This is a genomic window from Gottfriedia sp. ABJ_BB2_2 (assembly GCF_055484705.1).
Genome location: NZ_JBVFKR010000004.1, coordinates 1 through 57671 on the forward strand (window position 1 = coordinate 1; position 57671 = coordinate 57671).

At 35.7% G+C, this 57671-nt stretch carries 48 protein-coding genes, 2 rRNA genes and 1 riboswitch (1 of these 51 running past the window's edge); of the genes, 45 read left to right on the forward strand and 5 right to left on the reverse strand.

Annotation, left to right across the window (positions count from 1 at the left end; genetic code table 11):
- From ACX6U0_RS10970 to purD, 15 genes are all read left to right on the forward strand, one after another.
- A 23S ribosomal RNA gene (locus ACX6U0_RS10970) occupies window positions 1-87 on the forward strand; the annotation flags it as partial.
- A gap of 52 nt (window positions 88-139) precedes the next feature.
- Window positions 140-255 (forward strand): 5S ribosomal RNA (gene rrf, locus ACX6U0_RS10975).
- 250 nt (window positions 256-505) lie between these two features.
- Window positions 506-1600 carry a PRK06851 family protein gene (locus tag ACX6U0_RS10980; protein WP_464959976.1) on the forward strand — a complete coding sequence of 365 codons (1095 nt, stop codon included), beginning with the start codon at window positions 506-508 and terminating at the stop codon, window positions 1598-1600.
- A 306-nt stretch (window positions 1601-1906) separates the two neighbouring features.
- Window positions 1907-2008: riboswitch (purine riboswitch) on the forward strand.
- Window positions 2009-2125: 117 nt separating this feature from the next.
- A complete protein-coding gene (gene purE / locus ACX6U0_RS10985) occupies window positions 2126-2611 on the forward strand; it encodes a 5-(carboxyamino)imidazole ribonucleotide mutase (RefSeq protein ID WP_464959977.1) in 486 nt (161 codons plus the stop codon).
- Window positions 2608-3756 carry a 5-(carboxyamino)imidazole ribonucleotide synthase gene (gene purK / locus ACX6U0_RS10990; RefSeq protein ID WP_464959978.1) on the forward strand — a complete coding sequence of 383 codons (1149 nt, stop codon included), beginning with the start codon at window positions 2608-2610 and terminating at the stop codon, window positions 3754-3756. Before purE ends, purK begins: the two co-directional genes overlap by 4 nt.
- Window positions 3753-5048 (forward strand): adenylosuccinate lyase, encoded by a 1296-nt coding sequence (purB, locus tag ACX6U0_RS10995; RefSeq protein ID WP_464959979.1) that lies wholly within the window; start codon window positions 3753-3755, stop codon window positions 5046-5048. Before purK ends, purB begins: the two co-directional genes overlap by 4 nt.
- A gap of 110 nt (window positions 5049-5158) precedes the next feature.
- On the forward strand, window positions 5159-5881 hold the full coding sequence (gene purC, locus ACX6U0_RS11000; protein WP_464959980.1) for a phosphoribosylaminoimidazolesuccinocarboxamide synthase: 723 nt from the start codon (window positions 5159-5161) through the stop codon (window positions 5879-5881).
- Window positions 5869-6123 (forward strand): phosphoribosylformylglycinamidine synthase subunit PurS, encoded by a 255-nt coding sequence (gene purS / locus ACX6U0_RS11005; RefSeq protein ID WP_088001776.1) that lies wholly within the window; start codon window positions 5869-5871, stop codon window positions 6121-6123. Before purC ends, purS begins: the two co-directional genes overlap by 13 nt.
- A complete protein-coding gene (purQ, locus tag ACX6U0_RS11010; RefSeq protein ID WP_088001778.1) occupies window positions 6120-6803 on the forward strand; it encodes a phosphoribosylformylglycinamidine synthase subunit PurQ in 684 nt (227 codons plus the stop codon). Before purS ends, purQ begins: the two co-directional genes overlap by 4 nt.
- Window positions 6787-9009 (forward strand): phosphoribosylformylglycinamidine synthase subunit PurL, encoded by a 2223-nt coding sequence (gene purL, locus ACX6U0_RS11015; RefSeq protein ID WP_464959981.1) that lies wholly within the window; start codon window positions 6787-6789, stop codon window positions 9007-9009. Before purQ ends, purL begins: the two co-directional genes overlap by 17 nt.
- On the forward strand, window positions 8994-10406 hold the full coding sequence (gene purF / locus ACX6U0_RS11020) for an amidophosphoribosyltransferase (RefSeq protein ID WP_464959982.1): 1413 nt from the start codon (window positions 8994-8996) through the stop codon (window positions 10404-10406). Before purL ends, purF begins: the two co-directional genes overlap by 16 nt.
- Window positions 10407-10496: 90 nt before the next feature.
- Entirely contained in the window at window positions 10497-11534 is a 1038-nt protein-coding gene (gene purM / locus ACX6U0_RS11025; RefSeq protein ID WP_464959983.1) for a phosphoribosylformylglycinamidine cyclo-ligase, read from the forward strand.
- On the forward strand, window positions 11534-12100 hold the full coding sequence (gene purN / locus ACX6U0_RS11030) for a phosphoribosylglycinamide formyltransferase (protein ID WP_464959984.1): 567 nt from the start codon (window positions 11534-11536) through the stop codon (window positions 12098-12100). Before purM ends, purN begins: the two co-directional genes overlap by 1 nt.
- A 50-nt stretch (window positions 12101-12150) precedes the next feature.
- Complete coding sequence (gene purH / locus ACX6U0_RS11035; RefSeq protein ID WP_464959985.1) at window positions 12151-13686, forward strand: bifunctional phosphoribosylaminoimidazolecarboxamide formyltransferase/IMP cyclohydrolase; 1536 nt, start codon at window positions 12151-12153, stop codon at window positions 13684-13686.
- Between the two features lie 19 nt (window positions 13687-13705).
- Entirely contained in the window at window positions 13706-14971 is a 1266-nt protein-coding gene (gene purD / locus ACX6U0_RS11040) for a phosphoribosylamine--glycine ligase (RefSeq protein WP_464959986.1), read from the forward strand.
- A gap of 113 nt (window positions 14972-15084) precedes the next feature.
- Here the strand turns inward: purD and ACX6U0_RS11045 are convergent, their stop codons facing one another.
- Window positions 15085-15342: a YgaP family membrane protein gene (locus tag ACX6U0_RS11045; protein WP_464959987.1), complete on the reverse strand. Its 258-nt coding sequence runs from the start codon at window positions 15340-15342 to the stop codon at window positions 15085-15087.
- A gap of 264 nt (window positions 15343-15606) precedes the next feature.
- Between ACX6U0_RS11045 and pcrB the strand changes: the two genes are divergently transcribed.
- From pcrB to gatB, 9 genes are all read left to right on the forward strand, one after another.
- Complete coding sequence (gene pcrB / locus ACX6U0_RS11050; protein ID WP_464959988.1) at window positions 15607-16305, forward strand: heptaprenylglyceryl phosphate synthase; 699 nt, start codon at window positions 15607-15609, stop codon at window positions 16303-16305.
- Entirely contained in the window at window positions 16306-18477 is a 2172-nt protein-coding gene (gene pcrA / locus ACX6U0_RS11055; protein ID WP_464959989.1) for a DNA helicase PcrA, read from the forward strand. It begins immediately after the preceding gene.
- A gap of 16 nt (window positions 18478-18493) precedes the next feature.
- The gene (gene ligA, locus ACX6U0_RS11060) at window positions 18494-20494 is read left to right on the forward strand and encodes an NAD-dependent DNA ligase LigA (protein ID WP_464959990.1); all 2001 of its coding nucleotides are present in this window, start codon (window positions 18494-18496) and stop codon (window positions 20492-20494) included.
- 85 nt (window positions 20495-20579) lie between these two features.
- On the forward strand, window positions 20580-21776 hold the full coding sequence (locus ACX6U0_RS11065; RefSeq protein ID WP_464959991.1) for a CamS family sex pheromone protein: 1197 nt from the start codon (window positions 20580-20582) through the stop codon (window positions 21774-21776).
- A 201-nt stretch (window positions 21777-21977) separates the two neighbouring features.
- The gene (gene pruA, locus ACX6U0_RS11070) at window positions 21978-23525 is read left to right on the forward strand and encodes an L-glutamate gamma-semialdehyde dehydrogenase (RefSeq protein ID WP_464959992.1); all 1548 of its coding nucleotides are present in this window, start codon (window positions 21978-21980) and stop codon (window positions 23523-23525) included.
- Between the two features lie 186 nt (window positions 23526-23711).
- A complete protein-coding gene (locus ACX6U0_RS11075; protein WP_464959993.1) occupies window positions 23712-24239 on the forward strand; it encodes a deoxycytidylate deaminase in 528 nt (175 codons plus the stop codon).
- Between the two features lie 171 nt (window positions 24240-24410).
- Entirely contained in the window at window positions 24411-24701 is a 291-nt protein-coding gene (gatC, locus tag ACX6U0_RS11080) for an Asp-tRNA(Asn)/Glu-tRNA(Gln) amidotransferase subunit GatC (protein ID WP_088001805.1), read from the forward strand.
- A gap of 14 nt (window positions 24702-24715) precedes the next feature.
- A complete protein-coding gene (gene gatA, locus ACX6U0_RS11085; protein ID WP_464959994.1) occupies window positions 24716-26170 on the forward strand; it encodes an Asp-tRNA(Asn)/Glu-tRNA(Gln) amidotransferase subunit GatA in 1455 nt (484 codons plus the stop codon).
- A 15-nt stretch (window positions 26171-26185) separates the two neighbouring features.
- Window positions 26186-27616 carry an Asp-tRNA(Asn)/Glu-tRNA(Gln) amidotransferase subunit GatB gene (gatB, locus tag ACX6U0_RS11090; RefSeq protein WP_464959995.1) on the forward strand — a complete coding sequence of 477 codons (1431 nt, stop codon included), beginning with the start codon at window positions 26186-26188 and terminating at the stop codon, window positions 27614-27616.
- 47 nt (window positions 27617-27663) lie between these two features.
- Here gatB and ACX6U0_RS11095 read toward each other — a convergent pair whose 3' ends face one another.
- Window positions 27664-28461, reverse strand: coding sequence for a formate/nitrite transporter family protein (locus tag ACX6U0_RS11095; protein WP_464959996.1), 798 nt, complete (start codon window positions 28459-28461; stop codon window positions 27664-27666).
- Between the two features lie 300 nt (window positions 28462-28761).
- On the opposite strand from ACX6U0_RS11095, the gene ACX6U0_RS11100 reads away from it, so the two are divergent.
- From ACX6U0_RS11100 to ACX6U0_RS11160, 13 genes are all read left to right on the forward strand, one after another.
- On the forward strand, window positions 28762-29646 hold the full coding sequence (locus ACX6U0_RS11100) for a diacylglycerol kinase (RefSeq protein WP_464959997.1): 885 nt from the start codon (window positions 28762-28764) through the stop codon (window positions 29644-29646).
- 287 nt (window positions 29647-29933) lie between these two features.
- Window positions 29934-31310, forward strand: coding sequence for a 23S rRNA (uracil(1939)-C(5))-methyltransferase RlmD (gene rlmD, locus ACX6U0_RS11105; protein WP_464959998.1), 1377 nt, complete (start codon window positions 29934-29936; stop codon window positions 31308-31310).
- A gap of 264 nt (window positions 31311-31574) precedes the next feature.
- The gene (locus ACX6U0_RS11110) at window positions 31575-32513 is read left to right on the forward strand and encodes an N-acetylglucosamine kinase (protein ID WP_464959999.1); all 939 of its coding nucleotides are present in this window, start codon (window positions 31575-31577) and stop codon (window positions 32511-32513) included.
- 19 nt (window positions 32514-32532) lie between these two features.
- Complete coding sequence (locus tag ACX6U0_RS11115; RefSeq protein ID WP_464960000.1) at window positions 32533-33660, forward strand: MupG family TIM beta-alpha barrel fold protein; 1128 nt, start codon at window positions 32533-32535, stop codon at window positions 33658-33660.
- A 24-nt stretch (window positions 33661-33684) separates the two neighbouring features.
- On the forward strand, window positions 33685-35052 hold the full coding sequence (locus tag ACX6U0_RS11120) for a sugar phosphate nucleotidyltransferase (RefSeq protein ID WP_464960001.1): 1368 nt from the start codon (window positions 33685-33687) through the stop codon (window positions 35050-35052).
- 53 nt (window positions 35053-35105) lie between these two features.
- Window positions 35106-35822, forward strand: coding sequence for an SIS domain-containing protein (locus ACX6U0_RS11125; RefSeq protein WP_464960002.1), 717 nt, complete (start codon window positions 35106-35108; stop codon window positions 35820-35822).
- A 420-nt stretch (window positions 35823-36242) separates the two neighbouring features.
- On the forward strand, window positions 36243-38183 hold the full coding sequence (locus ACX6U0_RS11130; protein WP_464960003.1) for a BglG family transcription antiterminator: 1941 nt from the start codon (window positions 36243-36245) through the stop codon (window positions 38181-38183).
- Between the two features lie 329 nt (window positions 38184-38512).
- Entirely contained in the window at window positions 38513-42625 is a 4113-nt protein-coding gene (locus tag ACX6U0_RS11135; protein WP_464960004.1) for an InlB B-repeat-containing protein, read from the forward strand.
- Between the two features lie 132 nt (window positions 42626-42757).
- The gene (celB, locus tag ACX6U0_RS11140) at window positions 42758-44104 is read left to right on the forward strand and encodes a PTS cellobiose transporter subunit IIC (protein WP_464960005.1); all 1347 of its coding nucleotides are present in this window, start codon (window positions 42758-42760) and stop codon (window positions 44102-44104) included.
- A gap of 74 nt (window positions 44105-44178) precedes the next feature.
- Window positions 44179-44700 carry an RDD family protein gene (locus ACX6U0_RS11145; protein ID WP_464960006.1) on the forward strand — a complete coding sequence of 174 codons (522 nt, stop codon included), beginning with the start codon at window positions 44179-44181 and terminating at the stop codon, window positions 44698-44700.
- Between the two features lie 28 nt (window positions 44701-44728).
- Window positions 44729-45037 carry a PTS sugar transporter subunit IIB gene (locus tag ACX6U0_RS11150; RefSeq protein WP_464960007.1) on the forward strand — a complete coding sequence of 103 codons (309 nt, stop codon included), beginning with the start codon at window positions 44729-44731 and terminating at the stop codon, window positions 45035-45037.
- A 135-nt stretch (window positions 45038-45172) separates the two neighbouring features.
- Entirely contained in the window at window positions 45173-45484 is a 312-nt protein-coding gene (locus tag ACX6U0_RS11155; protein WP_464960008.1) for a PTS lactose/cellobiose transporter subunit IIA, read from the forward strand.
- Window positions 45484-46803, forward strand: coding sequence for a 6-phospho-beta-glucosidase (locus ACX6U0_RS11160; protein WP_464960009.1), 1320 nt, complete (start codon window positions 45484-45486; stop codon window positions 46801-46803). Before ACX6U0_RS11155 ends, ACX6U0_RS11160 begins: the two co-directional genes overlap by 1 nt.
- A gap of 197 nt (window positions 46804-47000) precedes the next feature.
- On the opposite strand, the gene ACX6U0_RS11165 is transcribed toward ACX6U0_RS11160, so the two are convergent.
- The 3 genes from ACX6U0_RS11165 to ACX6U0_RS11175 are packed head-to-tail and all read right to left on the reverse strand — an operon-like array spanning window position 47001 to window position 49284.
- Entirely contained in the window at window positions 47001-48668 is a 1668-nt protein-coding gene (locus tag ACX6U0_RS11165; protein ID WP_464960010.1) for a b(o/a)3-type cytochrome-c oxidase subunit 1, read from the reverse strand.
- On the reverse strand, window positions 48661-49137 hold the full coding sequence (locus ACX6U0_RS11170) for a cytochrome c oxidase subunit II (protein ID WP_464960011.1): 477 nt from the start codon (window positions 49135-49137) through the stop codon (window positions 48661-48663). Before ACX6U0_RS11170 ends, ACX6U0_RS11165 begins: the two co-directional genes overlap by 8 nt.
- Before the next feature lie 18 nt (window positions 49138-49155).
- Complete coding sequence (locus tag ACX6U0_RS11175) at window positions 49156-49284, reverse strand: cytochrome C oxidase subunit II (RefSeq protein WP_464960012.1); 129 nt, start codon at window positions 49282-49284, stop codon at window positions 49156-49158.
- A gap of 418 nt (window positions 49285-49702) precedes the next feature.
- On the opposite strand from ACX6U0_RS11175, the gene ACX6U0_RS11180 reads away from it, so the two are divergent.
- From ACX6U0_RS11180 to ablB, 8 genes are all read left to right on the forward strand, one after another.
- Window positions 49703-50356: a response regulator transcription factor gene (locus ACX6U0_RS11180; RefSeq protein ID WP_464960013.1), complete on the forward strand. Its 654-nt coding sequence runs from the start codon at window positions 49703-49705 to the stop codon at window positions 50354-50356.
- Window position 50357: 1 nt separating this feature from the next.
- Window positions 50358-51461, forward strand: coding sequence for a PAS domain-containing sensor histidine kinase (locus ACX6U0_RS11185; RefSeq protein WP_464960272.1), 1104 nt, complete (start codon window positions 50358-50360; stop codon window positions 51459-51461).
- Between the two features lie 84 nt (window positions 51462-51545).
- Entirely contained in the window at window positions 51546-52838 is a 1293-nt protein-coding gene (locus ACX6U0_RS11190; protein WP_464960014.1) for a methyl-accepting chemotaxis protein, read from the forward strand.
- Window positions 52839-53424: 586 nt separating this feature from the next.
- Complete coding sequence (locus tag ACX6U0_RS11195; RefSeq protein ID WP_464960015.1) at window positions 53425-54753, forward strand: aspartate aminotransferase family protein; 1329 nt, start codon at window positions 53425-53427, stop codon at window positions 54751-54753.
- Between the two features lies 1 nt (window position 54754).
- Window positions 54755-55453, forward strand: a complete 699-nt coding sequence (locus ACX6U0_RS11200) for a CoA transferase subunit A (RefSeq protein WP_464960016.1) — start codon at window positions 54755-54757, stop codon at window positions 55451-55453.
- A complete protein-coding gene (locus tag ACX6U0_RS11205) occupies window positions 55438-56100 on the forward strand; it encodes a 3-oxoacid CoA-transferase subunit B (RefSeq protein WP_464960017.1) in 663 nt (220 codons plus the stop codon). Before ACX6U0_RS11200 ends, ACX6U0_RS11205 begins: the two co-directional genes overlap by 16 nt.
- Window positions 56101-56115: 15 nt before the next feature.
- A complete protein-coding gene (locus ACX6U0_RS11210) occupies window positions 56116-57426 on the forward strand; it encodes a peptidase (RefSeq protein WP_464960018.1) in 1311 nt (436 codons plus the stop codon).
- Window positions 57404-57671 carry the 5' portion of a putative beta-lysine N-acetyltransferase gene (ablB, locus tag ACX6U0_RS11215; RefSeq protein WP_464960019.1) on the forward strand. 596 nt of this gene lie beyond the right edge of the window, so the window shows 268 of its 864 coding nt (coding positions 1-268); its start codon is at window positions 57404-57406; its stop codon lies off the right edge, out of view. The genes ACX6U0_RS11210 and ablB overlap by 23 nt, the downstream gene beginning before the upstream one ends.

The window sequence follows — 57671 nt, forward strand, 5'->3', positions numbered from 1 at the left end:
TGAGAGATGATCAGGTTGATAGGTCAGAGGTGGAAGCGTGGTGACACGTGGAGCTGACTGATACTAATCGGTCGAGGACTTAACTAACAAGTTTGATAATGACATTATCTAGTTTTGAGGGTACAAACCCACAAATAAATCAGGTGATTAAGGCGAAGAGGTCACACCCGTTCCCATACCGAACACGGCAGTTAAGCTCTTCAGCGTCGATGGTAGTTGGGGGTTTCCCCCTGTGAGAGTAGAACGTCGCCTGGTAACTAAAACATCAGCTATTAAGCTGATGTTTTTTTGTGTTTCAGATCTTGTTTATTGGCGTGAGGTCAAGTGAAATTCAGAAGGCCTGGCACGAATGGTCAATGATATTGCATATCTCACTTAACATAATGAATACTTGAATGAAATAGAAAAAGTCTTATATTTTAAAGTAAAGAAGAAATAATATTAATACTGGGCAAACACCCTTCTAAAAGATTTTACATATGTTAGATTGAACGGAGGGGTATACATGAGAGGGAAAATTCGTAATTATTATGCAGGTGGCAACACGGCAAAAGGATTTTATAATCTCTATGACTCAGCTTTAGAGGATTTAGATAAGATATTTATTCTTAAAGGTGGTCCAGGAACTGGGAAATCAACATTAATGAAAACAATTGGTGAAAAGATTGTAAACAATGGAATAGATATTGAATATTTACATTGTTCTTCAGATACCAATTCTGTTGATGGCTTAATTATCCCAAAATTTCAAATTGGTATAGTAGATGGGACAGCACCACATGTAATTGAACCGAAAGCTCCTGGGGTTATTGAGGAATATGTGAATTTAGGTGTTGCTTGGGATTCTAAGAAACTATCTGTGCACAAGGAATCGATACTCTCACTAAATGATGAAATTTCAAAGAAGTTTCAAACTGCATATGACACATTTGCTGCTTCATTAAAGGCTCATGATGAAATTGAAGAAATTTATATTTCTAATATGGACTTTTTAGAGGCTAATAAACTGACTGATGAATTGATAGAGCTTTTTTATGGTACTGATAGCAATATTGAAAAAGACTCAAAAGTAAAACATAGATTTTTAGGCGCAGCAACTCCTAGTGGTGCAGTGGATTATATTCAAAATTTAACGGAAGACATCGAAAAACGATATTTTATTAAAGGTAGAGCTGGTTCTGGTAAGTCAACAATGTTAAAGAAAATAGCAGCCACAGGAAAAGATAGAGGTTTTGATGTAGAGATATATCATTGCGGCTTTGATCCAAACAGTCTTGACATGGTAATTATCCCAGAAAAAAGCATAGCAATTTTTGATAGTACTGCTCCACATGAATATTTTCCGGATCGAAAAAATGACGAAATAATTGATATGTATGAAAGATGTATTACACCAGGAACTGATGAGAAGTATGCACAAGAAATTGAAAGAACGACAAGGTCTTATAAAGATAAAATGAAAGAAGCGATATCTTACCTGGCAGAAGTAAAAGTTCTTCGGGATCAGTTAGAAGCGATTTATATTGAAGCCATGGACTTTTCTAAAGTTGATCAAATCCAAAGTGAAATACTAGAAGAAATTAAAAATATAATCGACTAAACAATAAAATAAAAAAGGCGTAGACCATATCGGTTACGCCTTTTATTGTGTTGATACTTTTCTGATTATAAGTTAATGTATAAGTAATTTTAAAGCAGTAAGATAATTTGTTTTCCGTTCAATCCTTATTTTAAATTCCATTACATTGAAATCTAAATATAGATTAATTAGATAAAAGAATGAGAAAACCAATCATATTCATGTGGAATCTAACATATAAATGCAGTAAAACACGAACATTAAAATATTTTTTAAATAAAACATTCATATTTATTGAAAAAAGTAATATTAATTGTTACTATAAGTATAGGAAGTTTAGCAAAACCTCATATAAAATTGGGAATATGGCCCAAAAGTTTCTACCTAGTAACCTTAAATTACTAGACTATGAGGGGAAGTTAATCACACGTGTACGTTTATTTGTATGCGCCTAGGTAGATTATCTTTCTCATCATAGAGATAATACTACTCTAGGCTTTTTTTGTGGAAAAAAATAACTGCGATAATTTACTTGGGGGAAAATGGATGAAACCGGTAGTTGGTATCATTATGGGAAGTACAAGTGATTGGGAAACAATGAAAAATGCATGTGATGTATTAGATGAACTAAGCGTTAGCTATGAAAAACGAGTGGTATCAGCTCATCGTACACCAGATTTAATGTTTGAATATGCAGAAACTGCAAGAGAAAGAGGAATACAAGTTATAATTGCTGGCGCAGGTGGTGCGGCTCATCTACCGGGGATGGTTGCTGCGAAAACAACTTTACCTGTAATAGGTGTACCTGTTCAATCTAAAGCTCTAAATGGCTTAGATTCACTATTATCAATTGTACAAATGCCAGGAGGAGTACCGGTAGCAACAGTAGCAATTGGTAAAGCAGGAGCTACAAACGCTGGGTTACTAGCAGCACAAATTATTAGTATTCATGATCAAGAAATTTTTCAAGCGTTAGAATTCCGTCGTGAAAACACACGAAAAGAAGTGACAGAAGGTAGTGTTTTACTATGAATAAAAAAGTAGTCTTGCCAGGTCAAACAATTGGTATAATCGGCGGTGGACAATTAGGGAGAATGATGGCGCTTTCTGCAAAAGAAATGGGATATAAAATTGCTGTTTTAGATCCTACGCCAAACTCACCATGTGGACAAATTGCCGATTTTGAAATAACTGCCGAATATTCTGACTTGAATGCAATTAGTCAGCTCGCAGAATTAAGTGATGTTATAACATATGAATTTGAAAATATAGATGTAAAAGCTTTGGAATATTTAGAAGGAAATTCATATTTACCACAGGGTAGTGAGTTATTGAAATTAACGAGAAATAGGTTAACAGAGAAGACTGCCATTCAAAATTTAGGCATCCAGGTTGCACCTTTTCGTTTAGTAGAGAATGAGGCTCAATTTTTTGAAGCCATTTCAATAATTGGTTTACCTGCAGTTTTGAAAACAACAACGGGTGGATATGACGGAAAAGGGCAAGTTGTCGTAAAATCAGATGCAGCTTTCGAGGAAGCATTAAGTTTAGTTGCTAAACAACAATGTATCCTTGAAGGGTGGGTACCTTTTGAAAAAGAATTGTCAATTATTGTCGCAAGAAATTTAAACGGGGATGTAAATACTTTCCCGATTGCAGAAAATGTTCATTTTAATCAAATACTTCATACATCATCAGTACCAGCAAACATAACAGAATCAGTAAAAAGAACTGTTGATCAATATGCAGAAAAAATTGCTAGTTCATTTCACTTAGTGGGTGTTTTGGCAATTGAACTATTTGTTACAAATGATGGGCAGGTTTTTGTAAATGAATTAGCTCCACGTCCACATAATTCAGGACATTATAGTATGAATGCCGGAGAGACTTCACAATTTAATCAACATGTTAGAGCAATATGTAATCTACCTTTAGGAAGCACTGAATTATTAAAACCAGTTGTGATGGTAAACATACTTGGTGAACATGTTGAAGAAGTACTAAAAGTTATGAAGCAAGATAGCTCATTAAAAGTACATCTTTACGGTAAAGAAGAAAGTAAAAAAGGTCGTAAAATGGGACATATTAATATAATGGCAGCAACAACTGAAGAAGCAATGAAAAAAGTAGAAGAGTTAGGGATCTGGAAAAGGAACCCAGTGGAGGTAAATGTATGATTGAACGTTATTCACGCCCAGAAATGGCAGCTATTTGGACAGAAGAAAACAAATTTAAAGCTTGGTTAGAAGTTGAAATCTTAGCTTGTGAAGCATGGGCTGAATTAGGTGATATTCCAAAAGAGGACGTAAAAGTATTACGTGAGAATGCTTCTTTTGATATCAATAGAATCTATGAGATTGAAAAAGAAACTCGTCATGATGTAGTAGCATTTACTCGTGCAGTATCAGAAACATTAGGTGATGAGCGTAAATGGGTACATTACGGTTTAACATCTACAGACGTAGTAGATACAGCACTTTCGTATTTGTTAAAACAAGCAAATGATATTTTATATAAAGACTTAGAGAATTTCATTGGAATTCTTGAAGAAAAAGCAAAAGAACATAAGTATACAGTAATGATGGGACGTACACATGGTGTCCATGCAGAACCTACTACATTTGGACTAAAGCTTGCTTTATGGACAGAAGAAATGAAACGTAACTTGGAACGCTTCAAGCATGCTACTGAAAGTGTAAGAGTAGGTAAGATTTCAGGAGCTGTAGGAACATATGCAAATATTCCTCCATTTGTTGAAGAATATGTATGTGAGAAATTAGGTATCCAAGCTGCACCGATTTCAACTCAAACATTACAACGTGATCGTCATGCTCACTATATGGCGACTTTATCATTAATCGCAACTTCAATTGAGAAGTTTGCAACTGAAGTACGTGGATTACAAAAAAGTGAAACACGCGAAGTGGAGGAATTCTTTGCAAAAGGCCAAAAAGGATCTTCTGCAATGCCTCATAAGCGTAACCCAATTGGTTCTGAAAATATGACAGGTTTAGCACGTGTTATTAGAGGACATATGGTTACAGCATATGAAAACGTGTCACTTTGGCATGAAAGAGATATTTCTCATTCATCAGCAGAAAGAATTATCTTACCAGATGCAACAATTCTTTTAAACTATATGTTAAACCGTTTTGGTAATATCGTGAAAAACTTAACTGTCTTCCCTGAAAACATGAAACGCAATATGGATAGAACGTATGGATTAATTTACTCACAACGTGTATTACTTGCTTTAATTGAAAAAGGAATGTCACGTGAAGAGGCTTATGATACAGTTCAACCAAAAGCAATGGAAGCATGGGAAACACAAGTACAATTTAAAGAATTAGTAGAAGCAGAAGAAAAAATTACTTCATTATTAACGAAAGAAGAAATTGATGATTGCTTCGACTATAGCTACCATTTAAGTCAAGTAGATACAATCTTTGAACGCTTAGGATTAAATTAAGAAACATTCGTTTGGCTAAGGTTGATTTATTCTCGACCTTAGCCAAACAAAATAAAAAATAGCTAACATTCAATTAAGTGTAGATATAAATTTATGGGGGGCAATGTTTCATGGTAGAGCAAGAATTATTGTATGAAGGTAAAGCTAAGAGAATTTATTCTACAGACAATCCAGAAATTGTACGAGTAAAGTATAAAAATTCTGCGACAGCTTTTAATGGGGAAAAGAAAGCAGAAATAGCTGGTAAAGGCCGTTTAAATAATGAGATTACTAGCTTACTATTTTCAAAGTTAATGGATTCAGGAATAGATACACATTTCGTAGAAAAAACATCAGAGCTTGAACAACTCGTTAAACGAGTAACAATTGTTCCTTTAGAAGTTGTAGTACGAAATATTGTTGCTGGTAGTTTATCTAAACGTATGGGATTAGATGAAGGCGTGGTTTTAGCTAAACCCATCGTTGAATTCTACTATAAACGTGATGATTTAGGAGATCCGATTGTAAATGAAGATCACATCGCATCACTTGAGCTAGCAACACCTGAAGAACTTCAAACAATTAAAGAAATTGCTCTTCGTGTAAACAATATATTAGTTGATCATTTTAATGAATGTAATGTTCGATTAGTCGATTTTAAATTAGAGTTTGGTAAGTTAAAGGATGGCTCAATTTTATTAGCAGACGAAATTTCACCTGATACATGCCGTTTATGGGATAAAGAGACGAACGCAAAGTTTGATAAAGATGTGTTCCGAAGAGATTTAGGGAACTTAACAGATGGATACGAAGAAATTTTAAAACGCTTAGGGGGATTATCATGTTCAAAGTAAGAGTATTCGTTACATTAAGAGAGAGTGTATTAGATCCACAAGGAAACGCAGTGAAAAACGCGCTTCATAGCATGAATTTCAATGAAGTAAATGATGTTCGTATCGGTAAATATATGGAACTTTTAATTGATAAAAATGTAGCTGATTTAGATGCTTCAGTAAAAGAAATGTGTGAAAAATTATTAGCAAACATCGTAATTGAAGATTACCGTTATGAGGTAGAGGAGGTAGTCGCACAGTGAAGTTTGCAGTAATTGTGTTTCCAGGCTCAAATTGTGATGTAGATATGTATCATGCAATAAAAGATGAATTAGGCGAAGAAGTAGAATACGTATGGCATGATTCAACTAATTTAGATGAATTTGACGGTATTTTATTACCAGGTGGTTTCTCATATGGTGATTACTTACGCTCTGGCGCAATTGCAGGTTTTGCCAATGTGATGGAAGCTGTAAAAAAGGCTGCTGCTGAAGGTAAACCAGTATTTGGAGTATGTAATGGATTTCAAATATTAACAGAAGCAGGTCTTTTACCAGGAACACTTCGACGTAATGAGAAATTAAAATTTATGTGTGGCCAAGTAGAATTAGTTGTTGAAAACAATGAAACAATGTTTACAACGGGTTACGAAAAAGGTCAAGTGATCACTGTACCAATCGCACATGGTGAGGGAAATTACTATTGCGACAATGAAACATACGAATCTCTTAAAAATAATAATCAGATTATTTTCCGTTATCAAAATAATCCGAATGGTAGTTTAGATGATATCGCAGGTATTGTAAATGAAAAAGGAAATGTTTTAGGAATGATGCCACACCCTGAGCGTGCTGTAGATACTTTATTAGGCAGTGCTGATGGACTTCAACTATTTCGTTCGATTGTAAGAAACTGGAGGGAAAACCATGTCGTTACTTCTTGAGCCAAACCCAATGCAAATTGAAGAAGAAAGAATTTATGCCACTATGGGCTTAACAGATGAAGAGTTCCAATTGATTAAATCAATTATTGGTCGTGGACCAAATTATACTGAACTTGGATTATTCTCTGTAATGTGGTCAGAACATTGTAGCTATAAAAATTCTAAACCTCTATTACGTAAATTCCCTGTAAGCGGAGAGCACGTTTTACAAGGACCAGGTGAAGGTGCAGGTATTGTTGATATTGGTGATGAGCAAGCAGTTGTATTTAAAATTGAAAGTCATAATCATCCATCAGCAATTGAACCTTACCAAGGGGCTGCTACTGGAGTAGGTGGAATTATTCGTGATGTATTCTCAATGGGTGCACGACCTGTTGCTCTTCTAAACTCTTTACGTTTTGGTGAATTAGAAACACCTAGAGTAAAGTATTTATTCGAAGAAGTAGTGGCTGGAATCGCAGGTTATGGTAACTGTATTGGAATCCCAACTGTGGGCGGAGAAGTAAACTTTGATCCTTGTTATGAAGGAAATCCTTTAGTAAATGCAATGTGCGTTGGCTTAATTAATCATAAAGACATTAAAAAAGGTCAAGCTCATGGTGTAGGAAACACTGTTATGTACGTTGGTGCATCAACAGGTCGCGACGGTATCCATGGTGCAACATTTGCTTCAGAAGAATTATCAGATGCATCTGAAGAGAAGCGTCCAGCGGTTCAAGTTGGTGATCCATTCATGGAAAAACTTTTACTTGAAGCATGTTTAGAGGTTGTTCAAAATGATGCCCTTGTTGGTATCCAGGATATGGGTGCAGCAGGACTGACATCATCATCTGCAGAAATGGCTTCTAAAGCTGGAATGGGTATCGAGATGAATCTTGACTTAGTTCCTCAACGTGAAGCAGGTATGACAGCTTACGAAATGATGCTATCTGAATCTCAAGAACGTATGTTACTTGTTGTTGAAAAAGGAAGAGAGCATGAAATCGTAGAGTTATTTGAAAAATATGATCTACACGCTGTATCTGTTGGACGTGTTACAGATGACAAAATGCTTCGATTACTTCATAACGGAGAAGTTGTAGCAGAGTTACCAGTTGACGCATTAGCAGAGGAAGCACCAGTTTATCATAAACCATCTACTGAAACTGCTTATTATGGTGAGTTCCAAGCGATGGAAAACTATGTTCCAGAAATAAAAGATTCAAAAGAAACATTAAAACAATTACTAGCTCAACCTACAATCGCAAGTAAAGAGTGGGTTTACGGACAGTATGACTATATGGTAAGAACAAACACTGTAGTGGCACCTGGTTCTGATGCAGCTGTCATTCGAATTCGTGATACGAAAAAAGCTCTTGCAATGACGACGGATTGTAATGCACGTTATCTATATTTAGATCCTGAAGTTGGTGGTAAAATTGCTGTTGCAGAAGCAGCACGTAATGTTATTTGTTCAGGTGCACGTCCACTAGCAATAACTGACTGCTTAAACTTTGGGAATCCAGAAAAGCCTGAAATTTTCTGGCAGTTAGAAAAAGCTACTGACGGCATGAGCGATGCTTGTAATGTATTAAGTACACCTGTTATCGGTGGAAATGTATCACTTTACAATGAAACGAATGGCGAAGCAGTTTATCCAACACCAGTAGTAGGTATGGTTGGATTAATTGAAGACATTGATCATATTACAACACAGCATTTTAAAACTGCTGGTGATTTAATTTATGTAATTGGTGAAACGAAAGAAGAATTTGGTGGTAGTGAGCTTCAAAAGCTATTAAATGCTGGAAAGATTTTCGGTAAAGCACCGAGTATTGATTTAACAGTAGAGGCTAAACGCCAAGAACAAATTCTTGCAGCGATTCAAGCAGGTGTTGTTGCTTCAGCTCATGATATCTCTGAAGGTGGACTAGGTGTTGCGATTGCTGAAAGTACATTTGGACCAACAAGTGTTGGTGCGAATATTACAATTGAAGGTAATGAGGTAGCAGCATTATTTAGTGAAACACAATCTCGTTTCTTACTTTCTGTTAAACCAGAGCATAAAGCACAATTTGAAGCTATGGTAGATGCAAAATTAATTGGTACAGTAACTGAAGAAACTTCAGTTACGATCCGCAATCAACAAAATGAAACAGTTCTTCATTCTACTGTTGAGGAATTAAAACAGTCTTGGAAAGAGGCGATCCCATGCTTGCTGAAATAAAAGGGTTAAATGAAGAATGTGGAATATTTGGAATTTGGGGGCATACTGATGCTGCCCAAATCTCCTACTATGGTCTTCATAGCTTGCAACATAGAGGGCAAGAAGGCGCAGGAATTGTAGTCTCTGACGGAAGTAAGCTTGAAGGTGCAAAAGGTGAAGGATTAGTTGCTGAAGTCTTCAGTAAAGGTCAATTAAATGACTTGCACGGAAAAGCTGCGATTGGTCATGTTCGTTACCCAACTGCAGGCGGCAGAGGCTATGAAAATGTTCAGCCACTTTTATTTCATTCTCATACAGGAAGTATTGCGCTTGCTCATAATGGGAATCTAGTAAATGCCTCAAGATTACGTAAAGATTTAGAAATGCAAGGTAGTATTTTTCAAACGACTTCAGATACAGAAGTACTTGCACATTTAATTAAACAAAATGGTTCGGCTCCAATAAAAGATCGTATTAAAGCATCTTTAAGTATGATTAAAGGCGCATTCGCTTATTTAGTATTAACAGAAGAAGCAATGTATGTTGCACTTGATCCTAATGGATTTAGACCTTTAGCTATAGCAAAACTTGGTGATGCATATGTAGTGGCTTCAGAAACGTGTGCTTTTGATGTAGTCGGTGCGAAATATATTCGTGATATTAACCCAGGTGAGTTACTAATCATCTCTGATGATGGAATCGAATCTGATCAGTTTACTTCAAGTGTTGAACATTCGATTTGTAGTATGGAATACATTTATTTCTCTCGTCCAGATAGCAATATTGATAATATCAATGTTCATGCTGCTCGAAAAAACATGGGTCGAGTTTTAGCAAATGAAGCTCCAATTGAAGCAGATGTAGTCATCGGTGTTCCTGATTCAAGTATTTCAGCGGCAATTGGTTATGCTGAGGAATCAGGCATTCCATATGAAATTGGTTTAATTAAAAACCGTTATGTAGGTCGCACATTTATACAACCTTCACAAGAGCTTCGTGAACAAGGTGTAAAAATGAAGTTATCTCCCGTGCGTTCGATTGTTGAAGGAAAACGCGTGGTAATGGTTGATGATTCAATTGTTCGTGGTACAACAAGCCGTCGAATCGTACAAATGTTACGTGATGCAGGCGCAAGTGAAGTTCATGTTCGAATTGGAGCACCACCAATTAAAAACCCTTGCTATTATGGAATTGATACATCGACTAGAGAAGAATTAATTGCTGCAACTAAATCAATAGAAGAAATGTGTCAAGAAATTGGCGCAGATACTCTTGAATTTATTAGTTTAGAAGGCTTATTAGGTGCAATTGGAAGAAACCATGCGGGGCCAACAAGAGGTCAATGTACTGCATGCTTTACTGGTTGCTATCCAACAGTAATTTATGATGAAAATGAACTAGTACATTCTCACAATTAATAGAAATACCGTTAAGAAAAAAGAGGCGGCGAGCAAAAGTCGTCGCCTTTCTTGAATATATTTATGAGGAACGAGAGGGGAAATCATCACATGGCGAATGCATATAAACAAGCTGGTGTAGATATTGAAGCTGGTTATGAAGCAGTCAACAGAATGAAAAAACACGTTCAAAAAACAATGCGTCAAGAAGTACTTGGTGGTTTAGGTGGATTTGGAGGAATGTTTGATTTATCCAAATTCAATTATAAAGAGCCGGTACTTGTATCAGGAACTGACGGAGTTGGAACAAAATTGAAATTAGCATTCCAAATGGACCGTCACGATACGATTGGCATTGATGCAGTCGCGATGTGTGTGAATGATATTGTTGTTCAAGGAGCAGAGCCATTATTTTTCCTTGATTATTTAGCAGTAGGAAAAGCAGTGCCTGAAAGAATTGAACATATTGTAAAAGGTGTTTCAGAAGGTTGTATTCAAGCAGGTTGTTCTTTAATTGGAGGAGAAACTGCAGAAATGCCAGGTATGTATCCAGAAGATGAATATGATATTGCAGGATTTGCTGTTGGGATCGCAGATAAATCTAAGTTGGTTACAGGGCAAAACATTCAAGCAGGTGACATACTACTAGGTATTTCTTCAAACGGTATCCATAGTAATGGCTACTCTCTAGTTCGTAAAGTGCTATTAGAAAAAGGTGGATTAACGCTTGATCAACACATTGATCAACTTGGACATACATTAGGGGAAGAGTTACTTCGACCTACAAAAATTTATGTAAAACCAATCTTAAATGTGCTGAAAAACTTTGAGATTAATGGAATGGCTCATATTACAGGTGGAGGCTTTATCGAAAATATTCCTAGAATGCTTCCAGAAGGTATCGGAGCAGAAATAGACTATGGTTCATGGCCAATCCAACCAATCTTTGATCTTTTAGAAGAAATTGGTGAACTAAAGCGTGAAGAAATGTTTAACATTTTTAATATGGGAATTGGTATGGTACTGGCAATTAAAGAGGAAAACTTACATGACATTATTAATCTATTAGAAGAGTCTGACGAAAAAGTTTTCATCATTGGTAGAACGATTGCAGGTGAAGGTGTCACTTTTGGTGGAGGTTCATTGTAATGACAAACATTGCCGTATTTGCTTCAGGAAATGGCAGCAACTTTCAAGCAATTCTTGATGCGACTAGAAGCGGAGAATTAAAAGCAACAATACAATTGCTAGTATGTGATCGTCAAAATGCTTATTGTATTCAAAGAGCAGAAGAAGCGAATATTCCTTCGTTTGTTTTCACTGCTAAACAATATGAATCAAAAGAACATTACGAAGCAGAAGTGATCTCCCATCTAAAAGAGCTAAATGTCGAATTTATCATTTTAGCAGGTTATATGAGATTGATTGGTCCGACAATTTTAGACGCATTTCCCGGGAAAATTGTTAATGTACATCCTTCGTTTCTTCCTTTATTTCCTGGAAAAGACGCAATCGGTCAAGCTTTGCTTGCAAATGTCGAATCGACTGGAGTTACGGTGCATTATGTTGATGAGGGAATGGATACTGGTCCAATTATTGCACAAGAAAAGATCTTGATTGATAAAGGTGAAACAAAAGAATCGCTAGAAAAAAAGGTGCACGATATCGAGCACGTTTTATATGTGGATACATTAAAGAAGTTATTTAATCAATAGAATTGTATTTTAAAAGATAAAATGAATTCTTACTTTTGGGGGCTTATAACATGAAAAAACGTGCTTTAGTTAGCGTATCAGATAAACAAGGTATCATTGAATTTGTAAGTGGATTAATAAAACAAGATTTCGAGGTTATTTCTACGGGTGGTACTTATAATTTATTAAAAGAAGCAGGCTTAGATGTAATCGGTATTTCTGAGGTTACGAATTTTCCAGAAATCATGGATGGTCGAGTAAAAACATTACACCCATCAATACATGGTGGACTTTTAGGAGTACGCTCTAATGAAGAGCATATGCGCCAAATGAATGAGCTTGGTATTCAACCAATTGATTTAGTATGTGTAAACTTATATCCATTTAAAGAAACAATCATGAAACCGGATGTAACATTTGAAGATGCAATTGAAAATATCGATATCGGTGGCCCAACAATGCTACGTTCTGCAGCAAAAAATCATGAATTTGTATCTGTCGTAGTAGATCCAACTGATTATAGTGTAATTCTAACTGAGTTAGCTGAAAATAATGTTGTTTCACTTGAAACGAATCGTCGATTAGCTGCAAAAGTATTCCGTCATACAGCGGCATATGATTCATTAATTTCGAACTATTTAACTGAGCAAGTAGGAGAAGAAAATCCTGAAAGCTACACAGTGACATATGAATTAAAGCAATCGTTACGATATGGTGAGAATCCTCATCAAAATGCAACGTTTTATCGTACGCCAATGCCAACAACTTCATCAATTGCTTATGCTACTCAATTACATGGCAAAGAACTTTCGTATAATAATATTAATGATGCGAATGAAGCATTAAATATTGTCCGTGAATTTTCAAACCCAGCAGTTGTAGCTGTAAAGCACATGAATCCTTGTGGTGTTGGAGAAGGAACAACAATTGAAGAAGCTTATGATCGTGCATATGTAGCTGACCCAGTATCAATTTTTGGTGGAATTATTGCTGCTAATCATGAAATTGATGGTGCGACAGCTAAAAAGTTACATGAGCTATTTTTAGAGATTATTATCGCTCCTTCGTTTAGTGAAGAAGCATTAGAAATTCTGACAAGTAAAAAGAATTTACGTTTATTAACTGTTGATTTCGAAACGAAACCGACATTTGCACCTAAATTGACTACTGTACATGGTGGTCTGCTTCGTCAAGATATGGATACACTTGGATTTGAAGATGCAACAATTACAATACCTACAAAGCGCCAACCTACTGATGAAGAGTGGGAGAATTTAAAGCTAGGCTGGAAAGTTGTAAAGCATGTTAAATCAAATGCGATTGTATTAGCAAAAGACCATATGACTATTGGTGTAGGTGCTGGTCAAATGAATCGTGTTGGGGCTGCAAATATTGCAATTGAACAAGCTGGTGAAAATGCAAAAGGTTCAGCTTTAGCTTCTGATGCATTTTTCCCTATGAGTGATACTATTGAAGCAGCTGCTAAAGCAGGTATTACAGCTATCATCCAACCAGGTGGATCAATTCGCGATGAAGACTCAATTAAAAAAGCCGATGAATATGGCATTACAATGGTCTTTACAGGAGTACGTCACTTTAAACATTAATAGATGAGGAGATGACAAGATGAAAGTATTAGTCATTGGTCGCGGTGGACGTGAGCATACAATTGCTTGGAAGGTAAATCAATCAGAGAACGTAACAGATGTATTTGTTGCTCCAGGAAACGATGGAATGATTGATATAGCAAAGCTTGTCAATATTGATGAAGGTGACCATGAAGCCTTAATCGCTTTTGCTAAAAAAGAGAAAATAGATTTAACAATTGTAGGCCCTGAAGTTCCGTTAATGAATGGGATTGTAAATGAGTTCCGTAAAGAGAATTTACAAATTTTTGGACCAACAAAAGAAGCTGCAATCATTGAAGGTAGTAAAAGTTTTACGAAGGATTTAATGAAAAAATATAATATACCAACTGCTGCTTATGAGACGTTTACGAATTTCGAAGCTGCAAAATCATATGTTGAAAAGATTGGTGCTCCAATTGTTATAAAAGCAGATGGATTGGCAGCTGGTAAAGGTGTTGTCGTTGCTATGACAATAGAAGAGGCAGTAGTTAGCCTTCATGATATGCTTTTAGATGATAAATACGGTGATGCCAGTGCATCTGTTGTGATTGAAGAATATCTTGAAGGTGAAGAATTCTCATTAATGTCATTTGTTCACGGAACGAAAGTATATCCAATGGTAATCGCACAAGATCATAAACGTGCTTACGATGGCGACAAAGGACCAAATACTGGTGGAATGGGCGCATATTCACCAGTACCGCAAATTCCTCAATCAATTGTAGAGCAATCTTTACAAGAAATTGTCCTTCCTGTAGCTGAAGCGATGATTCAGGAAGGTCGAGAATTTACAGGTATTTTATATGCAGGTTTAATGTTAACAACGGCTGGTCCAAAGGTAATCGAATTTAATGCAAGATTTGGTGACCCAGAAACAGAAGTTGTATTACCTCGTTTAGAAAGTGACCTAGCAGAAGTTATGCTAGCGATCTTAAATAATGAAGAGATTGAACTGAAATGGTCAAAAGAAGCAGTTGTTGGTGTAGTTCTTGCTGCAAATGGATATCCTGAAGTACCTGAAAAAGGTGCTATCATTAACGGACTTCAAGCAGTTACTGATCAAACGATGATTTTCCATGCTGGTACAAAGCTTGAAAACAATGAATACATTACAAACGGCGGTAGAGTATTAATTGTTGCCCATAGCGGAGCTTCAATTAATGAAGCTTGTGACAAGGTGTATGATCAAATTAATAACATCCAATCAACTGGCTTATTCTATCGCCATGATATTGCTCATAAAGCGTTAAAAGTAAATAATTAAATAAAGTCTCTGTAATAAAAAAGGGTCGTCATTCTTGACGCCCTTTTTCGTGTTAAACAGAACTAATGTTCTTATATTATCTATACATTCATAATTAGTTTTGATAAACTATTTTATGAAGGTTGGATATATTCATCGATGGAATCTTCCTCATTATGTTTTTCTACCATTATCATACATTTTTTACAAAATGCAGTCATTGGGCAAAAACGTAAAATACCTTCTGCAACTTTCATTGCGCCAATTATGATTAAAATGAGTACAGAATTACTACATTTTCGTTTTGTGAGTTTTGCAGTGCCATAAGCTAAAATAGTCAATCCAGCAGTAATTCGCAGTAATGAATTCATTATACTAATATTTGGTCTCAACCTAATTATCCCCTTATAATAAGAATCAGTGACTAAATTTTATTTAAGTATCACTCTTTACCATTTTTCCCTTTAATTGTTCAATTATCAGAGGAAACAATTTTCAACGCTACCTTATTTAGGGGAAGAAGGGTTACTTTTCCTTTTTAATAAGATACAATACATTTATGTTTTCTTAACCTATCTAAAACACCAAAAATAAGACAAGAATAGATAAATAAAATAAATGAAGAAATGAATGGAAATAAATCGAGGAGGAACAAAATGTACGATTATACACAATGGAATCACATATTTAAATTAGACCCTAATAAGGACATTACAGATGAAGAATTAGAATTAATTTGCGAATCAGGAACGGATGCAATACTAGTAGGTGGTACTGATGGGGTCACTTTAGATGATACATTATCTCTTTTAGTAAGAATTCGTCGCTACGCAGTTCCTTGTATACTTGAAGTTTCAAACTTGGAAGCAGTTACGCCAGGATATGATTTTTACTTTATTCCAACTGTTTTAAATAGTACGGATCCAAAGTGGATTGTTGGCATGCATCAACAAGCAATGAAGGAATTTGGACATTTAATCCATGCAGAAGAATTAGTAATGGAAGGATATTGTATATTAAATAAGAATTGTAAAGCAGCAGAGCTAACAAAGGCTGATACGGATCTTTCTATTGAAGATATTGTTGCATATGCAGAAGTTGCAGAAATCTTACTGAAATTACCTATATTTTACTTAGAATACAGCGGAACATTTGGACCAATTGAAGTAGTCGAAGAGGTTTCAAAGGTTATGAATCAAACGAAGTTATTTTATGGTGGTGGCATATCGACTGTAAAACAAGCGGAAGAAGTTAGTCAATACGCTGATACAATTGTAGTTGGAAACATTATTTATGAAAATTTACAAGAGGCTTTACTTACGGTGAAAGCTGTAAAAAAAGGAGCGACAAAATAAATGAAAACAGCAGAAGAATTATTACATGGACTAAACCCGATGCAGAAAGAAGCAGTAAAGACGGTAAATGGTCCACTTTTAATTATGGCAGGTGCAGGTTCAGGTAAAACGCGAGTACTTACTCATCGTATTGCATATTTGCTTGGAGAAAAAACCGTCGCTCCATGGAATATACTAGCTATTACGTTTACGAATAAAGCAGCAAGAGAAATGCAAGAGCGAATTTATAAACTAGTTGGTAAAGATGCAGAAGATATTTGGGTATCAACTTTTCACTCAATGTGTGTTCGTATTCTTCGAAGAGATATTGATCGTATTGGGATTAATAGAAGTTTTTCTATTTTAGATACAACTGATCAATTAACTGTTATCAAAAACATCTTAAAAGAGAAAAATCTAGATGCGAAGAAATTCGATCCTCGAGCTATTCTAGGTTCGATTAGTAGTGCGAAAAATGAATTACAAACTGCAGCTGATTATGCAAGAGATGCATTTACGCCATTTGAAAAAGTAATTGGTGAAATATATGCTGCATACCAAGATCGCTTACGTAAAAATCATTCATTAGATTTTGATGATTTAATTATGATGACAATTACTTTATTTGAGCGAGTACCAGAGGTTCTACACTATTATCAAAGAAAATTTCAATATATTCATGTGGATGAGTATCAAGATACAAACCATGCTCAGTATAAGATTGTAAAAATGCTTGCAGAGCAATATAAAAATATTTGTGTTGTTGGTGATTCGGATCAGTCAATTTATCGTTGGCGTGGAGCAGATATTTCAAATATTCTTTCATTTGAGAAGGATTATGATAATGCTCAAGTCATTCTGTTAGAACAAAATTATCGTTCTACTCAAACGATTCTAGATGCTGCAAATGCGGTCATTACGAATAATTCAAATCGTAAACCAAAAAAATTATGGACAGAAAATGGACAAGGAAATCCAATCCATTATTTTAGAGCTGCTTCAGAACAGGATGAAGGCCACTTTATCGCTGGGAAATTAGCTGAATGGAAAAATCAACGTGTACATCAACTTAGCGATGTAGCCATTTTATACCGTACAAATGCACAGTCTCGTGCAATGGAGGAAGTTTTAGTCAAATCAAATATTCCATATCGTATGGTTGGCGGAGTAAAGTTCTATGATCGTAAAGAGATTAAAGACGTTTTAGCTTATTTACGTTTTATCGCAAATCCAAATGATGAAATTAGTTTTTCAAGAATTATTAATGTACCAAAGCGTGGTGTAGGTGCTGCGTCTGTAGATAAGGTTATTAATTACAGTATTGCAAATGATCTTTCACTATCTGATACATTGGAGCAAATTGATTTCGTTGGTTTAAGTGCCAAAATCACAAATGCCATCGGTGAGTTCCATAATATGACGAAAAATTGGCAGCAAATGCAAGAGTATTTATCAGTAACGGAGCTTGTTGAAGAGGTTCTTGAAAAAACTGGCTATATTCAAATGTTAAAGGACGAAAATACAATAGAATCTGCTTCAAGAATTGAAAATATTGAAGAGTTCTTAACTGTAACAAATGCATTTGAAGAGAGCAGTGAAGATAAAAGTTTAGTTTCATTTTTAACTGATTTAGCCTTGGTTTCTGACATTGATCAAGCAGATAAAGAAGAAGAAGCAACAGATGAAGTCATTTTAATGACGCTACATTCAGCCAAAGGATTAGAATTCCCAGTAGTCTTTTTAATAGGTATGGAGGAAGGAATTTTCCCACATAGTCGTTCTCTAATGGATGAAGAAGAGATGGAAGAGGAACGAAGACTTGCTTATGTAGGAATTACGCGTGCTGAAAAGCAACTATATATAACGAATGCTCAAACACGTACACTTTATGGACGTACAAGCGTGAACCAAGAATCTAGATTTATTAATGAAATACCTGATGAACTATTAGATCGAGCGAATAAAAAAGTAGTAACAGAACGTCGTACAATCTCTCGACCTGTTATGAAAACAACTGGTGGAGAATCTTTAGGATGGCGAGTGGGCGATAAAGCTGCTCATGGCAAATGGGGCACTGGTACTGTAGTTAGTGTAAAAGGTGAAGGCGAAGCGATGGAATTGGATATTGCTTTCCCAAGTCCGATTGGTATTAAACGTTTATTAGCAAAATTTGCTCCAATTACGAAAGCATAAGAAGGAGTGGTAACTCGTGGATCAAAGCATTATTGATAAAATTGAAAAGTTAAGAAGTGAATTAAGTCAATATAACTATGAATATCATGTATTAGATAATCCGACAATACCGGATACGGAATATGACATGCTACTACATGAATTAATTCGTTTAGAGGAGCAATATCCAGAACTAGTTACTGCTGATTCTCCAACTCAGCGTATTGGTGGGCAGGCAATTGATTTGTTTGAAAAAGTTGTTCATACTTACCCAATGTTAAGTTTAGGGAATGCTTTTAATGAAGGAGATTTGAGAGATTTTGATCAACGTGTAAAACAAGACGTTAATCAAATTTCCTATGTTTGTGAATTAAAAATAGACGGATTAGCGGTTTCACTTCATTATGAAAACGGTATGTTTACAAAAGGGGCAACTCGTGGGGATGGAAGTGTTGGTGAGGATATTACTCACAATCTAAAAACGATAAAAGCTATCCCTTTAAAGCTTTCTGAGCCACTAACGATGGAAGTACGTGGAGAAGCATTTATGCCTAAAGCAAGCTTTGAGAAAGTAAATGAACAACGTGAGAAAAATGGGGAAGAATTGTTTGCAAATCCGCGAAATGCAGCAGCTGGATCTTTAAGGCAATTAGACCCTAAAATAGTGGCGAAGCGAGATTTATCATTCTTTGTTTATGGCATTCCAAATGCAGAAGAGTTTTCAATTCAAAAGCATAGTGAAGCTTTAGACTATTTACAAAAACTAGGTTTTAAAACAAATACATTTCGAAAAACATGCCTTTCAATTGATGAAGTAATTGAGTACATTGAAAACTGGAAAGAGAAACGTCCTTCATTACCATATGAAATCGACGGAATTGTTATCAAGGTTGATGAATATTCTACACAAAAGAGACTTGGGACAACTGCTAAAGTGCCAAGATGGGCGATTGCATTTAAATTTCCAGCTGAAGAAGTTGTTACAAAGCTTGTCGATATTGAATTAAGTGTAGGAAGAACTGGCGTAGTTACACCTACAGCTATTCTTGAACCTGTTAGAGTAGCGGGCACAGTTGTAAAACGTGCTTCATTGCATAACGAGGATTTAATCAAAGAAAAAGATATACGTATTGGAGATACAGTTGTTATCCGCAAAGCGGGGGATATTATACCAGAGGTTGTCAATGTGTTATTAGAGCGTCGAACTGGCGAAGAACAACCATTCTCTATGCCAACTCATTGCCCTTCATGTGAACATGAACTAGTAAGAATAGCTGGTGAGGTAGCACTTCGATGTGTAAACCCATTCTGTCCTTCACAAATTAGAGAAGGATTAATTCATTTTGCATCTCGAGATGCAATGAATATTGATGGATTAGGCGAAAGAGTCGTTGCTCAATTATTTGAAGCAAAACTGATCACTACTTTTACAGATCTTTATCAATTAACAAAAGAACAATTATTAGCATTAGAACGTTTTGGTGAGAAGTCAGCGGATAAATTAATTTCAGCAATTCAAACTTCAAAAGAAAATTCATTAGAAAAATTGTTATTTGGTTTAGGGATTCGACATGTTGGTGCCAAAGCGGCGAAAACATTAGCTCAGCATTTCCACTCAATTGATCATTTAATGGCAGCATCTGTAGATGAGATTAGAACGATAAATGAGATTGGTGATAAGATGGCGCAATCGATTAATGAGTATTTTTCTAAAGATGAAGTTAAGGAGTTAATAGAAACTTTTAAAACGCTTGGCGTAAATACTGAATATAAAGGGATTTTAATTGAAAATATAGATACAAATTCTCTTTTTGCTGGTAAAACAGTCGTATTAACTGGTAAGCTAGAACAGATGACTAGAAGTGAAGCTAAAAAGCAGCTAGAAGCACTTGGCGCTAAAGTAGCTGGTAGTGTTAGTAAGAGTACTGATTTAGTAATTGCAGGTGAAGCAGCAGGTTCAAAGCTTGATGCAGCACGTAAGCTAAATATTGAAGTATGGGATGAAGAGCGAATGATTAAGGAGCTTCAACCACAGTAAAACTCTTTTAGCAACTAGAGGACCAAACTTCTTATTATCATTTTAATAAAAAGTCGTTCACTTAATAAATAAGAGGTGTGAGTAAATGAAAACACGAATAGGACTACTCCTATGTTGTTTTTCTCTCATCTTATCTGGATGTTCGTTATCATTAAAGAATGAAGATAAGGTTGTACAAGAGAGCAGCAATAATAAAAAAGGGGAAGACGCAATTATACCCCGTTATTCAATTTCAAATGATTACTATAAAACAATCCTTCCGTTTAAGCCTAGTAAAACAAGAGGTGCAGTTGTATCGAATGTTGAGAATCGCCTTGATATAAATGAGTTTGAAATGGGATTAATGCGAATTGTACAAGATCAATATTCTACAGATGATTATTTATATCAAGAAGGCCAATTACTAGAGAAAAAAACGGTTGAATCATGGTTAAAACGTAAATATACTTCTGGCCAATTAAAAGAGGCAGAGAAGTCAGCTAAAAAAATTAATGTTAATGCTACTGTCATTAACGATGGACTGAATCCAATTGAAAGTAATGCTAAATCTGAAGATCAAAAAGCTAAAGCAGCTCCAATCTATTTAAATCATATTTTAGAACAAGATTATTTGAAAAAAAGTGGGAAAGAAGTCAAAATCGAAGGCGTAGCAATTGGACTTGCAATGAATTCGTATTATTACTACCAGGAAGAACATGGTTATCCTAGAGAGTTTGAAATCAAAAAGGATGTCATGTTAAAACAAGGTAGAGCAATGGCGCAAGAAATTTTAACTAGATTACGTAAAATGGATGAGTTTAAAGATATTCCTATTACTTTTGCGATATTCCGTCAACAAAGTCAATCTTCAGTAGTACCTGGCTCATTTGTTGCAAAGGCATCAGTTTCAGGAAATGAAAGTTCGATTAATGGTTGGGATAGTATTAATGAAAAATATTATTTATTCCCATCATCAGCTGCAACTGCAGATCACCGAGATGACGCGATGAAAATGGTGAATTTTAAATCGGATATAGAAAATTATTTTCCTAACTATACTGGTGTTGTTGGCACAGGATTTTACAAAGATAATGAATTAATACAACTAAAAATTGATATACCTATGCAATTTTACAGCAAGGCAGAAGTGATAGCTTTTACTCAATATGTAGCAGGGCTAATGATGGATCATTTCCCTTCATACCTAAAGGTTGAGACCAATGTGTTCTCAGCAAATGGACAAGAAGCTTTAATTGTAAAAGAGGTAGACGCGAAAGAACCAAGTGTGCATATTTATAATTAAAAGGAAGATTTCGACGCTTCCTTTTTTTTATTTTTCTTACCTAATCTGTAAGCGTTTCCCATTTGAAGTCTATATAGGAATATTGTATTATGTTATTGTGAGCTTTTTTGAGAAGTTAATTTTGGCATTTAATTTTGAAAAATTGTTCAATATTTTATTTTTCGAATTGTATGCTATTTAAATTAAAGGGGGATTTATTCAATGGTTATACCTTACAAACATGAGCCATTTACAAACTTTGGCTTAGAGGAAAATCAAGAACAATACAATCAAGGATTAGCAAAAGTTTCATCTTATTTAGGTGAAAAATATCCACTGATCATTGGTGGAGAGCGTATCTTTACAGAAGAACAAATCGTTTCTGTAAATCCTTCAAATCATAAAGAAGTAATTGGTTCTGTATCAAAAGCTAGCCGTGAATTAGCTGAAAAAGCAATGCAAATTGCTGATACAACTTTTAATACATGGAAAAAAGTAAAACCTGAAGTTCGTGCTGACATTTTATTCCGTGCGGCAGCAATCATTCGTCGTCGTAAACACGAATTCTCTGCTTTATTAACAAAAGAAGCTGGTAAACCTTGGAATGAAGCAGATGCTGATACAGCTGAAGCAATTGATTTCTTAGAATTCTATGCTCGTCAAATGCTTCAATTAAAAGATGGTATTCCAGTAGAAAGCCGTCCAGGTGAATATAACCGTTTCAACTACATTCCATTAGGAGTAGGTGTTGTTATTTCTCCATGGAACTTCCCATTCGCAATCATGGCTGGTACAACAGTAGCTGCAGTAGTAACTGGTAACACAGTTCTATTAAAACCTGCAAGTACGACTCCAGTTGTAGCGTACAAGTTCCTTGAAGTATTAGAAGAAGCTGGCTTACCTGCTGGAGTTGTAAACTTCGTACCAGGTAGCGGAGCTGAAGTAGGAGATTACTTAGTTGATCACCCACGCACTCGTTTCATCAGCTTCACAGGTTCTAAAGAAGTAGGTATTCGTATTTACGAACGTGCTGCTAAAGTTAACCCAGGTCAAATCTGGTTAAAACGTGTTATCGCTGAAATGGGTGGTAAAGACACAATGGTAGTTGATAAAGAAGCTGATTTAGAATTAGCTGCTAAATCAATCGTATCATCTGCGTTTGGTTTCTCAGGTCAAAAATGTTCTGCATGTTCTCGTGCTGTTATTCACCAAGATGTGTATGACCAAGTACTTGCTCGTGCAATCGAATTAACTAATGAATTAACAGTTGGTAACCCAGAAGACCGTACAACATACATGGGTCCTGTAAATGACCAAGCTGCATTCAACAAAGTAATGAGCTATGTTCAAATCGGACGTGAAGAAGGACGAGTTGTAACTGGTGGAGAAGGAGACGATTCTACTGGTTGGTTCATTAAACCAACAATCGTTGCTGATGTTGCTGAAGATGCTCGTTTAATGAAAGAAGAAATCTTTGGACCAGTTGTTGCATTCTGTAAAGCTAAAGACTTTGATCATGCTTTAGAAATTGCAAACAACACTGAATATGGTTTAACAGGTGCTGTTATTTCAAACAACCGTGCAAACATCGAAAAAGCTCGTGAAGATTTCCATGCTGGTAACCTTTACTTCAACCGTGGATGTACTGGTGCAATCGTTGGATACCAACCATTTGGTGGATTCAACATGTCAGGAACAGATTCAAAAGCTGGTGGCCCTGACTACTTAGTACTTCACATGCAAGGTAAAACAACTTCAGAAATGCTTTAATTCCGAAATAACTAAAGGCAAGATCATCTTGGGAATCAATCCAAGGCGATCTTGCCTTTTTTGTTTGGCGCTATTTTAAAGATTACTACCTACTTTAGCATTCTTACCTAGATAGGTCCTTATCCCTTAAGTCTAACGTATGATATAATTTTATTTAGACTAAAATGAACAGAGAGAAGGGGAAGTATGCAAATTTTACAGAAAATCATTCAACTAGCTGACTCGATTCCTTTAGGAACTCGTGATGATTGGGATTCATATTTTTTAGGTCAAGCATTTATCACTTCTCTTCGTTCAACTTGTGGTAGTAGAAGGGTAGGAGCGGTTATAGTTTGTGATAGTCGAATCATTGCATCAGGCTATAATGGCTATCCAAAAGGAGCTAAGCATTGTATTGATGGTGGTTGTCCACGTTTTGCTGCTCGTGAAGAGGGCATTCTGGAAAGTGGCAAATATTCAGAGGATTATCCATGTGATGCTTTTCATGCTGAGGAAAATGCAATTTATCAGCTTGTACAATCGGGTATTCAAAAAACGAAAAGTGATGAATGGACTATATATTGCACTACAGCTCCATGTAGAGCTTGCGCCAAAATGATTAATGGAGCAGGCATAACTAGAGTTGTATATAATGAGGGGTACCCAGATGAGTATTCAATAGACTATTTCAAACAATACGGAATTGAATTAACTAGAATAGAAGTAGCTAAATAGAATTCATAATGTAAACAAACGTTTGATTAATAGAAATGTAATGTAAATGTTTTCATTAAGTTACCAAATATATTTTTACTTGGATTTAAGTGGAATGTTGCCCGAGACATGGGAAATTTGGTATTATCAGTATATTGTATGTTGTGCGAAATTTATGGAGGTGCAAAAATAATGTCAAAAATTACAATGGAACAAGTAAAGCACGTTGCTCATTTAGCACGTTTAGCGGTAACTGAAGAAGAAGCAGAGAAATTTTCAAAGCAACTTGGCGCAATTTTAGATTTTGCTGAGCAATTAGGTGAGCTTGATACGTCAAATGTAAAACCAACTACACATGTATTAACAATGCGTAATGTTATGCGTAAGGACGAGCCTGCAAAAGGTTTAGCGATCGAAGAAGTGCTTAAAAATGCACCGGACCACCAAGATGGACAAGTTAAAGTACCGTCAATATTAGATTAAGGGGGGAATAGTAAATGTCTTTATTTGAATATACAGTTTCGGAATTACATAAGAAGTTAAAGTCAAAAGAGATTAAAGTAGAAGAGTTAGTAAACGAGTCATATGAAAGAATTTCTGCTGTTGATCAAGATGTAAAATCATTTTTAACACTAAACGAAGAGCAAGCACGTTTACAAGCAAAAGCACTTGATGAAAAAGCATGGGACGAGTCTCGTGGTATTCTTTCTGGTATGCCAATTGGTGTAAAAGATAATATTGTAACAAAAGGTCTTCGTACTACTTGTGCGAGTAAGATTCTAGAAAACTTTAATCCAATCTATGATGCTACTGTTGTGACGAAATTAGCTCAAGCTGAAGCAATCACAATTGGTAAATTAAATATGGATGAATTTGCAATGGGTTCATCTAATGAAAACTCTGCATTTGGTGGATCTCGAAACCCATGGAATATCGAGTATGTACCAGGTGGTAGTAGTGGTGGTTCTGCTGCTTCTGTTGCTGCGGGTGAAGTTTTATTCTCTTTAGGTTCTGATACAGGTGGTTCAATTCGTCAACCAGCTTCTTTCTGTGGTGTTGTTGGATTAAAACCTACATATGGTCGTGTATCTCGTTCTGGTTTAGTAGCATTTGCTTCATCATTAGACCAAATTGGTCCAATTACTAGAAATGTAGAAGATAATGCACTATTATTACAAGCAATCTCTGGGTTAGATGCGAGTGATTCTACTTCTGCAAATGTTGAAGTTCCTTCATTCTTAACTGCTCTTACTGGAGATGTAAAAGGTCTTCGTATTGCTGTACCAAAGGAATACTTAGGTGAAGGTGTTGGCGAGGAAGCTCGTGCTTCTGTTATGGCAGCATTAAACTTACTAGAAAGCTTAGGAGCTACGTGGGAAGAGGTTTCTTTACCTCATTCTAAATACGCTTTAGCAACTTATTACTTACTATCTTCTTCTGAAGCATCTGCTAACCTAGCACGTTTTGATGGTATTCGCTATGGTCACCGTGCTGATGATGTAGAAAATTTAATCGACCTTTACAAGAAAACTAGAGCGGAAGGCTTTGGAGATGAAGTAAAACGTCGTATTATGCTTGGAACATATGCATTAAGCTCTGGTTACTATGATGCATACTATAAAAAAGCACAACAAGTTCGTACTTTAATCAAAGAAGATTTTGAGAAAGTATTTGAAAACTATGATGTAATTATTGGTCCTACAACACCAACTCCTGCTTTTAAAGTTGGCGAAAAAGTAAGCGACCCTATGACGATGTACGCAAATGATATTTTAACAATTCCAATTAACTTAGCTGGTGTTCCTGCCATTTCGATTCCTTGTGGTTTCCATGAAGGTCTACCTTTAGGTTTACAAATTATTGGTAAGCATTTCGATGAGTCTACGATTTACAGAGTTGCACATGCATACGAGCAAGCAACTGATTTTACAAAGCAAAGACCACAACTGTAAGGAGGCGCGGGAAAGATGAATTTTGAAACGATAATTGGTTTAGAAGTACACGTAGAATTAAAAACAAAATCAAAAATCTTCTCACCAAGCCCTAATGCGTTTGGTGCAGATCCAAATACAAACACAGGCGTAATTGACCTAGGCTATCCTGGCGTATTACCTGTGTTAAATGAAGAAGCTGTAAACTATGGCATGAAAGCTGCAATGGCTTTAAATTGCGAAATAGCGACAGAAACAAAATTTGATCGTAAAAACTATTTCTATCCGGATAACCCAAAAGCTTACCAAATTTCTCAGTTTGATAAGCCAATCGGTGAAAATGGATGGATTGAAATTGAAGTTGGTGGCAAGAAGAAACGTATTGGTATTACTCGAGTTCACTTAGAAGAAGATGCGGGTAAATTAAACCATACTGATGAAGGTTATTCATTAGTAGACTTTAACCGTCAAGGTACGCCTTTAATTGAAATCGTATCTGAGCCAGATATCCGTACTCCTGAAGAAGCTTATGCATATTTAGAAAAATTGAAAGCAATCATTCAATTTACAGGTGTTTCTGACGTGAAAATGGAAGAAGGATCACTTCGTTGTGATGCAAATATTTCTTTACGTCCGTTCGGTCAAGAAGAGTTTGGTACAAAAGCAGAGTTAAAAAACTTAAACTCATTTGCTTTCGTTCAAAAAGGACTTGAGCATGAGCAAATCCGTCAAGAAAAGGTTCTTCTATCTGGAGGAATTATCCAACAAGAAACACGTCGTTATGATGAATCAACAAAAACGACAATCTTAATGCGTGTAAAAGAAGGTTCAGATGATTACCGTTATTTCCCTGAGCCGGATCTAGTTGAACTTTATATCGATGATGAGTGGAAAGAAAGAGTGAGAAATAGCATTCCTGAACTTCCAGATGCTCGTCAAAAACGTTATGTTGAGCAATTAGGATTACCAGCATATGATGCAATGGTTCTAACTTTAACAAAAGAAATGTCTGATTTCTTTGATGCAACTGTAACGAACGGAGCAGATGCAAAGTTAGCTTCTAACTGGTTAATGGGTGAAGTATCTGCCTACCTAAATAAATCACAAAAAGAATTACGCGATGTTGCATTAACACCTGAAAACCTATCTAGCCTAGTGAAATTAATTTCTGACGGAACAATTTCGTCAAAAATAGCGAAAAAAGTATTCACTGAGTTAATTGAAAAAGGTGGAGACCCTAACGAAATCGTTAAATCACAAGGCTTAGTTCAGCTATCTGATGAAGGCGCACTTCGTAAAATCGTAATCGAAACATTGGATGCAAATCCTCAATCTATTGAAGACTTTAAAAATGGTAAAGATCGTGCGATTGGCTTCCTTGTTGGTCAAATGATGAAAGCGACCAAGGGACAAGCAAATCCACCATTATTAAATAAAATTCTGATGGAAGAAATTCAAAAACGCTAATTGAAGTCTTCCGAAAACAAAAACTACGAGTGAAAACTCGTAGTTTTTTATTTTGAAAACTTTTCATTTTGATCTAAAAAAGGTTTATTTATATAGAAATAAAAGAAAGCCATTAAAATACTCCCACCGATGATATTCCCTATTGTTACTGGTATGAGGTTATGAATTACACCATTAAATGAAATTGTTTCTGGATGATCAATGACTAGGGCGATCGCAAACGTACACATATTTGCGATACTGTGCTCGTAACCGGAAATGAAAAAACAAAATACAAGTAATAGCATAGTCATTATTTTTGAAATATCTTCTTTTAATGTCATCGGAATAAAGAATGCTAAGCAAACTAACCAATTACATAAGATCCCTCTAAAAAATAGTTGGCTAGTTGGGACGTGCATCTTTTTTTCGACCACACTGAGTAAATAACTGTTAACGCTAGCATCATTATATAGCCCTGTTAGATGGATTAATAATGCAAAGCAAGCTGCCCCTATTATATTACCAATATAGGATAGCCCCCATAATGTTAACACTTCAGACCACTTCATTTTTTTCCTAATAGCAGAATATGTAAAATAAAAAGTATTTCCAGTAAAGAGGTCACCACCACCATACGCTATTAACAGAATAGCCACGCCAAATGTAATTGCTGCCATGGGATATGCGAATGGGGAATGAACAATATAAAAATAGTTACCGGACTTAAAAGCCACTATAACTCCGAATCCAATAAACATGCTTGCCATACTAGCTCTCATCAGGTATCTGATCACGCTATTTCTATATACAGTTAATTTTTTTGATGCTAAATATTCAACCTGTTCTAATGAGTGTTTTTCCATTAAGTCATACCGTTCCTTTTGAACTTGATTTATTTTGTAATATTAAAAATTACACATGTTAGTATTAAGTTGTTCAAAAACATATAAAATATATCAATGAAAAACTATTTGATAACCAAAGGGTGTTGCAAGGTCATTCGGCAACAACAAAAAATACTTAGTTAGAATCAATATCTTTTTATGCGTTTGAATAGGGATTAGAAAGGTAAAAATAGTTAGAGAAATGGAAAAAGTTTACTACAAAAACGTTTTAGGTTACGATAGAGGGTAGAGGACTTAAATAAAAAAGTAGGATGGTTAATGATGAAGCGAGCAAGAATTATCTACAACCCTACTTCTGGTCGTGAAATTTTTAAGAAAAAGCTTCCTGAAGTGTTACAAAAATTCGAACAGGCTGGATATGAAACTTCTTGCCATGCAACAACAGGCGCAGGTGATGCGACAATTGCAGCACGAGAAGCATGTGAGCGAAAATTTGATCTAGTAGTAGCCTGTGGTGGGGATGGAACACTAAATGAAGTCATTAGTGGTTTGGCAGAACAAGAGTATCGACCAAAGCTAGGACTAATCCCAGTTGGGACAACAAATGATTTTGCTAGAGCAATTGGTGTAAATGTGTCAATTATGGAAGCAGCAGATGTCATAACTAAAGGAAATACAATTCCGTTAGACATAGGAAGAGTAAATGATAAATACTTTGTTAACATACTAGCTGCAGGTAAAATAACAGAACTAACTTATGAAGTACCTAGTAAATTAAAGACAGTACTAGGGCAACTCGCTTATTATTTAAAAGGTATCGAAATGCTACCAAGAGTGAAACCTACTCGTTTAAGAATTGAGTATGATGGAAAAGTATTTGATGAAGAAGCCTTTTTATTCTTATTATCAAACACAAACTCTGTAGGCGGTTTTGAAAAAATTGCTCCAGAAGCAAGTATAAATGATGGTCAATTTGACTTACTTGTTCTAAAGAAATCGAATATAGCTGAAATTATTCGAGTTTGTGCACAATTATTACGTGGACAGCATGTACACAATGATCATGTTCTTTATACTAGAGCTAGTCATTTGAAATTCACTTCAGATGATAAATTACTTCTAAATATTGATGGTGAATACGGTGGAGATACGCCATGTACGGTAGATATGTTGTATAATCACTTAGAGATTTTCGTACCATAATAAGCAATAAATAGTAAAAATAACCACGGTAGTTTCGTGGTTATTTCAGTTTGAAGAGAAAGTACAAAAACTTAGAGATTCAGACTGACTGAAAACGCTTGTCTTTTGAGGCGTAAAGCTAGATGAGGAGCGGAATTACCTTTGACGGTAATGAGCACCGCAAGCAGGCGAAGCAACGAAGAAAGCGAGCGTTTGGCTGGCGGTCTGAAGTAACCACGGTAGTTTCGTGGTTATTTGTTTTGTATAATAGTTATTTGGAATAAGTATTTGAAAGGTAGGTAAGGGACTTGTCGAAAAGAGTGTTACCTGTAGAAAAGAATCAATTTTATGATGTTGAATTTATTGATTTAACGCATGAAGGACATGGAGTAGCTAAGGTAGAAGGATATCCAATATTTGTACCAAATGCTCTTCCAGGTGAAAAAGCCACAATAAAGGTCATCAAAACAAGTAAAGGATATGGTTTTGGAAAAGTAGTTGAATTACAAAATCAAAGTCCAGTGAGAGTTGAACCTGTTTGTTCAATCTATAACCAATGTGGCGGTTGTCAAACGCAGCACATGAGTTATGAAGGACAACTCGACGCAAAGTTTAAACAAGTAACGGAAGTAATGAAGCGTATTGGAAAGCTTGAAGATGTCGTTATTCACCCAGTATTAGGGATGGAGGATCCTTGGAGCTACCGTAATAAAGCGCAGGTACCAGTAGGAGAACTTGAAGGTGGACTAGTTGTAGGGTTTTATCAAAAAAGAAGCCACGAAATCATACCGATGAATGAATGCTTTATCCAAGGAAAAGAAAATGACGATATGATTCAAGATGTAAAAGACATATGCGATGAATTAAAGATTGAGCCTTATAATGAATTAACGCATAAAGGAATTTTACGTCATATTATGGCCCGTTATGGTCATTTTACAAATGAATCAATGCTAGTGTTAGTAACAAATAAAGTTAATTTTCCGAAGAAGGAAGAGCTTGTTTCAAAAATTGTTGAAAAATATCCAAACATAACGAGTATCATTCAAAATGTAAATAACGAAAAAACAAATGTCATCTTAGGAAATCAAACGTTTGTTTTATTCGGAAGTGAAACAATTAAAGATAAAATCGGTGATATTACCTTTGAAATTTCTGCGAGATCTTTCTATCAAGTAAATCCAACTCAAACGAAGGTGCTATATGACAAAGCCCTTGAATATGCAAACTTAAATGGAAATGAAACAGTGATTGATGCTTACTGCGGTATTGGTTCAATCTCATTATTTTTAGCTCAAAAAGCCAAAAAGGTCTACGGAGTTGAAATCGTTCCAGAAGCTATAGAGGATGCAAAAAGAAATGCTTCAATTAATCAGATGACAAATGTTGAATTTGAAGTTGGCAAAGCTGAAGAAGTCATTCCGAATTGGTATAAGCAAGGCATTACAGCAGAAGTATTAGTGGTCGATCCTCCACGAAAAGGCTGTGACGAGGCACTACTAAATACAATAATCGATATGAAACCAAGTAAAGTAGTTTATGTATCATGTAACCCTTCGACACTAGCTCGCGATTTACGTGTATTAGAAGACGGTGGTTATGAAACAACTCAGATTCAACCGGTAGATATGTTCCCTCATACTAGTCATGTGGAGTGTGTTGCGGAGCTTGTAAGAAAGCAGTAAATGAACCAAAGGGGCCTTTCAACAGAAAGGCTCTTTTTTTATAAATTGTGATGAAATAACTTAATATTTTATTAGCTTTTAACAATGATCATAGTAAATCTAATGGATGCTAAGTATGTTTTCAAAAAACCACTTTCTAATAAGTGGTTTTTTTCCTTCTTATGTAGAAAATATTCACCTAGAAAAAGAGTAAAGTTTCCTATACAATTATTGCAACAATTGAGATAAAGATAATTGATTAAGGAAAGGGTGAAGCGACTGATTATGAATAATAGATTGATTATTGGAATGGACGGCGGAGGAACGAAAACGAGAGTTTTGGTCAAAGAACAATTAGATGGAGAAATCCTTTTTGATCGAAATTTTAGGATGTCGAATTATAATAACATCGGAGTAGAAGGTCTGAGACCAGTATTTCGTGAAGTATATGAAGAATTGGTAAAGCGTTTTGGGAAGCGACTGCAAGATGCGATTTTAGTTCTAGGTTCTGCAGGTGTCGATCGACCAAAGGATGTTGAAATCTATTTGTCTGCTTTAAGAGAAAGTGGATTTACCTGCCGATTAGAAGTTGTGAACGATGCAGAAATTGCCCTTGTTGGTGGTAACGGAGATCGGAAAGATGCATTGATGATTGCTGGTACAGGTTCTATTGTTGTGGGGATTCATTCAAATGGAAAAATTGTACGATCAGGTGGATGGGGTGGATTAATCAGTGATGAAGGTAGCGGTTTTCAAATTGGTCGACATGCGATTGCAGCAGTCATGCAAGAGTATGACAAAGTAATTTCGCCAACTTCATTTACAGATCAGTTACTTGCTCATTTTCAGTTGACTTCTCCAGAAGATTTTATGGATTTATTATACTTAGAAGACACACTTCCGGTAGATAAGATCGCTTCGTGTACGCCAATTATTCTAGAAGCATGGACAAAAGGGGATCAGGCTGCTCATACGATTGTTGAAGGAGAGCTAGAAAAACTAGTTCGTTTAGTTGTAGGGATTAGTCGACAAATGGGGACAGAAACATTCCGTCTATCAGTTGCCGGTAGCTTGTTGACTAAATCAACTGCTTATTTCGGTGGTTTAAAAGAAAAATTAAGTGTGGTTTTACCGCAAGTAGAGATTTCAACACCACTTTATGATCCTGTATTCGGTGCCATTATTATTGGTGCAAAAATACAAGTGAATACCAATCAAGAATAGTAAGGAATGAGGGCAAAAGATGCGTGAAATAGGAATTAGTGTATATCCAAATTTTTATCCTATAGATCAGATCAAAAACTACTTGGAAAAGGCAAATTCACTAGGTTTTAATAAAGTTTTTGTTTCACTGATTTTAAATAATCATGGTTTTGAAGGTGCTCAGAATGTTAGTGCAAACACTTGGAATGAAATACTTAGTTACTGTAAAGAGCTTGGTATGTCTGTGTCTGCTGATATAAATGATGAAGTGTTCAAAGAGCTTGGATGTACATTGAACGATCTTTCAGCTTTACAAAAGATGGGTATTACAAGACTCCGTATTGATGGAGGTTTTACAAACGGAGAAGTTGCCGTTCTTTCAAAAAATCAGCAGAGGATTCAAATAGAAGTAAATGCATCAATGTCTTCTTCTAATAATCAAAATGGAAGCGCTTTACATGAATGTCGAGATTTTTTAGAAACGATTGAAAAAGAAGGAAACATTGGACAGTTAACAGCTTGTCACAATTTTTTTCCACTACCAGATACAGCATTGTCTTTAGAAGACATTCGTCCAATTAACGATTTGTTTGCTTCATTCGGTGTGCCGGTCGGTGGGTTTATTGCATCCCAACTTTCTCCTAAAGATTTACACCACTTAGGTCATGGAGTCTGTACGATTGAAAAACATCGCTTTTTGCCTAGTCATATTGCCATGTTAGAGTTATTTGCAAATGGTTTTAATGATGTGCTGATAGGAGACTCGTTTGCGGATCTTTCAGAGTTGACTGAAATGGCAAGATGCTACAAACAGGATTATATTGAAATTCCAGTTGTTTTTAATCAGTTTGTGCCTCAAATAATAAAACAGAAAATGCAAGAGCAAGTCCTTATATCAAGAGTTGATCAGCCTGCAAATCTAATTCGAGCGACGGATTCGAGAGGAATAGATGTGCCTCCCTGCTATAGTGCACCAAGAGATCAGTATACGGTCTCGGTATTAAATAATCGAAGTGCACAATATGAAGGGGAAGTACAAATCTCTTTGAAAGATTTAGGACATTCGGTTGAGCATAATGTTATTGGATTTGTTCATCCCTTTGCAGAAGGTTTATTACCTTACCTCTTAGCAGGTAAAAATAAATTTCGATTGGTAGATTATAAGTAAAATGTTTATATGTGAGGTGATGGAATGGTAAAAAGGGCAATTATTCTTGCGGCGGGCAAAGGGAGTAAAATGTTTCCTTTTAGCGAAGTTCGCTCCAAAACTTCATTAAAAATCGCGGGGAAGTCATTAATTCGCTACAACATTGAATCCATTGTGGCTTTGGGAATAGAAGAAAATGTTGTTGTTGTAAATGAAGAACACCAAAGAGAAATAGAAAATCTCTTATATGATATAGAAAATATTAAATTTGTAACTGTTCAAACAAATTTAGGAAGTGCAGACAGTCTGATAAAGGGAGCAGAGCAACTCTCCGATACGAAGGAATTTATTGTTCTCTATGGGGATACAATCATTGAACAAAATGATCTGGAGAAGTTGTTAAAAGCGAAAAAACCTGCCGTTTTGTTGAAAATGTTAAAAGAATCAGCAAGAAACTGGATTGGTGCGAGTATGGAGAATGGCTTTGTTAAGTCCATCGGTGCGCACTTTCGTGGGGATAGCATGACCCATCAATTCGCTGGGTTTCGTTTTGATGAGTTACTCTTAGATGAAGTGAAAAGAACACCTGATTATTTTCCAAACGTAAAAGTTGGTGTAGGTACTCCAAAAGAGAGATTTATTGAAGCTGCTCTTCTGAAATCACTTGAGAAAGAAGCATTACACGCGATCGAATGTAGTGGTTATTTCTTTGATATTGACAAGCCTTGGCATATGTTAGAAGCCAACGAATTTATGGTGAATCATTTTTGCAATGCTTTACAAGAGAACCAACTAGCTGAAGGTGCAACTATTTCAAAACATGCAACAATTAATGGTTACGTAAAGCTTGGTAAAAATTCGTCAATTGGTGATCGAGTTGTGATTCACGGTAACCTGATTGTTGGTGACAATACAAACATTGATAACGGAGCAATATTCAATGGCAATGCGGTGATTGGGGATCATACAGCAATTCGCAATTATTGCATCATTTATGACGGTGTATCAATCGGTTCACATTGTATTTTCGACCATTGTGCTGAATTCCTTGGTGGAATGGTAATGGATAAGGTATACCTTTACCACTATGGTGAGTTTTATGGTGCAATTGGTAGTCATACGGATATTGGAGCAGCAACAGTTTGTGGAACATTACGATTTGACGACGGAGAAACTGAGCACGTTGTGAATGGACGGAAAGAAGTACCATTATATTTTTCAAATGCTGCTTATCTTGGGGACTATTGCCGAACAGGTGTGAATACGATTATTATGCCTGGTTGCAAGATTGGTGCTTATAGTGTTCTTGGCGCAGGTTCAATCATTGATAAAGATATTGAGAAGAATAGTTTAGTTTTTGTAAAACAAGATTTGATAATTAAAAAATGGAGTGAAAAGAAGTATGGGTGGTAATTTCACTATCATACTTTTGAGGTACTAAAATCGATTAAAGAAGGTATGGTACAATGGAGAACTATTATCAATATGTAACGGCTAATCTTGAAAAACTGTATACGACACAGATTCAAAAAATGGAAGAAGCGGCAACATGTATATTTGATGCCATCCAAAATGGTGGTCGCTTCCTTGTTACTGGTTCAGGTCATTCACATATGTTTGCAGAAGAATTTTATGTAAGAGCGGGTGGATTCGCCCAAGTGTCTCCAATATTGCCGAATGAATTTTTTTTACACGATCATCCATTAAAAAGTACTGTAATTGAACGCGTAGAAGTCTATGCAAAGGTAATCTTTGATTTATACAAAATTAACCCGAAGGATATACTTGTGATTGCTTCTAATTCAGGAAGAAATGGAATGACTGTTGAACTTGCAAAAATGGCACAGGAATGTGGTGCAAAGGTGATTGCTTTTACAAATCCCAATCATCCTGCAGGTTCAAAATCGAGACATAGTAGTGGGAAATATCTTTATGACTTTAGTGATGTAGTTATTGATAGTTGTACTGGACCTGGAGATGCTGCTTTTTATGTTGAAGAAGCAAATACAGGTATGGGAGCAACTTCTACAATCGTGGGAGCTTTTGTTGCTCAAACCATCTCGATTTTATTAGCAAAAAAATACCATCAAGCTGGCCTGAAACCACCTGTGTTTAAGAGTTCTAATGTTGATGGCGGAGATGAATGGAATAAAGAACTGTTTGCGAAATATTACGGTGTATAATAAAACGGTAGAACAGTAATTAAAAAAAGAATCTGGTTTGAATGAAGTGTTCCCATGACCTGGGAACTTTTTTTTGTGTTCGAAAAAATTAACAAGTCAAACCTCTCTTTAGGAATCGTGAACGTGCTGTGAAGTAAAGCTTATAACAAAAGGTCGCAAAATACTGATAAATCAATTTTTTTAAAGTAATTATTATATTCATATGTTTTCAGTGAATGATATTAGTAAAATGTTCCTGTATTTTTAATAGGGCTAAAGTTGTATTATGACAATGGAAGTTTGTACGTGGGTTTACATTTACGTTTGAATGGTTTTTGTTTGATATTGCGAACTATGTTGGAAAAAATCAAACTGTTAAATAGATTTTGAGGAAAGTAAACTAAAGATACTAGAGCGGCATCTAGAGTGGTGAGGTAATGTATGCGAAGAGATCTAATTTTACAATATTTGTATCAAAAAGGAAAATCACTAACATCACATGAACTGGAATTAGAATTCGCCATTTCAAATCGGACTTTGCGAAATGAATTGAAAGAATTAAACGTAATTGGTGAAAAGACTGGATTTGAGATTCAGAAAAAACGTGGTGAAGGCTATTTACTTCATGTGGTAAATCAAGAACAGCTTCAAACGTATTTGAAAGAAATTGAGGGAGCTTTAGCTCCAGATTTACCTCGTGTTCGTGTGAATAATATCATTATGCTTCTGATTCAAACAACTGAGTTTCAAACGATTGATATGTTTGCTGATAGCTTAATGATCAGCAGATCGACAGTTTTTAGCGACATGATTGAAGTTGAAAAACAAGTTAGGATCTTTGATTTAAAAGTAGAAACAAAATCTCGTTATGGTGTTCGTTTACTAGGTGACGAAACAAATTTTAGAAGGGCGTTTTCATACTTCTTAAGTCAAAAAGAAGCAGGGCTGTTGAAGAAATCAAATTATCAAAATTTTGAAAAAGTATTTCCTTTTGTAGAAATTAGGACTGTTTTGAGTGAGGAAATACAATGCAATCAATTGAAATTAAGCTATTTTGCATTTGAGAACATTTTATTGCATATTCAAGTACTCGCGTTTCGAGTAACACAGCATAATTTTATCTTACCTAATCAAGAAAAGAAGTTAGATGTTTCTCTAATAAAGCCATCATTTATGAATATATCAAAGAAAATTTGTGAAATTCTTTCTGAATTATATCATGTGGTTTTACCAGAGAGTGAGATTATCTATCTAGCCGCACATATAAGTGGAAAATCAAGTGTGGATGATATTGAGGAAGAAGAAAAGAATGATTTGAAACAAAAGCTAAAGAAGTGTTTAGAAAAATTAGATCAAACATTCTTAACTCAGTTTTCAGGTGACCAGCAACTGATGAATACGCTGATCATGCATATGTATCCTCTGTTAAGAAGGTTATATTTTAATTTGAAGCTTACCAATCCATTAATAGATGATGTATACAGTAGATATTCTGATGTTTTTATGATTGCTTTAAATTTTTCTGAAATGATCAAGGAAATATGGGGATTCGAGCTTTCTAGTGATGAGATGGGCTATCTTACAATGCACTTAGCAGCCCATATGGAAAGAGAGAAGCAAAAGCAATTAAGTTCTTATAAAAAAATTCTATTATCCTACGGATTAGGAGCAGGTTCAGCTGATCTATTAAAAATGAAGCTTGAAAACCTTTTTCAAGGTGCAACAATTGATGTTGTTGTGTATAGCGAACTGCAATTTATAGATTTAGATTCTTATGACTTATTAGTTTCATCGATTTCCATTAAGTTTGACAATCTTTCAATTCCGTACATTCAAGTTGCACCAATCTTAACAGAAGCAGATGTTCAGAGAATTCGTCGGACACTGACAAAGTACCCAACGAGTAGAGTGAAGGGAAATGAGCCATCACTATTATCTCTGTTTCATCGAGAGTTGTTCTATATAGAAGAAAGCAGAGAGTCTTTTGACTATAAAGCTTTCATTAAAGAAAAAGCAAATAGTGTTGTTGAATTAGGTTTTGCAACGCCGGACTATCCTGCTTTAGTAGTCGACCGTGAAGAAAAAATATCGACGATTCTTCAAAATGGAATTGCAGCGCCACATGCATTAAAAATGGTTGCGATTCAAGATTCAATTAGTGTAGTCATTTTTAAGAATCCGCCGACGATCGAAGGGAGAGTCGTACAAATTCTATTTTTAATTAATTTACGTGCTGGCGACTTGTTTCTACACAAGGAGCTAAGTCGATTATTTCTACATTTAATGGATCATCCCGAAGCGAAACAGAAAGTTTTAAAATCGACTAGTTTCAATGATTTTCAGTATGAAATTTCGAAAATTTTGTTTCAATACGGGTCGTAATTGATAGACGTATATGAATTAAAAAACTAGAGTACGAGTATTTGGGTTTAGTTGAATGATAGTTACGTAGAACAAAATAAATTATGCGATATCATTTGTTCCTTCTTTTCGAATTGTAAGCGATTACGAAATGGAATCAAGGGATGATGAACATATATTTTTGCTAACTCAGCAGAGTCAACATTTTTCTTGTAAAGGCATCTCAATAAGTACGGGGGAGGTAGAAGAAAAGTAAATTGTTTTGGAAGTACACAGATTTGATTTTGTTTAATTGCACAATGACCTGGAGTTAAAATTGATTCGAAAACTATTACTTTGGAGGAAGATAAATGAAAAGAAATAAATGGCTTTTTGGTAGAGCACTTCCAGCTTCAGTATTGGCAGCTTCAATGTTCGCTAGTAGTTATAGTGGTATTATCTCTGTAAAAGCGGCTCCTACGGTTTCAACTAATTCGTTTACAGTAGCTCCAGTATCAACTGGTACAAGCATTTATATGAATACGACTCAAATTACTCGTGCAATGCCAGCAGGTTTAGATACAACAAAGCCAGTAAAATGGACAACTTCTGATCCTTATGTGGCATATGTTGATCTAGTTGGTAACAAAAAAGGTGATTACAGCGGTAAGGTTTTAGGGGTGTCTGGTGGTTCAGCAAAGATTACTGGTACTGGAGTAGACAAGGATGGTAATCCTGCAACGGTTAATATTACCGTAACAGTCGTTGAAACGCAGCAATCTACAAATCTTGAAAAGGTTGTTTACTATTACAATGCAGGAGATCCGAATATTCCAGAAGCACTTGCTACAACAAATTGGCAAGTAACCAATATACCGACTGCTCCATCAGGGAAGAAGTTTCCTTCCAAAAACTATGTAGGCTATGTGAATGGAGAAAACGGCGTAAAATGGTTGATTTCAAAAGATACGTTAATCAAGTCGAATGATAAAATTCTTTTGGGTGATGAGAGACCACATGGCGTAATTACTGGAATCGTTTCAGATGCTATTACACTCTACGATCCTAACTTATCTCCTGCTGATCAAATTCAATACTTACAAGGTGGAAGATATATACCTCAAACTGGAGAAACTTCAGGTTCTGGTACAAATAATAGTGGTGCAGCTGCTACATTTAACGCAAAGGAAGTGATTACCAACATTATGCCTGATGGTAATAATGGACTTTGGGTTTTAGGTGAAAAAGGAAATGCAACGCATATTGTACGTAAGCAAATGTCTCTAATGGGTAAAGCTCTACTTCAAACAGAAATTTCTAGAAACTACACAGATAGATTCGGATTCCAGTCTGGTAATATGAGATTTAATTCACAGGCGGATATGATTAAAGCGCTTATGACTGCTGATAAAGATGCTGCTAGAGGAAACTATGATACAGACAATGATGGACTTTGGACGACAATGTATGCTTCAGGGGAAATCTGGAGATACAACTACATGAAAGAACACTTTGGTGAATCTGATTCAAGGACTCAAGATGCAAAAGCTGCTGCTATTCGTGCAGTCGAGTCTATCGTAACGCTTGGTTATATATCTGGAACGCAATTAAAAGTTACATCTAAAAACAATGTAAACGACTATGTATATGTTGTTAAATCTTATGGTGGTAATGTATCAACTATCGATGAAGCAAAAGCGTGGCTTGCAGAGAACGAAGGAAAGCCTGTTTACGTTGATGAAAATGGTAAGTATACATTAGATCATACAAAAAGACCTGCTTCAGCTGGTTTCTTTGCTAGATCGTACAAGGTTAACACAAGTAACAATGGCGCTACACTTCCAGAAGCTGAAACTTGGGATAATGCATGGATTAAAAAGAAGGCTGGACAAGAAACGGACATAAATGGAAATACAGTTTACTATAATGTCGCAGGATCATTCAAAAATGGAACGAACCCTGCTCTTAAAGCTTATGATACAGTTGCAGTTCCTCCACGTTTAACTGAAATTTTTGCAAGCCAAAACGAAGGTATGGATGCTGATACAAAAGCTTTAAACTCAGATAAAGTTGTTTACAAAGCAACTACTTCTACAGATGAATTAGTAGGTCATTATTTTACACTTGATCTAGCATATAAAGCTTTCAAAGATGTGGATCCAGAACTAGCAGCACTAATTAAAAATAATATGATTAACCATACAAATGCATTAGTCCTAAATAACTATTTCCAATTAACAGTTAATGGTGAGAATCCAACTGAAGCTCGTTTTAATGAAGGGACTATTCGTGGAAATGGATTAAACGTTCCTAATGCTCCAACTAGATGGGCAAATTTAAACCCTGAATACCTTGACGGAAATAAGGATGCGTGGGGAAGAGACGCAGACTATGAAGATGGCCCATTAAATGCTCAATTACAATTACAAGCACTTGTAGTTGCAAGAGATTTGGGTGGATATACTCCTGAAGAAAAAGCAATCCTTAAAGCTCAGGGCATTGATGTAATTGAACCACTTGATTTTGCAAACGAGTATAAGGTAATGAATGGCGTAAAAACGTCAGAAAAAGCTAATGAACACAATGATTTTGAAGTAAGGTATCCAAAAACATATAACTCAAAATCAATGCTTGATATGACTTTACAATATCTAGCAAGATACTTTGGTATTGCTGCTCATAACGGTGACGATATCGGTGTAAGTGGTGTAACTCACGAATCATACATGAACTATTCGGATGAGGAAGAAGAAGCACTAGCATATTACACATTATCTCACCATGCTGATCAGTTTAACGGCGACGAAATCTTAGAAGGCATGAACCAATGGTGGACAAATGAAAAGAGAGAGAAAAATCCATTCATGACAACTTTCTACGCAGCTTCTCTAGGTGCATTGAAAGCTAAAGGGATTAATATTGGAAATGCACAGGTTGACCTTGCAGGTTCAGAATGGTACATGTCTCGTATCCCTAACAATTTCATGAACTTTGATGTATTATCGGCAAACAGAAATGATGTAACTCATGTAGCACCAAATCTTATGGTTGACCAATTAATTCCACGTGATGAAGTGATGATGTCTAAGTATAACACGAACATTTTCGGAACGATGGATCGAAGAACGATTGACTCAGGTAACAGTTTAACGATGGAATCTTCAACTGTAATTTCTATGCCTTATTGGATTACGCAAAACCCAGAAGATGCTGCTTATGTAGAAGATTTAGGATCAAAAGTTACTGCACCTGTAAATAAAGGTACAGAAAGTTTAGCTTATCCAACAAACATTGCATCTATGAATCCTCATGCTAAATATAATGCAGATACACATACATATACGATTAACGTAGGTGACTCTGTAAGATTAGATGCTAAAACAAAGGGATATGTAAGAAATGTTTCTTGGGCAACAAATTCTTGGGATCAAGCAGGATATAATAATGGATTGCCTACACAAATCAATGCCGATGCAAATGTATCTCAAGTGATCGACCTAAGAAACATCGCAACTTACGGAGATGAAGGAAACGTTAGAGCAACCGATTTAAGTGTAAATGGTGAGTACTACGGTGCTTATGCTACTGCTTTAAAACCAGGAACAACTACAGTTACTGCGTATGTTATTGATGGATTCTTTAGAACACCAGCAAAAATCACATATACAATCAAAGTTGTTGACCCTAAAAAAGCAGCAGAACAAATTTCTCCTGCTCAGCTAGACAAAAATTCATTTGCTTATCCAACATGGTTGAAAAATGCAATGGCTGAAAAAGGTTTAAATACGGATGGAAACAGAAATGTACAAATTAGTTATGAATCTTCATCACCAGATGATGTAGCTGTCGATAGTGAAACTGGACAAGTTACGTATAAAACAAATAATCCAGCTAAAATCACTGCAACCGTTATTTACTCTGCAATGACAATGGATGGAGAGCCTAGATTTGAAACAGATAGCCACGTTATGATGTTTGACCGTACTGTTTCTAAGAATGCTTCGCACAAAGTTTCATTTAATTCAAAAGGCGGATCGGTCGTTAATGCACAAACTGCAACTTACAATAATGTAATTGCAAAGCCAGTTAATCCAACGAGAAAAGGATTTGTATTTGCTGGATGGTACCAAGATGAATCTTTAAAAACAGCTTGGAACTTTACAACTGATAGAGTAGTAGAAAGCAAAACACTTTACGCAAAATGGGTTGTTGCTTCACCGAAAAGCTTAAAAGCTACAAAAGTAAGTTCGACTTCAATTAAGTTAACTTGGACTGGAGTTAGTGGTGTTTCAGGGTATGAAATTAGTCGCGCAACAGCGAGCAATTTTTCAAGCAAAGTGACAAAAACAACTACAAAAGCAACATTAACTGCTACAGGTCTAGTGAAAGGTAAAACTTACTACTTTAAAGTTCGTGCTTACACTGTTGTTGGAAATGTAAAAGTGTACAGTAACGAAGCGACTGTTGTGAAATACAAACTTTAAATGAATACTTATTTGAAAACACTATCGCCATAACGTTGACGTTAGTCGGACTATAAAAACTATTAAACTATTAAAAAATCTTGGTATATGGAAATGTCCGTATACCAAGATTTATAGAGGAGTGATAATTCGATGAAAAATAAATTTTTTGAAAAGAAATTTTTACCAATCGCTTCGAAAATAGGTAATCAAAGACATTTACTTGCTTTACGTGACGGAATTATGTTTGCAATGCCTTTAATGATAATAGGTTCATTCTTCATTATCGTAGCTTGGTTAGAAGCTGAATGGTATCAAAGCTTTATGTCCAAAGTATTTGGTGAGAATTGGAATGCTTTTGGAGACATCGTTTATAACGGTACAATGGGGATCATTGCTTTAATTGCTGTGTTTGGGGTAGCATACTCACTTGCTAGTAGTTACAAAGTCGATAAAAAGAAAATTGATGGTGTTCCAGCTGGTGTTTTAGCATTAGCAGGCTATTTAATAGTTAATATCATGAGCACATTTACGGTTGATAAAGAAAGCGTTTCTGCTTGGTCGCCTGATTTATTTGGTGCCCAATACTTATTCCTTGGTTTAATTGTTGCAATTATAACTGCTGAAATTTATCGTTTCTTCTTACAAAAGAAATTAATCATCACATTACCGGATACTGTGCCACCAACGGTTTCACGTTCGTTTACAGCTCTTATTCCTGGATTTGTAATTATTACACTCTTCTTACTTGTTCGATATGCGTTTTCTTTTACAGGATGGGAAACGTTCGCAACATTTATCCAAGAGGTTGTTACAAAACCATTTACGATTTTAGGTTCAACTTATATCGGTACATTGATTGCGAGTTTATTAGAACACACATTATGGAGTTTTGGAATTCATGGTTCATCAATCATCACATCGGTAATGGAGCCGATTTGGATTACAAATGCAGATGCAAACTTAGCAGCTGTTAAAGAGGGGAAAGCACTACCTCATATCATTACGTATACTTTCTATGAAAATGGTATATGGATGGGTGGATCTGGTGCTACGTTACCAGTCGCAATCTATATGATGTTTTTAGCGAAGTCAAAGCTTCTTAAGAAAGTTGGACGTTTGGCAATCGGGCCTTCTATTTTTAACGTCAACGAACCAATTATGTTTGGTGTTCCGATTGTTTTAAACCCATTCTTAATGATTCCTTTCATGATTGCACCAATAGCGGTATTGACAATTACCTATTTTGGAACGTCACTGGGTATTTTCCCACATACGACTGGTACAATCATTCCTTGGACAACTCCATATTTTATCAGTGGTTATCTTATGACGGGTGGTAAGATTATGGGTGTTGTGATGCAATTGGTTGCTTTTGCAGTTGCCTTTGCAGTTTGGTTCCCATTCATTAAGATGTGGGATAAGAAAAACTTAGAAATGGAGAAAGCAAGTAATAATCAAGCGGTATCTTCTTCAGGTAGTCAAACGATTCAAGGCTGACAACTATCCTATTCATTGCTATATATGTGTTAGTATGAATCGGAACACTTGATTATGAAATGCGGAAACAAACGATGAATAACAAAAAGAAAATAGTTACTCAGTTTCGATTAAAAAGAATAGTTGCTTTTCTCATCGATGCGGTGATCGTTTCAATCCTCCTTTCGATCGTTTATCGACTAACAGGATTTGCAAACTTTCCTGGGGTCTTAACAAAGATGATTGAAATAAATAGAACAATGGGTGAAACTGGTACTCAAGATGCGACTGTAAGGGTAATGTCTCTCTTTAATGAAGCCTTTCTTCAAGCACTTATTATCTGGTTTTGTTATGAAGTGTTAACTACCCTAGTATTGGGATCCACATTCGGAAAAAGGATCTTTCGATTGAAGCTAACACACATTAATCACCAAAAAGGTAAGCTTGCTTATGGCATATTAGTCATTGTTAGAAGTTTCTTTAAATTTTTGTCGATGTTTCTTTTTCAAGGCATCCCATTCTTACTATCAGTTATCAGCATATTTGCTAATCCAAAATCGTTAGCTGCTTACGATCGAATTGCTCGTTTAGTAGTTGCAGATAAAAAAGGCGTTTAAAAGCTTACTATAGAAAGAGGAAATCTACATGAATATTTTACTTTGTTGTTCTGCTGGCATGTCAACAAGTTTAATTGTATCTAAAATGGAAAAAGTTGCAGAGTCTAAAGGGATTTCAGCCAACATTTGGACAGTTTCTGAATCAGTTATTCGCTCAGAATTCTTAGAGGCAGATGTATTATTGTTAGGGCCACAAGTACGTTTTCTTTTGGAAGAAATGGAAAGTGTCTGTGGAGAGAATAATATTCCAATTGATGTGATTGACATGTTTAGTTACGGAATGTGTGATGGAGAAGCGATTCTCGAGCAAGCCATTAAATTAATAAATAATAAGTAGTATAAAATATTGAGAAGTTTCTCTTCTTATCTAGTCACTAGAAGATAAATAACATTAAATATAAACATGAAAAATTTGAGGCCATAAGGATTTTTCCTGACAGAATTGATCATGAAAGAGAAAGGAGGTCCGTTTATGGTAAAGAATGAAACAGAAATTTTCACATTGATTTTACATGGTGGGAATGGTAGAAGTGCTGCAATGGAAGCCATTCAAGCAGCAAAAAAACAGGATATGGATTTAGCTCGCAAGAAATTAAAAGAAGCAAACGATTCTTTGAACGAGGCACATCATATTCAAACAACACTTATTCAATCAGAGATCGGCGGAAATCCAACAGAGATTTCACTTTTAATGATTCACGCGCAAGATCACTTGATGAATGCGATGACCGTAAAAGACTTAGCAAAAGAGTTCGTTGACTTGTATGAGAGGGGCCTAAAATAATGTCCAAGAAATTTAAAATTGTGACAATAGGTGGAGGCTCAAGTTATACACCTGAACTGGTTGAAGGTATTATAAATCGTTATGACAAACTACCTGTTACAGAACTTTGGCTTGTTGATGTTGAAGCGGGTCGTGAGAAATTAGAAACAGTTGGTGCGCTAGCGAGGCGTATGGTTAAAAAAGCTGGAGTTCCAATTAAGGTTCATCTTTCTTATGATCGTCGTGAGGCTTTAAAAAATGCTGATTTCGTTACGACTCAACTTCGTGTTGGACAATTAGCTGCGCGAGCACTTGATGAAAGAATTCCTTTAAAACATGGTGTAATCGGTCAAGAAACCAATGGTGCTGGTGGTTTGTTTAAAGCACTACGTACGATTCCAGTTATTTTGGATATTTGTAAGGAAGTTGAAGAACTTTGTCCAGATGCGTGGGTATTAAACTTTACAAATCCTGCTGGTATGGTAACTGAGGCCGCATTAAGATATTCAAATATTAAGCGATTTATTGGACTTTGTAATATACCGATTGGAATGGAAATGGGCATTGCAAAGCTATTAAATGTAGATTACGCTCGTGTTCGAATTGATTTTGCAGGGCTTAATCATATGGTTTTCGGATTAGAAGTTTATCTAGATGGAGTCAGTGTAAAAGAGAAAGTACTTGAAATGATCATGGATCCAGCTAATGCAAGTTTTGTAAAAAATATTGATGCAGAAGAATGGGCACCTGAATTCTTAAAAGGACTCAATGTTATTCCATGCTCATACCATCACTACTACTACAAAACATCTGAGATGCTGGAAAGAGCATTGAAAGATTTTGAGTCAAATGAAACGCGTGCAGAAGTCGTGCAAAGGATTGAAGAATCTTTATTTGAAAAATATAGAGATGAAACGCTAGATATAAAACCACCTGAGTTAGAGAAACGTGGTGGAGCATACTACTCTGATGCGGCATGTCGTTTGATTTCATCAATATACAATGATACTAGAGATATTCAACCATTGAACACTTTGAACAAAGGTGCAATTTCAGGCTTACCATATGATGGTGCTGTTGAAGTCAGTTGCGTCATTACAAAGGATGGTCCAGTTCCGTTAACAATTGGAGAACTACCAGTACCAGTTAGTGGTTTGATTCAAACGATTAAATCATTTGAACAGACGGCAATTGAGGCTGCAGTTGAAGGAAGTCGTGAAAAAGCAATTCTTGCATTGACGATTAATCCACTGGTTGCTAATGATAAATTGGCTGTAGCAATCGTAGATGAAATGCTTGAGGCCCACAAAGAATATTTACCTAGATTTTTTAATCGATAGTATTATTTAATGTATTATAATGATTCATTACAATTGATTGATTTACAAAATCGGTGAAAGAAAAAAGGCATCGTTCATCATTTGAACGTGCCTTTTTTCTATTTATTCTTCAAACATATCGATTTCAACCCATATGGTGATACAAATGGTTGCTACTAATATTAAAGAAAACGTCAAAACGAACATAAAATCAGCTCCTACCAAGTTTTAAATCCTTCAGAACCCGTTGGTGTATGATGATGTTGTAGCATATTTCCTAAAGGAATTGTGTAAGCAATTACGATTAAAACTAATGCGATTCCAATCCATAGCCACCAATTCTCTAATATTTTAGGTGTATTTTCTACATCACTTTCAGCAATCGGAAACTCAACGAAATCTTCTTCTGCCACTGCTTTTGGTAAAGTAAATAATGATTGCAAAACAATAAGAATTAGTAACATAGCCGATAGAAATAAAATCGACCCACCAACTGCCACTGTTACATGACTTGATAAAATACCATTAAACCATTCAAGTGTAGCAGGATGGTTTGCATAATCAGTATAGGCTGTTCGTCGAGGTGCACCTAAAAGCCCTAAAATATGCATTGCTGTTGACATTAACAACATTCCGATAGACCACGTAATGATTTGGATAAAGGCTAATTTTTGTACTACTTTTGTTAGTTTTCTTCCTGTTAAATAAGGAATTAACCAAAATGTTAAACCAAAAAAAGTCATTGCAACAGGAGTTCCAACTGTTATATGAAAATGTCCAACAACCCAAAGCGTATTATGAATAATCTCATTTAGTGAGAAGCTTGCATTAATGATTCCACCTGCTCCACCAGGAATGAAGAAAAACATAGCAATAAAAATGGAAGTAAAACGAATGTCTTTCCAAGGTAGTTTAACAAACCAACCAAATAAGCCGGTTCCACCTTTTTTTCTTCCTGTTATTTCAAATGTTGCAAACATTGAAAATGCCGTCATTAAAGATGGGATGATAACCATAAACGTAAGGACGGTCTGTAAAAATTTCCAAAAGCTGGAGATTCCAGGTTCTTGTAATTGATGGTGGAAACCAACTGGAATTGAAAATAATAAAAATAGAATAAAAGATAGTCTCGCTAGTGAATCACTGAATACTTTTCCACCAATAATTTTAGGTACAACGACATACCATGCCATGTATGCAGGTAAAAGCCAGAAATAAACAAGTGGGTGACCAAAATACCAAAAAAGTGATCGGCTTAACTCAACATTAATTGTTTCTACAAAACCGAATGCCCAAGGGATAAACTGGAATAGTACAGTAACGGCTACTCCTAAACTAGCAATCACCCAAAGAACAATTGTAGCAATCGTCATAAAAGCAAATAGTGGACTTAAGCTTCCTTTATTTTTCTTCTTCCAAACAATATAATGTCCAATTAATGAAAATCCGTTAAACCATGTTCCAACTACAAAAAGGGCTAAAGCTACATAGAACCATCCACTTGCTTGTAATGGAGCGTAGAATGTATATAAAACGGAAGCTTTTCCAGAAACGATCATAATAACTGCAAGCAATGTTCCAATTGTCATCACCATAAATCCGATCCAAGAAAATAACCGCACTTTTGGACCAAACTCACCTAAAGTTTTACTCATTCCTGTAATGAGAAATCCAAAAATAAAATAAGTAGTAAATACTAATGCGAGTAAAACACCATGAGCTGTTAAAACCTGATAGTAGTCAAGCCAAGAGGGCAACTCTAGTGCCTTATTTCTTATAAACACTTGTAATAGTCCACAAAAAGTACCTATTAAAAAAGCAATATAGGCAACAATAATGTTTGTTAAGGCTAATCTTGAGTCTTTTTTGTTAATCCTATTATTCACCTTTTACCACCTCAATCGTAGTTTGCATAAACTGATGTCCAGCCCCGCAATATTCATTGCAAAGCACTAAGTAGTTGCCAGTTTTATTAAACGTATATTCTTTTGTATTAATACGTCCTGGCACAACCATCATATTTACGTTTGTATGAACAATTGAAAAGCTATGAATAACATCTGTACTTGTTAATTTAAAAACAATTTTTTTGCCTACTGGAACTTGTAGTTTAGTAGGTTCATATCCGAATGTTTTACCAATTAGTACAACCTCATATGTACCATCGCTTAGTTTATTTACACCCGGGTGATCAAAAGGAGCGGTTTCGTTCACCTTGTTCGGGTCAATTAAGTCCATACCCGTAGCAGGATGATGATTAAATCCAAAGGCGGTTACTGCGATGATTGTTAGAAATAAGACTAAGGAAGCTATGCCAAAGGCTAACCAAATTTTTTCGTATTTATGTAAATGCATTATTACACCTCTTTCAAATTAACGTTGTAAATAAAATGCGTACAATCCAAACCAAAGTAGAAAAATGAATATACCTACTCCAAATACGCTAATTAACGTTCCTTTTAATTGCTGATCGTTTTCTTTTACTTGTTTTTTCAGTTCCAATTTTACTCCCCCGTTTATTCAGCATTTTCATAATCTTAGTCCCATTACTTTACCCCACCATAAAACTGTTAAAATGACTTAAAATACAAGGTTTTCCGTCTTCAATGTAAGTGTACTTTAAATAACAAAGTGTAAGAATTAGGGGATACTCTGATGTTAATCGAAATAAATCCCTTACAAATTTTCTGGTACTCCCTTAGATGAAAGTGGGTTCTAATTGATTCAAAAGTAGTGTTTGTCCAAGTTTACAAATTCCAAATCAGATAGAAGTCCCAATTTTACATAATCAACTAGACTACTATTTTTTTTAGGAGTATAGTAATCTTGAAAATTTCATCAATTTGCCCGATTTATTTAATTAATAAAGTAAGATACAGGATTTAATGACTAAATGAATGCAATAAAGGAGGGATTACTTTTGATACGTGTGTTACTTGTAGATGACCATATTGTTGTCAGAAAAGGATTAGAGCTACTGCTTCACGATAAAAATGGAATCTCAATAGTTGGGGTTGCTGCAGATGGTGATGAGGCCATTCGAAAAGCTAGGGAGTTAACACCTGATATTGTATTAATGGATTTAAGCATGCCAAAAGGAAAAGATGGAATAACGGCAACTAGAATTTTAAAAGAATACTTACCAGAAACAAAGATACTCATTTTGACGATGCATGATAGTGATGAATACTTGTTCAGAGCAATTCAGTCGGGTGCTTCTGGCTATATATTAAAAAGTGCTCCCCATGAAGAACTGTTAAATGCAATCCAATTAATTTACACAGGAAACGCTTATTTAACCCCAGCTGCTACAAAAAGATTAATGAATGAATATTTAGTGAAGATGCAGCAAGAGGGTTTTACAAGCTCATACGAAATTTTATCTGAACGTGAGAAGGAAATATTAGTATGGATTGCTAGAGGATATTCCAATAAAGACATTGCTGAACAACTAGTTATCAGCGTAAAAACTGTTGAAACTCATAAAAGCAATCTTATGGATAAAATTGGGCTTCGTTCAAGGCCAGACATTGTTCGATATGCTTTACAAAAGGGGTTGCTTGACTTTGAATAATATTGGTTTACATTATCAGTCCAAAATTATCGAACAGATAACGAAAAACAATTTTTCTCTAATAGACGATTATGTCGACGATCCAACATTTCGAACTACTTTAAAACAGCTACTCAAGCAATTAACAGATGTGAAAATTGCACTTGATGAATCATCAATTGTAGTAGTAACTGATCATCGTGGAATTATTCAGTATGTAAATGAAAAAACATGCGAAATTACAAAATATACAAAAGAAGAGCTGATTGGTCAAAATCACCGTTTAATTAGTTCAGGCTATCATTCAAAAAGTTTTTTTATGGATTTATGGAAAACAATTAGCTCAGGACATGTTTGGCATGGTGAAATAAAAAACAGAGCAAAAGATAACACCTTTTATTGGGTAAACACTACAATCATGCCTTTCTTAGATGAAAATGGAAAGCCTTATCAATATTTAGCGATTCGAAATGAAGTTACAGCCTTAAAGGAAGCTGAAGAAGAGATAAAGAGAATGGTAAATCGCCTTATGTATATTCAAGAAGAGGAAAGGAAACGGTTTTCGAGTGAGATTCACGATGGAATTGGACAAAGTTTATTTGGGCTTACGATTCAATTGGATCGGTTAATTGATGATAGTGAAGTGAAACCTACAGAACTAATCAACCTTAGAAATACAGTTACCGAAATTATTGGAGAAGTTAGAGGACTCGCTTGGAATTTACGTCCATCGGTACTTGATGATTTTGGCGCTATTCCTGCCATCCGAACGTATATTGATAATTTCAAACAGTACTATGATATACAAGTGAAATTTGAGTGTAATCTTCGTAAACGCTTGGAACCTAGTGTAGAAACTGCACTTTATCGAATTGTTCAAGAAGCGTTAACGAATATTGGTAAATATGCAAATGTATCTGAAGCAATTGTTGAAATATGGGAAGATGAGAAAAAATTACATGGCCGAATTGCAGATTCAGGAAAAGGTTTTACACCACATTTGGATCGAAAGGGAGTTGGATTATTTAGCATGGAGGAGCGAGCAAGAAGTATCGGTGGTTTTCTCGAAATTTGTTCTGCGCCTGTACAAGGAACAGTGATTTCTTTCTCAATACCACTTGAATAGCTGACTTCCGATAAAGTGAACTTTAGTTAGAATCAATTGATATCATTAGTAGTTGAACTTGTTAAAATTAGGGGATGATTTCGCATGGTTGAAAGAAAAAGATACAAATTTAGTTTGAATAAAAGGCTAGCTATGTTTACGACGATCCTAGCAATTATTACATATTCAACAAGTGGATTTTTCATTTACTTTTTATATGAATATGTTTCAAGTTTTGTCAGTGAACAAATTTTCACAGTGATCACATTGATATTAGGGATTTTTTGGTCGGGTGTATTAGCTTATTTTGCAGCGACACGATTTATCACGAAACCGTTGCAACTACTAGAGTCGGCCGTAACTAAGGCTGCCAAAGGAGAGATTGGGGAAGACGCTCCAGTTCCAAAAACTGATGATGAAATTCGGTCTCTTAGTCTAGCATTTAATGAAATGCAACATAACATACGAGATATTGTCAGTAATATCGATATGAATTTTGAAAGCACGAAGGAAAAGGTTCTACTAATGACAGAGGGTGCAAATACAGCGGTTGAGCAATCAAAAAATATTACGCTAACTATTTCTGATATTTCAAAGGGAACAAACTACTCCGCCAAGGCAATGCAAGCAACGGCAAATTCTGTTGAGGATGTCTTGTTAATTGCCAACGAAGTGCAGGAAAAAGCTCGTAAATCAGAAAAGTTGTCAACTGAAATGGTAAATACATTAAATGATTGCAAAGAAATTGTACACTCCCTGGTCAGTGATGTGCAAGAGATGGAAAAAAGCAGTGAGGAATCATTGCACTCTGTAAAACAGTTAGAAAAACATACAAAGGAAGTTGAGAAAATCATTGGTTTCGTTGGCGAAATCGCAGCTCAAACAAATCTATTAGCATTAAATGCCTCAATAGAAGCGGCGCGTGCTGGAGAACATGGTCGAGGATTTGCCGTTGTTGCGGAGGAAGTTCGTAAATTAGCAGATCAAAGTGCAGATGCTGTTCAAGGGATTACAAATTTAATTCTTACTATTCAACATGAAGTAAAGAATGTAGTTGAACTAACCTCTCTTCAAGTAACGCTAGCAAACGAAGAAGCTCAAAAAGGGAATAGAACAAATACAGCGATTCTTATGATGACGAACTCTATTGATGAAGTTGTTCAAGCCGTAACATATATTGTTTCACTTGTTGAACAGCAATTTAATCATATTGAACAAACAGTAGGACAATCACAAGAAGTAACTGCGATTGCAAAAGAGACATCAATTGGCGCATTAGAAGTTGCAGCTGCGGCCAATGAGCAGACAAGTTTTATTCAGGATGTTAACAATTTAGCTGAAGAATTAGTGTCTCAGGCCGAGGAATTAAAAGAAACGATTAAGAGGTTCACGTACTAATGAATGATTTTGTCATCTTTTTGACACAACCTCGTACACGAGTTTATGAATGAGCCAAATCTGACTTTCTAAAAGTAACGTTAAGGTAGTTTGTGGTTCACTCCTGAGAAAAGATTTATATGATCTCTAATCGTTTAAAAAATGATTTTATTGGCATAGCATTTACTGTAAGTAAAAAATTAACAATAACAAGGATATTGATTCGTAGATTTTATCATTTTCAATTCATGAAAAAGTGGGAAGTAGGTCTAATAGATATGTATACTTTCTTCTTTGAGATTATGAATATAGGTGCTTTTATTAAAAATATATTATTACTCTTTTAACAGGAAAAGAAGTGGTTGTTAACCTAAATCTTTACCTGTTTTTTTTATATCATTTTCTCATCATAGCAATTAAGGAAGTTTTATTCTGATATATTAATTTGATGTTTATTTGTGAACTAGTTTTGTAAGCGTTTTAAAAAATATAGAGGAAGATATTTAGATAACAAGAATACTAAAATAAGCCTCTCTTAAAAATTTAGGGTTTTCTAGTTTGGCTTATTTCATTATATTGGGGAATTTAGTGAAAGGGTGGGGAATTGATGAATCGAGATTATTTAATCAAACCATTGCTTGGTCAACACTATCCTATGATCTCTCATGGGAAGGGCGTGTACTTGTTTGATAAAGAAGGAAAACGGTACATCGATGGTTCATCCGGTGCAATTACTGTAGGTATTGGACACGGAGTTGAGGAAATCATTGACGTTATGACTGAGCAAGCAAGACAAGTATCTTTTGTTTATCGGTCCCAGTTTACGAGTGAAGCAGCTGAGAAGCTTGCAAAAAAATTAAGTGATATTACTCAAGGTGACTTGAACTGGACTTTTTTTGTGAATAGCGGTACGGAAGCGACTGAAACTGCTATGAAACTTGCAATTCAACATTTTCAAGAAAAAGGTGTGAAGGGTAAAAACAAAATCCTTTCTCGTTGGATGAGCTATCATGGCATTACAATTGGGGCTTTATCAATGTCGGGACACCCTTTACGACGCCAAAGATTTGTTCCTATGTTAGAGGATTATCCATCTGTTTCACCACCATATTGCTATCGTTGTCCTTTTAACTTAGATTTTCCCTCATGTGATACTGCCTGTGCATCTGAGTTAGAAACAGCGATTAATCGGATTGGTTCTGAGCATATTGCAGCTTTTATTGCTGAACCAATTATTGGGGCTGCAGGGGGAGCTATTGTTCCACCACCTGGATATTATCAAAGAGTAAAAGAGATTTGTGAAAAAAATGATATTTTATTGATTGCCGATGAAGTGATGACAGGAATGGGTCGAACTGGAAAAATGTTTGCAATGGAGCATTGGGGCGTCCAACCAGATATCCTGACACTTGGAAAAGGGATGACATCTGGTTATACACCAATGGCTGCTACTATTGCGAGTGATAGAGTGATCGAGCCGATTATGAAAGGTTCAAGGGTAGTTATGAGCGGACATACATTTAGTGCAAACCCACTGTCTGCTGCTGTTTCGTTAGCTGTTATTGAATATGTTGAAAAACATAATCTAGTAGAAGCGGCAAAGGAAAAGGGAGAATACCTTATAAAGAAACTTGAATCATTAAAGAAGAATTCTTCAGTAATCGGTGATGTACGAGGAAAAGGTTTATTAATTGGAGTTGAATTAGTAGATAACGTGAAAGCTAGTTCAATCATTCAAAATGCAGTGAACAAAGGTTTGCTTCTTTATCCATCTGTTGCTGGAAGAAATGGAAAAGAAGATTCAGCCTTCATGATCGCTCCACCATTAACCATCTCTTACGAAGAAATAGACGAACTACTTCTAATTCTTTCAGAGAGTTTATGCGAATCAGAAGCAAAACAATCGGGTTTAACTTATGCAGCTAAGGGGGAATAAGATGAAATTAGTAGAAAATACGTATAAAAAAATTACAACAATTGACCAAATCCTTCAATATTTTCATGATGATATGACGATTATGGTTGGTGGATTTGGTGGAGTAGGTTCACCTCCAACTTTACTTCAAGGATTATTAGAAAGTGAAGTAAAAGACATCAATGTTATTTGCAACGATGCTGGTTTCCCTGACATCGGTATAGGTAGAATGGTTCGTAATGAAAGAGTGAAATCAATTGTTACATCACATATAGGCTCTAATCCTTTTGCTGGTAAGTTAATGACAGAAGGTAAGTTAGAGGTTGAATTTTCACCACAAGGCACATTAGCAGAGCGCATTCGAGCTGGAGGGATGGGTCTTGGAGGAGTTTTAGTGGATGTTGGTCTAGACAGTATAGTTGAGACTGGGAAAGAAAAAGTAACTGTAAAAGATAAGCAATTTCTGATTGAAGAAGCGTTAACTGCTGAAGTTAGTATTATTTTTGCAAAGAAAGCTGATCCGTTCGGTAATCTAGTTTTTGACAAAAGTGCTAGGAATATGAACCCGCATATGGCTACGGCAGGAGAAATAACAATTGTTGAAGCTGAAGAGATTGTTCCTCTTGGCTCTTTAAACCCTGAGGAAATCATCACACCTGGTGTATTTGTAAACTATATTATTCAATCAGAGGGAGTGAACTGGAAATGGGCGTGGGAATAGACTTTCGTCAAAAAATTGCAAAACGAGCTGCACAGGAAATTCAGAATGGCATGATTGTTAATTTAGGAATTGGTATCCCTTCACTTGTTCCAGATCATTTACCTGAAGATGTACACGTAATGTTTCATGCGGAAAACGGCGTAGTTGGAATAGGACCAAGTCCGGAGAGAGGACACGAAGACGAGAATCTTTGTAACGCGGGTGGTTTTCCAATTACGATTTTGGATGGTGCCAGTTATTTTGACAGTGCGACTGCATTTGGAATGATTCGTAGAGGTTTATTGGATTTAACTGTATTAGGTGCCTTACAGGTGAGCGAGACAGGTGACTTAGCAAATTGGATTGTACCAGGTAAAAGAGTTCCAGGAATTGGTGGGGCAATGGATTTGGCACAAAAGGCGAAAAGAGTAATCGTTGTTATGAATCATACAGATAAAGCAGGAAATCCGAAAATTGTAAAAGAATGTAGTTTGCCTTTAACATCTAAGCGCTGTGTTGATTTGATTATTACAGAAATGGCCGTTATAGAGGTTAAAAACCATCAGTTAGTGCTTAAAGAATTAATGCAGCCATATACTGTTGATGATGTAATAAAAAATACTGGTACAGATTTGATTATTAGTGAAGATTTAAAAATATTTATGTAGAAAAGGGTGAGTACAGTGAAGGATTACAAAAAAAGTATTCAAGACTATATAAATAATAATAAAGATAAGACTATCAAACTACTAGAACGGTTAGTAAAGGAAGACAGCATTTCTGGAAATGAAAGTAAGGCACAGGCTATTGTTGTTGAAAAGTTGAAAGAGCTTGACTTGGATTTAGATATATGGGAACCATCAATTGAAGAGTTAAAGGATCATCCATATTTTATTTCCGCTAGAGAGAACTTCAATGGTAGTCCAAATATTGTAGCGACGCTAAAGGGAACAAGTGGTGGTAAGTCTATGATATTAAATGGACATATTGACGTTGTTCCTGAAGGGAATATACAACAATGGACATATCCACCTTATGGTGCAATTGTAAAAGACAATAAATTATATGGGCGTGGCGCAACTGATATGAAGGGTGGTAATGTTGCACTCATATTAGCAATTGAAGCAATTAAACAAAGTGGTATTACACTAAAAGGTGATGTTCATTTTCAAAGTGTGATTGAAGAAGAAAGTGGTGGAGCGGGAACATTGGCTGCAATCCTACGTGGATATAAAGCAGATGGCGTAATCATTCCTGAACCGACAAATATGAAATTTTTCATTAAGCAACAAGGATCAATGTGGTTTAGACTGAAGGTTAAAGGTAAAGTAGCTCATGGCGGCACTCGATATGAAGGCGTTAGTGCCATTGAAAAAAGCATGCTGGTTATTCAGCAAATCCTAAAACTTGAAGAGTTACGAAATGATCGAATTTATGACCCGTTATACGACGGCGTACCAATACCTATTCCGATTAACATAGGCACAATCAATGGTGGGACATGGCCATCTTCTGTATCAGATCTAGTCATTTTAGAAGGAAGATATGGCGTAGCACCAAATGAAAAAATGGAAGATGCAAAAAAAGAGTTTGAGAGATGGATAGAAAATCTAGCAAACCTTGATGAATGGTTTATAGATCATCCAGTAGAAGTAGAGTGGTTTGGAGCAAGATGGGTTCCAGGTTCTGTTGAAGCTGACAATGAGTTAGTTAAAACTTTATTGCATAATTATCAGCACATATCTGAACAAAAACCGATTATTGAAGCAGCACCGTGGGGAACAGACGGAGGACTGTTTACGCAAGTTTTAGATATTCCTATGATCGTATTTGGACCAGGAGAAACAAAGGTTGCTCATTATCCTGATGAATTCATTGATTTAGATCAAATGTTTTTAGCTGCTGAAACGATTGCCTGTACATTAATTGATTGGTGTAAAGTACAAGAACAGCATGAAGGCGAGGGAGTATATGAAAACGAAGAAGTATTATGAAATTGTAAAAATGAAGCATGAGACCTTTTATTTTGAGGGAGCTTTAGATCACTTCAATGAGAGAATACGAATTGATTATTACGTAGGGAATGTATCAAGCCTAATTGAAAGAATCGAAAAGCTAGCGAAAGAATATCAGTATACTAAGTTAATCATTAAAACAAGAAAAGAACATCTATATTCTTTTTTGCAGAAAGGTTATATGATAGAAGCTTTAGTGAAAGGTTATTTTCAGGGAAGCGATG

Excerpts from the sequence above, each read along its gene's own strand:
- gatB (WP_464959995.1), top strand. The coding sequence starts at position 26,186 with ATGAATTTTGAAACGATAATTGGTTTAGAAGTACACGTAGAATTAAAA.
- ACX6U0_RS11155 (WP_464960008.1), top strand. The coding sequence starts at position 45,173 with ATGGTAAAGAATGAAACAGAAATTTTCACATTGATTTTACATGGTGGG.
- purB (WP_464959979.1), top strand. The coding sequence starts at position 3,753 with ATGATTGAACGTTATTCACGCCCAGAAATGGCAGCTATTTGGACAGAA.
- ACX6U0_RS11195 (WP_464960015.1), top strand. The coding sequence starts at position 53,425 with ATGAATCGAGATTATTTAATCAAACCATTGCTTGGTCAACACTATCCT.
- ACX6U0_RS11100 (WP_464959997.1), top strand. The coding sequence starts at position 28,762 with ATGATGAAGCGAGCAAGAATTATCTACAACCCTACTTCTGGTCGTGAA.
- purE (WP_464959977.1), top strand. The coding sequence starts at position 2,126 with ATGAAACCGGTAGTTGGTATCATTATGGGAAGTACAAGTGATTGGGAA.
- ACX6U0_RS11125 (WP_464960002.1), top strand. The coding sequence starts at position 35,106 with ATGGAGAACTATTATCAATATGTAACGGCTAATCTTGAAAAACTGTAT.
- ACX6U0_RS11190 (WP_464960014.1), top strand. The coding sequence starts at position 51,546 with ATGGTTGAAAGAAAAAGATACAAATTTAGTTTGAATAAAAGGCTAGCT.
- ACX6U0_RS11205 (WP_464960017.1), top strand. The coding sequence starts at position 55,438 with ATGGGCGTGGGAATAGACTTTCGTCAAAAAATTGCAAAACGAGCTGCA.
- purN (WP_464959984.1), top strand. The coding sequence starts at position 11,534 with ATGACAAACATTGCCGTATTTGCTTCAGGAAATGGCAGCAACTTTCAA.
- ACX6U0_RS11145 (WP_464960006.1), top strand. The coding sequence starts at position 44,179 with ATGAATAACAAAAAGAAAATAGTTACTCAGTTTCGATTAAAAAGAATA.
- purL (WP_464959981.1), top strand. The coding sequence starts at position 6,787 with ATGTCGTTACTTCTTGAGCCAAACCCAATGCAAATTGAAGAAGAAAGA.
- purC (WP_464959980.1), top strand. The coding sequence starts at position 5,159 with ATGGTAGAGCAAGAATTATTGTATGAAGGTAAAGCTAAGAGAATTTAT.
- purD (WP_464959986.1), top strand. The coding sequence starts at position 13,706 with ATGAAAGTATTAGTCATTGGTCGCGGTGGACGTGAGCATACAATTGCT.
- ACX6U0_RS11075 (WP_464959993.1), top strand. The coding sequence starts at position 23,712 with ATGCAAATTTTACAGAAAATCATTCAACTAGCTGACTCGATTCCTTTA.
- celB (WP_464960005.1), top strand. The coding sequence starts at position 42,758 with ATGAAAAATAAATTTTTTGAAAAGAAATTTTTACCAATCGCTTCGAAA.
- pcrA (WP_464959989.1), top strand. The coding sequence starts at position 16,306 with ATGAAAACAGCAGAAGAATTATTACATGGACTAAACCCGATGCAGAAA.
- ACX6U0_RS11170 (WP_464960011.1), bottom strand. The coding sequence starts at position 49,137 with ATGCATTTACATAAATACGAAAAAATTTGGTTAGCCTTTGGCATAGCT.
- ACX6U0_RS11130 (WP_464960003.1), top strand. The coding sequence starts at position 36,243 with ATGCGAAGAGATCTAATTTTACAATATTTGTATCAAAAAGGAAAATCA.
- ACX6U0_RS11095 (WP_464959996.1), bottom strand. The coding sequence starts at position 28,461 with ATGGAAAAACACTCATTAGAACAGGTTGAATATTTAGCATCAAAAAAA.
- pruA (WP_464959992.1), top strand. The coding sequence starts at position 21,978 with ATGGTTATACCTTACAAACATGAGCCATTTACAAACTTTGGCTTAGAG.
- ACX6U0_RS11065 (WP_464959991.1), top strand. The coding sequence starts at position 20,580 with ATGAAAACACGAATAGGACTACTCCTATGTTGTTTTTCTCTCATCTTA.
- ACX6U0_RS11135 (WP_464960004.1), top strand. The coding sequence starts at position 38,513 with ATGAAAAGAAATAAATGGCTTTTTGGTAGAGCACTTCCAGCTTCAGTA.
- ACX6U0_RS11150 (WP_464960007.1), top strand. The coding sequence starts at position 44,729 with ATGAATATTTTACTTTGTTGTTCTGCTGGCATGTCAACAAGTTTAATT.
- purS (WP_088001776.1), top strand. The coding sequence starts at position 5,869 with ATGTTCAAAGTAAGAGTATTCGTTACATTAAGAGAGAGTGTATTAGAT.
- ACX6U0_RS11115 (WP_464960000.1), top strand. The coding sequence starts at position 32,533 with ATGCGTGAAATAGGAATTAGTGTATATCCAAATTTTTATCCTATAGAT.
- purK (WP_464959978.1), top strand. The coding sequence starts at position 2,608 with ATGAATAAAAAAGTAGTCTTGCCAGGTCAAACAATTGGTATAATCGGC.
- ACX6U0_RS11110 (WP_464959999.1), top strand. The coding sequence starts at position 31,575 with ATGAATAATAGATTGATTATTGGAATGGACGGCGGAGGAACGAAAACG.
- purH (WP_464959985.1), top strand. The coding sequence starts at position 12,151 with ATGAAAAAACGTGCTTTAGTTAGCGTATCAGATAAACAAGGTATCATT.
- pcrB (WP_464959988.1), top strand. The coding sequence starts at position 15,607 with ATGTACGATTATACACAATGGAATCACATATTTAAATTAGACCCTAAT.
- purF (WP_464959982.1), top strand. The coding sequence starts at position 8,994 with ATGCTTGCTGAAATAAAAGGGTTAAATGAAGAATGTGGAATATTTGGA.
- ACX6U0_RS11120 (WP_464960001.1), top strand. The coding sequence starts at position 33,685 with ATGGTAAAAAGGGCAATTATTCTTGCGGCGGGCAAAGGGAGTAAAATG.
- gatA (WP_464959994.1), top strand. The coding sequence starts at position 24,716 with ATGTCTTTATTTGAATATACAGTTTCGGAATTACATAAGAAGTTAAAG.
- ACX6U0_RS11200 (WP_464960016.1), top strand. The coding sequence starts at position 54,755 with ATGAAATTAGTAGAAAATACGTATAAAAAAATTACAACAATTGACCAA.
- gatC (WP_088001805.1), top strand. The coding sequence starts at position 24,411 with ATGTCAAAAATTACAATGGAACAAGTAAAGCACGTTGCTCATTTAGCA.
- ACX6U0_RS11160 (WP_464960009.1), top strand. The coding sequence starts at position 45,484 with ATGTCCAAGAAATTTAAAATTGTGACAATAGGTGGAGGCTCAAGTTAT.
- purM (WP_464959983.1), top strand. The coding sequence starts at position 10,497 with ATGGCGAATGCATATAAACAAGCTGGTGTAGATATTGAAGCTGGTTAT.
- ACX6U0_RS10980 (WP_464959976.1), top strand. The coding sequence starts at position 506 with ATGAGAGGGAAAATTCGTAATTATTATGCAGGTGGCAACACGGCAAAA.